49 protein-coding genes, 1 pseudogene and 1 riboswitch are annotated in these 57,671 nt (G+C 36.5%); of the genes and pseudogenes, 23 read left to right on the top strand and 27 right to left on the bottom strand.

What is annotated here, in order from left to right; all coding sequences use genetic code 11:
* Positions 1 to 45: 45 nt before the first annotated feature.
* Positions 46 to 2,937 (top strand): CHAT domain-containing protein, encoded by a 2,892-nt coding sequence (locus QNJ66_RS08370; RefSeq protein ID WP_300505136.1) that lies wholly within the window; start codon positions 46 to 48, stop codon positions 2,935 to 2,937.
* Here the strand turns inward: QNJ66_RS08370 and QNJ66_RS08365 are convergent.
* Positions 2,894 to 7,018 carry a TIR domain-containing protein gene (locus QNJ66_RS08365; protein ID WP_300505134.1) on the bottom strand — a complete coding sequence of 1,375 codons (4,125 nt, stop codon included), beginning with the start codon at positions 7,016 to 7,018 and terminating at the stop codon, positions 2,894 to 2,896. The two genes, QNJ66_RS08370 and QNJ66_RS08365, sit on opposite strands and share 44 nt — an antisense overlap.
* Before the next feature lie 53 nt (positions 7,019 to 7,071).
* Between QNJ66_RS08365 and QNJ66_RS08360 the strand changes: the two genes are divergently transcribed.
* The 3 genes from QNJ66_RS08360 to QNJ66_RS08350 all read left to right on the top strand — a co-directional run bounded on the left by QNJ66_RS08360 (position 7,072) and on the right by QNJ66_RS08350 (position 10,060).
* Positions 7,072 to 8,382 (top strand): CHASE2 domain-containing protein, encoded by a 1,311-nt coding sequence (locus tag QNJ66_RS08360; RefSeq protein ID WP_300505132.1) that lies wholly within the window; start codon positions 7,072 to 7,074, stop codon positions 8,380 to 8,382.
* Between the two features lie 55 nt (positions 8,383 to 8,437).
* Positions 8,438 to 9,130, top strand: a complete 693-nt coding sequence (locus QNJ66_RS08355; RefSeq protein ID WP_300505130.1) for a DUF928 domain-containing protein — start codon at positions 8,438 to 8,440, stop codon at positions 9,128 to 9,130.
* Positions 9,131 to 9,313: 183 nt separating this feature from the next.
* Complete coding sequence (locus QNJ66_RS08350; protein WP_300505128.1) at positions 9,314 to 10,060, top strand: hypothetical protein; 747 nt, start codon at positions 9,314 to 9,316, stop codon at positions 10,058 to 10,060.
* Positions 10,061 to 10,218: 158 nt separating this feature from the next.
* Here the strand turns inward: QNJ66_RS08350 and QNJ66_RS08345 are convergent, their stop codons facing one another.
* Positions 10,219 to 12,504 carry a YCF48-related protein gene (locus QNJ66_RS08345; protein WP_300505126.1) on the bottom strand — a complete coding sequence of 762 codons (2,286 nt, stop codon included), beginning with the start codon at positions 12,502 to 12,504 and terminating at the stop codon, positions 10,219 to 10,221.
* Between the two features lie 115 nt (positions 12,505 to 12,619).
* Positions 12,620 to 13,321 carry a hypothetical protein gene (locus QNJ66_RS08340; protein ID WP_300505124.1) on the bottom strand — a complete coding sequence of 234 codons (702 nt, stop codon included), beginning with the start codon at positions 13,319 to 13,321 and terminating at the stop codon, positions 12,620 to 12,622.
* A 269-nt stretch (positions 13,322 to 13,590) separates the two neighbouring features.
* Between QNJ66_RS08340 and glnA the strand changes: the two genes are divergently transcribed.
* Complete coding sequence (gene glnA / locus QNJ66_RS08335) at positions 13,591 to 15,012, top strand: type I glutamate--ammonia ligase (protein WP_300505121.1); 1,422 nt, start codon at positions 13,591 to 13,593, stop codon at positions 15,010 to 15,012.
* A gap of 87 nt (positions 15,013 to 15,099) precedes the next feature.
* On the opposite strand, the gene QNJ66_RS08330 is transcribed toward glnA, so the two are convergent.
* Positions 15,100 to 15,288, bottom strand: a complete 189-nt coding sequence (locus tag QNJ66_RS08330; protein WP_300505119.1) for a DUF1902 domain-containing protein — start codon at positions 15,286 to 15,288, stop codon at positions 15,100 to 15,102.
* Between the two features lie 302 nt (positions 15,289 to 15,590).
* Between QNJ66_RS08330 and QNJ66_RS08325 the strand changes: the two genes are divergently transcribed.
* The gene (locus QNJ66_RS08325; RefSeq protein ID WP_300505117.1) at positions 15,591 to 16,640 is read left to right on the top strand and encodes a hypothetical protein; all 1,050 of its coding nucleotides are present in this window, start codon (positions 15,591 to 15,593) and stop codon (positions 16,638 to 16,640) included.
* 87 nt (positions 16,641 to 16,727) lie between these two features.
* Here QNJ66_RS08325 and QNJ66_RS08320 read toward each other — a convergent pair whose 3' ends face one another.
* Positions 16,728 to 16,997 carry a hypothetical protein gene (locus QNJ66_RS08320; RefSeq protein ID WP_300505115.1) on the bottom strand — a complete coding sequence of 90 codons (270 nt, stop codon included), beginning with the start codon at positions 16,995 to 16,997 and terminating at the stop codon, positions 16,728 to 16,730.
* Positions 16,998 to 17,171: 174 nt separating this feature from the next.
* On the opposite strand from QNJ66_RS08320, the gene QNJ66_RS08315 reads away from it, so the two are divergent.
* The gene (locus QNJ66_RS08315) at positions 17,172 to 17,378 is read left to right on the top strand and encodes a hypothetical protein (RefSeq protein WP_300505159.1); all 207 of its coding nucleotides are present in this window, start codon (positions 17,172 to 17,174) and stop codon (positions 17,376 to 17,378) included.
* Here QNJ66_RS08315 and QNJ66_RS08310 read toward each other — a convergent pair.
* From QNJ66_RS08310 to QNJ66_RS08300, 3 genes are all read right to left on the bottom strand, one after another.
* Entirely contained in the window at positions 17,367 to 18,887 is a 1,521-nt protein-coding gene (locus QNJ66_RS08310; protein ID WP_300505112.1) for a GMC family oxidoreductase, read from the bottom strand. The genes QNJ66_RS08315 and QNJ66_RS08310 overlap by 12 nt on opposite strands.
* A 482-nt stretch (positions 18,888 to 19,369) precedes the next feature.
* The gene (locus QNJ66_RS08305) at positions 19,370 to 19,657 is read right to left on the bottom strand and encodes a hypothetical protein (protein WP_300505110.1); all 288 of its coding nucleotides are present in this window, start codon (positions 19,655 to 19,657) and stop codon (positions 19,370 to 19,372) included.
* A gap of 94 nt (positions 19,658 to 19,751) precedes the next feature.
* Positions 19,752 to 20,339, bottom strand: coding sequence for a heme-copper oxidase subunit III (locus tag QNJ66_RS08300; protein ID WP_300505108.1), 588 nt, complete (start codon positions 20,337 to 20,339; stop codon positions 19,752 to 19,754).
* 206 nt (positions 20,340 to 20,545) lie between these two features.
* Between QNJ66_RS08300 and QNJ66_RS08295 the strand changes: the two genes are divergently transcribed.
* Positions 20,546 to 20,725 carry a hypothetical protein gene (locus tag QNJ66_RS08295; protein ID WP_300505106.1) on the top strand — a complete coding sequence of 60 codons (180 nt, stop codon included), beginning with the start codon at positions 20,546 to 20,548 and terminating at the stop codon, positions 20,723 to 20,725.
* Here the strand turns inward: QNJ66_RS08295 and QNJ66_RS08290 are convergent.
* From QNJ66_RS08290 to QNJ66_RS08275, 4 genes are read right to left on the bottom strand one after another with little or no spacing between them, the layout of a single operon-like run.
* Entirely contained in the window at positions 20,693 to 22,387 is a 1,695-nt protein-coding gene (locus QNJ66_RS08290) for a cbb3-type cytochrome c oxidase subunit I (protein WP_300505104.1), read from the bottom strand. The genes QNJ66_RS08295 and QNJ66_RS08290 overlap by 33 nt on opposite strands.
* Positions 22,388 to 22,423: 36 nt before the next feature.
* Positions 22,424 to 23,317: a cytochrome c oxidase subunit II gene (locus QNJ66_RS08285; RefSeq protein WP_300505156.1), complete on the bottom strand. Its 894-nt coding sequence runs from the start codon at positions 23,315 to 23,317 to the stop codon at positions 22,424 to 22,426.
* Between the two features lie 51 nt (positions 23,318 to 23,368).
* Entirely contained in the window at positions 23,369 to 23,992 is a 624-nt protein-coding gene (locus QNJ66_RS08280) for a DUF2231 domain-containing protein (RefSeq protein ID WP_300505103.1), read from the bottom strand.
* Positions 23,992 to 24,492, bottom strand: coding sequence for a DUF2231 domain-containing protein (locus QNJ66_RS08275; protein WP_300505101.1), 501 nt, complete (start codon positions 24,490 to 24,492; stop codon positions 23,992 to 23,994). Before QNJ66_RS08275 ends, QNJ66_RS08280 begins: the two co-directional genes overlap by 1 nt.
* Positions 24,493 to 25,264: 772 nt before the next feature.
* Here QNJ66_RS08275 and QNJ66_RS08270 point away from each other — a divergent pair.
* A complete protein-coding gene (locus tag QNJ66_RS08270) occupies positions 25,265 to 26,635 on the top strand; it encodes an NAD(P)/FAD-dependent oxidoreductase (protein WP_300505099.1) in 1,371 nt (456 codons plus the stop codon).
* A 260-nt stretch (positions 26,636 to 26,895) separates the two neighbouring features.
* Positions 26,896 to 27,333, top strand: coding sequence for a Uma2 family endonuclease (locus tag QNJ66_RS08265; protein ID WP_300505097.1), 438 nt, complete (start codon positions 26,896 to 26,898; stop codon positions 27,331 to 27,333).
* 98 nt (positions 27,334 to 27,431) lie between these two features.
* Here QNJ66_RS08265 and QNJ66_RS08260 read toward each other — a convergent pair whose 3' ends face one another.
* Positions 27,432 to 28,484, bottom strand: a complete 1,053-nt coding sequence (locus tag QNJ66_RS08260; RefSeq protein WP_300505095.1) for a hypothetical protein — start codon at positions 28,482 to 28,484, stop codon at positions 27,432 to 27,434.
* A 122-nt stretch (positions 28,485 to 28,606) separates the two neighbouring features.
* Between QNJ66_RS08260 and QNJ66_RS08255 the strand changes: the two genes are divergently transcribed.
* A complete protein-coding gene (locus tag QNJ66_RS08255; protein WP_300505093.1) occupies positions 28,607 to 29,497 on the top strand; it encodes an ABC transporter permease in 891 nt (296 codons plus the stop codon).
* A gap of 50 nt (positions 29,498 to 29,547) precedes the next feature.
* Here the strand turns inward: QNJ66_RS08255 and QNJ66_RS08250 are convergent, their stop codons facing one another.
* The 3 genes from QNJ66_RS08250 to QNJ66_RS08240 form a co-directional block, all read right to left on the bottom strand.
* On the bottom strand, positions 29,548 to 30,432 hold the full coding sequence (locus QNJ66_RS08250) for a 4-hydroxybenzoate solanesyltransferase (RefSeq protein WP_300505090.1): 885 nt from the start codon (positions 30,430 to 30,432) through the stop codon (positions 29,548 to 29,550).
* A 196-nt stretch (positions 30,433 to 30,628) separates the two neighbouring features.
* The gene (locus QNJ66_RS08245) at positions 30,629 to 30,949 is read right to left on the bottom strand and encodes an HdeA/HdeB family chaperone (RefSeq protein ID WP_300505088.1); all 321 of its coding nucleotides are present in this window, start codon (positions 30,947 to 30,949) and stop codon (positions 30,629 to 30,631) included.
* Between the two features lie 39 nt (positions 30,950 to 30,988).
* Positions 30,989 to 31,351, bottom strand: a complete 363-nt coding sequence (locus QNJ66_RS08240) for a hypothetical protein (protein WP_300505086.1) — start codon at positions 31,349 to 31,351, stop codon at positions 30,989 to 30,991.
* Positions 31,352 to 31,769: 418 nt separating this feature from the next.
* On the opposite strand from QNJ66_RS08240, the gene QNJ66_RS08235 reads away from it, so the two are divergent.
* From QNJ66_RS08235 to QNJ66_RS08200, 8 genes are all read left to right on the top strand, one after another.
* Entirely contained in the window at positions 31,770 to 31,937 is a 168-nt protein-coding gene (locus QNJ66_RS08235; RefSeq protein ID WP_300505084.1) for a short-chain dehydrogenase, read from the top strand.
* Positions 31,938 to 32,087: 150 nt separating this feature from the next.
* A complete protein-coding gene (locus tag QNJ66_RS08230; RefSeq protein ID WP_300505081.1) occupies positions 32,088 to 34,061 on the top strand; it encodes a bifunctional aldolase/short-chain dehydrogenase in 1,974 nt (657 codons plus the stop codon).
* A gap of 237 nt (positions 34,062 to 34,298) precedes the next feature.
* Entirely contained in the window at positions 34,299 to 35,759 is a 1,461-nt protein-coding gene (locus QNJ66_RS08225) for an AAA family ATPase (RefSeq protein WP_300505079.1), read from the top strand.
* Between the two features lie 24 nt (positions 35,760 to 35,783).
* Positions 35,784 to 36,836 (top strand): DUF4435 domain-containing protein, encoded by a 1,053-nt coding sequence (locus tag QNJ66_RS08220; RefSeq protein WP_300505077.1) that lies wholly within the window; start codon positions 35,784 to 35,786, stop codon positions 36,834 to 36,836.
* 113 nt (positions 36,837 to 36,949) lie between these two features.
* On the top strand, positions 36,950 to 37,786 hold the full coding sequence (locus QNJ66_RS08215) for a DUF3598 family protein (protein WP_300505075.1): 837 nt from the start codon (positions 36,950 to 36,952) through the stop codon (positions 37,784 to 37,786).
* An 83-nt stretch (positions 37,787 to 37,869) separates the two neighbouring features.
* Positions 37,870 to 39,003, top strand: coding sequence for a glycosyltransferase (locus QNJ66_RS08210; protein ID WP_300505073.1), 1,134 nt, complete (start codon positions 37,870 to 37,872; stop codon positions 39,001 to 39,003).
* Complete coding sequence (locus QNJ66_RS08205; RefSeq protein ID WP_300505071.1) at positions 38,981 to 39,106, top strand: hypothetical protein; 126 nt, start codon at positions 38,981 to 38,983, stop codon at positions 39,104 to 39,106. Before QNJ66_RS08210 ends, QNJ66_RS08205 begins: the two co-directional genes overlap by 23 nt.
* Before the next feature lie 104 nt (positions 39,107 to 39,210).
* Positions 39,211 to 40,074: a cyclic nucleotide-binding domain-containing protein gene (locus QNJ66_RS08200; RefSeq protein WP_300505069.1), complete on the top strand. Its 864-nt coding sequence runs from the start codon at positions 39,211 to 39,213 to the stop codon at positions 40,072 to 40,074.
* A 46-nt stretch (positions 40,075 to 40,120) separates the two neighbouring features.
* Here QNJ66_RS08200 and QNJ66_RS08195 read toward each other — a convergent pair whose 3' ends face one another.
* Together QNJ66_RS08195 and QNJ66_RS08190 are read right to left on the bottom strand one after the other, a co-directional pair.
* Entirely contained in the window at positions 40,121 to 40,318 is a 198-nt protein-coding gene (locus QNJ66_RS08195; RefSeq protein ID WP_300505067.1) for a hypothetical protein, read from the bottom strand.
* Between the two features lie 15 nt (positions 40,319 to 40,333).
* Positions 40,334 to 41,014: a hypothetical protein gene (locus QNJ66_RS08190; protein WP_300505065.1), complete on the bottom strand. Its 681-nt coding sequence runs from the start codon at positions 41,012 to 41,014 to the stop codon at positions 40,334 to 40,336.
* Between the two features lie 208 nt (positions 41,015 to 41,222).
* On the opposite strand from QNJ66_RS08190, the gene QNJ66_RS08185 reads away from it, so the two are divergent.
* Positions 41,223 to 41,996 (top strand): SDR family oxidoreductase, encoded by a 774-nt coding sequence (locus QNJ66_RS08185; protein ID WP_300505063.1) that lies wholly within the window; start codon positions 41,223 to 41,225, stop codon positions 41,994 to 41,996.
* A 225-nt stretch (positions 41,997 to 42,221) separates the two neighbouring features.
* Here the strand turns inward: QNJ66_RS08185 and QNJ66_RS08180 are convergent, their stop codons facing one another.
* Both QNJ66_RS08180 and QNJ66_RS08175 read right to left on the bottom strand, forming a co-directional pair.
* A complete protein-coding gene (locus QNJ66_RS08180) occupies positions 42,222 to 43,091 on the bottom strand; it encodes an alpha/beta hydrolase (protein ID WP_300505062.1) in 870 nt (289 codons plus the stop codon).
* Between the two features lie 111 nt (positions 43,092 to 43,202).
* Entirely contained in the window at positions 43,203 to 44,096 is an 894-nt protein-coding gene (locus tag QNJ66_RS08175; RefSeq protein ID WP_300505060.1) for a sigma-70 family RNA polymerase sigma factor, read from the bottom strand.
* A gap of 347 nt (positions 44,097 to 44,443) precedes the next feature.
* Here QNJ66_RS08175 and QNJ66_RS08170 point away from each other — a divergent pair, with 347 nt between their 5' ends.
* Positions 44,444 to 47,353, top strand: coding sequence for a DEAD/DEAH box helicase (locus QNJ66_RS08170; protein WP_300505058.1), 2,910 nt, complete (start codon positions 44,444 to 44,446; stop codon positions 47,351 to 47,353).
* 39 nt (positions 47,354 to 47,392) lie between these two features.
* Here the strand turns inward: QNJ66_RS08170 and QNJ66_RS08165 are convergent, their stop codons facing one another.
* The 4 genes from QNJ66_RS08165 to mtnA all read right to left on the bottom strand — a co-directional run bounded on the left by QNJ66_RS08165 (position 47,393) and on the right by mtnA (position 53,060).
* The gene (locus tag QNJ66_RS08165) at positions 47,393 to 49,033 is read right to left on the bottom strand and encodes a dynamin family protein (protein ID WP_300505056.1); all 1,641 of its coding nucleotides are present in this window, start codon (positions 49,031 to 49,033) and stop codon (positions 47,393 to 47,395) included.
* Positions 49,034 to 49,091: 58 nt separating this feature from the next.
* Positions 49,092 to 51,170 (bottom strand): dynamin family protein, encoded by a 2,079-nt coding sequence (locus QNJ66_RS08160; protein WP_300505055.1) that lies wholly within the window; start codon positions 51,168 to 51,170, stop codon positions 49,092 to 49,094.
* A 64-nt stretch (positions 51,171 to 51,234) separates the two neighbouring features.
* Positions 51,235 to 51,579, bottom strand: coding sequence for a hypothetical protein (locus tag QNJ66_RS08155; RefSeq protein WP_300505053.1), 345 nt, complete (start codon positions 51,577 to 51,579; stop codon positions 51,235 to 51,237).
* A 428-nt stretch (positions 51,580 to 52,007) separates the two neighbouring features.
* On the bottom strand, positions 52,008 to 53,060 hold the full coding sequence (mtnA, locus tag QNJ66_RS08150; protein ID WP_300505051.1) for an S-methyl-5-thioribose-1-phosphate isomerase: 1,053 nt from the start codon (positions 53,058 to 53,060) through the stop codon (positions 52,008 to 52,010).
* A 657-nt stretch (positions 53,061 to 53,717) separates the two neighbouring features.
* On the opposite strand from mtnA, the gene QNJ66_RS08145 reads away from it, so the two are divergent.
* Together QNJ66_RS08145 and QNJ66_RS08140 are read left to right on the top strand one after the other, a co-directional pair.
* A complete protein-coding gene (locus QNJ66_RS08145) occupies positions 53,718 to 54,218 on the top strand; it encodes a hypothetical protein (RefSeq protein WP_300505050.1) in 501 nt (166 codons plus the stop codon).
* 108 nt (positions 54,219 to 54,326) lie between these two features.
* Positions 54,327 to 55,247 (top strand): class I SAM-dependent methyltransferase, encoded by a 921-nt coding sequence (locus tag QNJ66_RS08140; protein ID WP_300505048.1) that lies wholly within the window; start codon positions 54,327 to 54,329, stop codon positions 55,245 to 55,247.
* A 215-nt stretch (positions 55,248 to 55,462) separates the two neighbouring features.
* On the opposite strand, the gene QNJ66_RS08135 is transcribed toward QNJ66_RS08140, so the two are convergent.
* The 3 genes and pseudogenes from QNJ66_RS08135 to QNJ66_RS08125 form a co-directional block, all read right to left on the bottom strand.
* A complete protein-coding gene (locus QNJ66_RS08135; RefSeq protein ID WP_300505045.1) occupies positions 55,463 to 55,759 on the bottom strand; it encodes a hemolysin XhlA family protein in 297 nt (98 codons plus the stop codon).
* 140 nt (positions 55,760 to 55,899) lie between these two features.
* Positions 55,900 to 57,129, bottom strand: coding sequence for a M23 family metallopeptidase (locus QNJ66_RS08130; RefSeq protein ID WP_300505043.1), 1,230 nt, complete (start codon positions 57,127 to 57,129; stop codon positions 55,900 to 55,902).
* 82 nt (positions 57,130 to 57,211) lie between these two features.
* A riboswitch (cobalamin riboswitch) is annotated at positions 57,212 to 57,364 on the bottom strand.
* Positions 57,365 to 57,455: 91 nt separating this feature from the next.
* A pseudogene (locus tag QNJ66_RS08125) lies at positions 57,456 to 57,671 on the bottom strand (RNA-guided endonuclease TnpB family protein); the annotation flags it as partial.

Raw genomic sequence — 57,671 nt, 5'->3', positions numbered from 1 at the left:
ATAATTCCGACTCAACTCACAGCCGAAGTTAGTAAAGGAAAGGTTGTGAGTGAAATTACTGAGACAAATTTTTCTCAATCATGGGTAAGTAATTTTCCAGAAAATAGTTTAATGGCTAATGCAGGGATTTCTTGGATTAATTTAGCCCGTGAACAAGCAAGCAGAGGGCAATGGCAACAAGTCATAGAGACTTGGCAAAAAGCAGCCGACAGCTTTGAAAGTGAGGGAGATAAGCTAAATCAATCTATGGCCTTGACCAATCTATCTTTGAGTCATCAAAAATTGGGACAATGGGACTTAGCACAAGAAGCGATCGAATCTAGCCTACAAATATTGGAAACTCATCCTCAGAGTCCTCAACAACAACGCATACTTGCCAATACAAGAGAAATTCAAGGACAACTGTACGTTAATTTGGGACATCCAGAAATGGCCTTAGAAGTTTGGCCAAAAGCGATTAGTCTCTATGAAAATATTAATCAACCTCAGCGTATTCTTCGTACTCGAATTAATCAAGCTAATGCGATGCAGCAATTAGGATTATATCCAAGAGCTTGTCAGACTCTTATTGATGCTTTAAGCTTAGATAGTGATATTTGTAAACCTAATAATAAACTATTGAGAGAAGATAGGGAAAGTTTTAGACAAAGTTTACAACAAAAACAAACTGAAATTAACTTTTTATCTTTGTACAGTTTAGGGTTAGTGAGTTTGAGTAATGTTTTAGTTTCTCAAAGCAACCTAGAAACGGCTCTAGAAATTTTATTAACCAGTGGCAAGATTAGTGAAACTATCAATAATTCTGAACAAATAGGGGTTGTTTGGCTCAATTTAGGTAATACTGCAAGAGCTTTTGTTAATATAACTAAATCAGAGCAATTGTCTCCCTTGAATAATAGTTGTCTTACCGCATTAAATTCAGAAGAAAATGAAGGTAGTTTTTTTGAGACTTTAGCTAACTGTATTGATACAATTGAGTCACCAAGACAAGAATATAATTTTAGTTTCTATGCCAGTTTAGCAGATTTTAGCTATCAAAAAGCACAAGAAACAATTAATCCTGAGCGAGTTTTTCAAGCTCAAATTAATCGCCTGGAACTTTTATTGAAAACGGGTCAAGTATCTCCTCAAGAAATAGAAAATTTAGTTAATTATGCACTCAAGCAACGACAAATTTTAGGATTCTCTCATCAAAGTCTTTATAGTCAGTTACAACTTGCTCAAACTTTAATTTGCTTACGTTTTAATGATAAAAATTCCCTTCTAGATCGTTCTTCTCCTTTATTGCGTCAGTGTTATATCAATTCCCAGCAATCTCTGGAAACTATTGTTATTCCCAGCACTGCAACCATTGAGGAAATTATTAGTAGTGTTATTGAAAAAGCTAAAGGAAAAGGGCAATCTCAACTGCAAGATAATAGAGCCATCACCTATGGACTGGGCTATTTAGGAGCCTTAAATCAGCAGTTAAATAACTTATCAAAAGCCGCCGATTTAACATCAGAAGCACTGCAAAATATATCTGCATTTGAAACACCAGAAATTGCCTATTTTTGGCATTGGCAACTAGGAAAGATTTATACCCTTCAAAACAAAGTAGAAGCTGGCATTAAATCCTATAATATTGCCTTTGAGTTACTTCAATCTTTACGTCAAGATTTAGTGGGAACTAACACCGATATTCAATTTAATTTTCGTGATAGTGTCGAACCAGTTTATAGAGAATTAATCGCTCTCTTGTTGGGAGCTAATCAAGACATAAATAGAGAAAAATATATCACTCCATCTCAAGAAAACTTAAGACAAGCTCGTAACATTGTAGAGGGATTACAATTAGCAGAATTAGATGACTTTTTTAATGAGCCTTGTTTAGCTGCTCAACCCCAAGAAATTGATCGCTTAGTAGATGATTCTAGAGAATCTATAGCCGTTATTCATGCTATTATTTTAGACCAATCGTTAGAGATTATTCTCAAAATTTCTCAACAACAAGAACTTAAATATTACCGCAAAAAAGTTCCACAAAAAGAAGTTAAAGATGTTCTTCTTAGTTTACAAAAATATCTAAAATTATCAGGAGAAACCACTAATGTTAAACGATTCTCCCAACAAGTTTATCAATGGTTAATTGAACCCTTGGAACAAGAATTACAAGAAAATAATATTGAAAATTTAGTATTTGTACTTGATGGTTTATTACGTAATATTCCTATGGCAGTGCTTTATGATGGCAAAAATAAACAATATTTGATCGAAAATTATGGAGTTGCTTTAGTGCCTGGACTGCAATTATTACCTTCTGTTTTAGCTCAAGAACAACCATTGAATGCCTTAGTTGCTGGTATTAGTGAAAAAAGAGTCATCGACGGAGTTCCCTTTAGTCCCCTAAAAAATGTAGAAATTGAATTAGATAGCTTAGCCTCTCTAATTCCAGAAAATAAAACATTACTGAATCAAACTCTAACAGAAAATAACCTCAAAAACTTACTAGAAGATAACAATTTTTCTGTTCTTCATTTAGCTACTCATGCTCAGTTTAGTTCTAATGTAGATGATATTTTTATTTTGTTATACGATCAACTTCTTGACTTAGGACAAGTAGAAGATTTATTGAGTAAAACTGATAACATTAACTCAACATCATTGGACTTATTAGTTCTTAGTGCTTGTGAAACCGCAACCGGTGGAGAACGGTCGGTTTTAGGATTAGCTGGAGTTGCTGTTAAAGCAGGAGTTCGTAGTACCTTAGCCACTTTATGGCCAGTTCTCGATAATACAACGGCTGATTTTATGGCCAGTTTTTATGAAAAATTACAACAACCAAATATGACTAAAATTAAAGCAGTTCAATTAACTCAACAAGAAATGTTACAAGACCCCAGTAATCAAAGACCTAATATTTGGTCTGCTTATACACTCGTTGGGAATTGGCTTTAATGGCTCTTTGTAGAAGTTCTTCTTCGCTTTCTACTCGCCATATATAAACAGTTCCCTCAGCAGAAGTTGTTGCTAGACAATCTCCTTTAATTTTTTTGCCCAATATTTCAGTTAAACACAGATCATTGGGACTAAAAGCAACACTAAAAACTGGGCCAGCATTGCTGGTAAATTGAGCTAATCTTTCCCCTTGAAGATTCCATAAACGAGCGGTTCCATCCCAAGAACCGGTAGCCAGATATTGACCATCGTGACTAAAACTAACACTGAGAATACTATCTTGATGAGCAAGCCATTTTCTAATTCTCTTGTTTTGAGAATTCCAAAGACTAATATATCCGTCTTTGGAACTAATAGCTAACATTTGATTTTGAGAATTAAAAGCAATGCTAGTTGGCTGGAAAAATGGTAATGTTTGCGGTTTAGCTTTGGAAGAAGGGTTCAAAAGTTCTTCAGTATTCCAAATCAAAACACCCTCAGCAAAAGAAGCAGTGGCCAAACGTTGACCATCAGAACTAAAACTGAGATCGGTGATTAAGTCAGAAGTTGTTTGATACGTCAATTTATTGGTTTGATCATGATAAGCTCTAATTTCTCCATGAGTCGCCCCGGCAACCCAATAGGAGTGTTTGGGATTAAAACTAACCCGAAAAAATTGATCGCTATAACCTTCTAAAACAGAACCTTGTGAGATTTGTTCTTCAAGATTCCAAATACGGGCAATACCATCTGCTGCACCGCTTAACAGCAGTTGACTATCAGCGTTAAAACTGATGCTGGTAACTGGTCCCTCATGGGAAAAAATTCCTAATTGTTCCCCTTGCAAATTCCATAAACGGGCTGTTTCATCGGCCGAAGCAGTGGCAATATTTTCTCCATCAGGGCTGAATTTAACTTGATAGACGCTTTGAATATGGCCTTGTAATTGGGGTAATTTTTTCCAGGTTAAATCCCATAGATGCAAAGTTCCATCGGCTGCTGTTGCCACTAAATTATCCCTAATATATTTTAGTTGCGTTGCTCCGTCTTTATGGCCGGGGAATATCTCTAAACTCTTCCCAGAGAGGTCCCAGAGGCGCACTGTGGTGTCTTCTGAGGCGGTGGCAAGCTGTTGACCATCAGGACTAAAAATGATGGCGTTGAGGCGGTTTGTATGCCCTTCTAATTGGCTAATTTGCTCCTGGGTTTGCCACTGCCACAGTTCTCCTCTTCCTTCCTCGGTAGCTACAGCTAAGAGGCTATCATCGGGACTAAAGGCGACATCGTTAACGGCACTATTAACAGTAAATTCACTGATAGGCTGGCCTTGGCGTTGACTGATGACAACTTGACCTTGATTGGTTCCCACTGCTAAATATTGACTATCTTGACTAAAATGAAGGGCGATGGCCTGGCCATTTACGGTAAATTCTCCTTGTTTCTCCATTTTTGTCCCATTATTGTCGGGGACACGCCAGAGAGTGATTTTTCCCTGCATAGAAGCGGTGGCCAGTTGTTTACCATCGGGACTAAAACTGAGACGATTAATCCAACTATCATGGGGTAAAGTTTCAATATAATAATTGTTTTCTAGATCCCAGATGCGTACTAAAGTTCTCCAAGAGGCGATCGCTAATTTTTGGCCATCGGGACTAAAACTGAGATCAGTGATTTTGTCGCCGTAGGGAATTGGTTGTGCGTCTAAGAGTTGAAAATTTTCTTGGATATTATGAAGTTTGACTACCCCTTGTTGAGAACCTGTAGCGAGAATTTTTTCTTGGGAACTGACTGCTAAGGTACTTAAACCGGATCGAGTCTCAATGGTAATCCTTTTTTCTCTAACTTCATTGCTGGCTTGTCTGATGGTATCAAAAATGTCATTATGCAAGGAGTCAGGAAGTTTTGTGATGGGTAGCAACCATGAGATTCGTTTTGTCCAATGGTTTTTGGCATCTTGGTGTGCCTGTAAACTTTTTTCAAGAGCGTCTAAAGCATATCCTGATTCTAAGTCAGCTTGAGAGGAGACTATGATAGTTTTGATATGATTAATGTCGGCCTGTCTTAGTTCTATCAGGGTAATAGCGGTTGAGCAAGCTAAGATTATTCCTGCAATAATAGAACCTAAAGTAATGCGTCGCGCTTGTTTTAATTTTTGTTGACGTTCTAATTCTTCTTGAAATTTGAGGCGATGTTGTAGTTTTTGACTTTCTTGAATAAATTCTTGTTGTAAGTTGGTGATTTTTGGTTTTTTTTGATTAGTGTTAGTTTCGTTGAACCAGGTTTGAGTAATTACTAATTCGTTACCTCTTAGTAGATAGTCTTCATGACGATTATTTCTCTCCCATTCTAAGGCTCTGGCTGAACATTTAGTATGACTATGAACATGAGAGCGATCTGTTTCTAAAACTCTGATTAATTCGTTGAATTTACTAAAAAAGTTGGCTTGATTTCTCGAAAAGTAGATTGTTTCTTGACCTTCAACAGTAATGTTTGGTTCTTCTTTAAAACAGTAGAAAACTATTATAATTCTTTTGTTAAGACTTTGAGCATAATCGATTTCTTCTTGACAATCTTCTAGATTTTTGGAGTCAGGAGAAACAATTAAAATAAAATTATCACAACGATTAATTATTTCTTTTATTTCTATTTCTTCATGATTGGTATTTTCTGAGTTTTGGGGTTCAAAATAAGAGGTTTTTCCCTGAATTTCTAAAGCATCATTTAACTGATCTGCAAAATCTACATCACAATAAGCGTGTGCTATAAAAACATCAAAGCTAGTAACGGTGGGTTGTTTGGAGCTAGTTAAAATATAATCTTTTTGTAGGGAAATGGGTTGATTACGTGAGTATTTCTTGGCTGTTTCTAACCAAATCATCGCTTTCTTAAGACTTTTTCCTCTAAGGAGAAGAGTTGGATATTTATTTTGCTTTTCCCATTGCAGTGCTTTTACTAATAAAATTTTGTGTTGTTGATAATAATCGCTTTCTTCTAGAATCATTTTAATTAATTCATCGGTATCTTTTTTATATTGCTCCTCATTTTTATAGTCAGAAAAGTCGAGAATTTCTGTCTCAGAAAGCAGTGAATATAATTCCCCGAAATCTTTCGTATCTAAGTGAATAACAAAAACTCTTTTGTTGAGAAATAAAGCGTATTTTAATTCTTGTTCCCATAGTTCTTGTTCTGAACTATTATCTAATAAATTTCGAGAAAAAATATAAATGAAATTGTCAGATTTTTCAATTCTATCTAGATTTTTTGAGTAAGCAGTTTCTGAATTTTTTATATCTGTTATTCTTTTCCAGAGCGTGTGACCATTTTGCATGAGAGTACGACAAATTCTGTCCACAAATAATTGATCTTGCTCTAGATAACTAATAAATATTTTTGCCAGATCACGATGAGCATTTTTTTCACTTTCCCCAATAAATTCACAATGAAGAAATGTTGGCTCACAAGGAGATTGTTGATGAAAAAAATTTCGTTTTAACCACTGCTTTGCATTGCGTCTTTCTTGTCCAATTAGTAGATATTGAGATTGTTTTTTATGGGTTTCCCATTGCAAAGCTTGATTGAGTAATTTAGTATGTTGATAAACATAATCTTGATCCCGTTGTAAAACCTCCACCAAAGCAGTAAGAGATGTTTCAAAATCATCCATTTCTTCCCGAAAATAAATCCAGTTTACCTTAGAAATATCCTCACTCATCTGTGTGAAACTAGAATGTTTGCCTTGGGAACAATATTCTTGCCAATCTTGGTCTTCTCCCTTAGGATTACGTTGTTGCCAAATCTGTTTATTGATTTTTTCTACGTGCAGTAAAGGTAAAATACGTTTGTTATATTTAACAGCATAATCAATTTCTTCTTTACAATAGGGAGAGTGGATAGCATGGGGAGAGATAATGAAAAGAAAATTTTGAGATTTAGCAATTCCCTGTTTGATTTCTTCGGGAAAATCAACCCCAAAAGGAATGTCATTTTGATCCAACCAAAGATCATAACCCTGAGATTCCAAACTCCTATGTAGTTCGATAGCAAAATCTTTACTATCTGCTCTTCCATAGGATATAAAAGCGTCAAAAAAGTCTTGGTTCATCCTTTCTCTCCTATCCAATTATTTACCATCATCAACTATTTAAGTTTAATACCTTGAAAATAAAATTTCCACAATGGCTATCAGATAAGATTTCGATTCCCTTGTTTCTTTCCAGTATCATTGTCACAGGATTAATTTTTGGTATTCGCTACGGAAGTTTATTACAGTCTAGTGAATTATGGGCATTAGATCAATTTTTTCGTTTCCGAGCATTTATTTTACCCGAAAAACCCGATCCCCGTTTGCTAATTATTACTATCGATCAAGAAGATATTAACTATCAACAATCTCTGGGTTGGAAACTGAATGGTTCATTATCAGATCAAGCTTTACTTCAGGTCCTACAAAAACTTAATCAATATGAAGTACAAACCATTGGTATTGATATTTATCGAGATATTAAAATAGAAAACAAACAATTACTAAACCTTTTTCAAGAACAACAAAACCTCTACATGGTGTGTAGAGTTGGTTTTCCTAATGCTAACTTTCTTGGAATTAGACCCCCAGAGAGTTTAAAATCGGAACAGATAGGATTTAGTGATTTAGTTGCTGATGAATCTGATATTATTCGTCGTCAATTAATTAATATGACTCCTCCCCTTCCTTCTTTGTGTCAAGCTAAATATTCATTTAATTTCTTAGTGTTTGCTCATTATATTAGTTCTCTAAATCAAGGAAGTTTATACAATATTAGTTTTGATACAATTGGCGTTAACATTACTGAATATAAAACTAATGCACCAGCCAATAGTTTACCCAAAACAGTAGTTTTCAAGTATATTTCATCCCATAGTAGTGGTTATCAAGGAGTTGACGCTGGAGGCCGTCAAATTTTACTTAATTATCGTGCCTTAAAATCTCCAGAAGAAATTGCTTTTAAAATACCGCTTCGGTCATTATTAAAAGGCGAAATTAAAGGGGAAATTTTCAAAAATCGTTTAGTTTTAATCGGGACAACTGTTCCTGATCAAGATGAATTAAAGACTCCTTATAATGATAGGTCGCAATTAATGACCTATGGGGTTTTTGTTCAAGCTCAAATGATTAGTCAAATGCTTAGTGCAGTCCTAGATAATCGCCCTTTACTTTGGTTTTGGTCGGGATTGCTAGAGTTTATCTGGATCTGGTTTTGGTCTGCTATTCCTAGTTTTTTTACAGGCAAAAAATGGCAACTTTTTAGCATCTTTGGTAGTGCTTGTTTATTGACAGCAGTTAATTTCTTTCTCTTTATCTATGGGGGATGGATTCCCTTAATCCCTGTTCTTCTATCCTTAATGGTCATGAGCATTAACTCTCTAATTTATCACCAATTTTCTAGTAAGCATTCAGCCCTCAGTAATCAGAGTTCAGCTATTAGATAAAAGCAATAAATATTCATGTAAGTTAAGATTAATGTGATTGTCTTAACAAAAGATCATGAAAAACAAAATTGCGCTCGCTTTAAGTTTCACCAGTCTTTTTTTACCAATTGGCAATGTACAAGCTCAATCTTTGCCAAACAATGAGTCTTCTAATCTACTCCTAGCTCAATTTCAAAACCCCAATCAACCAGGTGGTCCCCGTGGGCCTGGACAACAAGGAGCAGGAAGAGTCTATGAAGCACCTCCTAATATCTCAGAATTACCCCAAGGGCAAACCACACCCATACCTGTACGTAAGAGTTGTCCTGATCAGTTCTTAAATATTCAAGCTGTTGCTCCCTCAGACAGTCGAGGGTTTACGGCTCAATCAAAACCAACATTTTGGTTCTATATATCCCCTATAGCAACCAATCAAAACGCAACATTTGTTTTAAATAAGGTAGAAGAAGATGAACAAGTTGAGAAATTTCAGGTTTCTTTACCTAGTCAAGCCGGAATTATCTCTATCCAGGCAACCAAAGAGTTAATGTCCAACACAGATTATCGTTGGTATTTACGTATACTCTGTGCTGATGATGTGCAAATTTCGGTTGAGGGAACTGTTCGGCGAGTTGATGAGAATGCTTTTCCTATTGAGAATCGTTGGTATGATCTTTTGTCTAATACTGTCTCCCAACGGGAACAGTGGGTTAACTTATTAACTAATGCGGGCTTAGAAAATATTGCCAATGAGCCTGTTTTGGATTAATTTGATGAAAGCAGAACAAAAAGTATCTACGATGCGTCCCTGTGTTTGGGGTTGATGGCAGCCTCCTAAATAGTTCATCATGTTTTATGGTAAAATCCTGCGGATCTCATTCCTAGGGAGTATGTCAAAACATAGCTACTTGGTGTTCTACAATCAAACGAGTTAGTCTCTCAATTTCCTCAGATGGAAACAAGTTTTACTCTAACCTTCGACAATCAATCCACAGCAGAAGTCCTTAAAATTCAAGCTGGACAAGAGATAAGCACTGCCTTATCAACAATCAACCTGAAGAAACGCTCTCCCGTTTTGGTGGTTATTGGTGGTGCCAGTCAAATTAGTCAGCCAGATTTGGTGCGTCTGGAGCGTTTATTTGTAGAAGTCTTAGCCCCTCTAGCAAAAGAATTAGGTTTATGCGTCGTTGATGGAGGAACTGACAGTGGAGTTATGGGTTTAATGGGTAAAGCTAGAAACCAAGTTAAAGGGACATTCCCTCTTATTGGAGTTTCTCCCATCGGCTTAGTAAAGTTCCCTCATCATTCTAACTCTTCTTCTGAGGCTGCTACACTCGAACCCCATCATACCCATTTTTTATTAGTTCCAGGTTCTAAGTGGGGAGACGAGTCCCCTTGGTTGGCCCAGATAGCCAGCGTTTTGGCAGGAGAACATCCTTCCGTTACCGTTTTAATTAACGGTGGAGCCATTGCTTTAGTAGATGCCACGGAAAACGTCAAATTCCATCGTCCTTTGATTGTAATTGCTGAAAGTGGTCGTTTAGCTGATGAAATCGCTACTTCCCTCTCCCACCCAGAACAAGAAGTGCGTCAAGAAATAGCCTCTTTAATCGCAATGGGAGAGTTAAGAGTATTTAATCTCTCAGATCCCTTGTCTAAACTGCGGGAATTACTAACAGAAAAACTAATCATTGAATAACCTTACCGTGCAGAACTGCTATATGTCTAAATCAGATTAAAAGATAAAGCTATTTACTCAATCTGCAATATACAATCTACAATTTTCCGTCAAGAAAATAAGTTATTACAAAAATGGGATACTCCCCAAAAATTAGCTAGTAATCGGACACTAGCAGATCATAATTTAAACAAGATCAGGAATGCCACAATAAAGGTTACAAATGTTCCTATTAATTTAATTTGTAGCTTACTCAAAGGCAGTTTTTTCTCTAATCCTAAATATCCTAAAATAAAATAGCTAAATATAGCAACCACTGCTGCAGCAACGACTCTCGCTATGGGACCTCGATAAACTAGAAAGAACAGACTTCCCCAAGTTATTAAATCATAATTATCATTAGTATTTACGGGAATAGTAATGGTCTCCCAAGTATTGCCAGCATCGGTGGATCTATAAATTTCTGTATTGGTTCCCCCAAAACCATAAAGAGTATTATCCTCAGCATAAGAAGGGGAAAACTGTATTGCTTGACCCCGATAAGGAATATTATTCATTCTTGAAAAAGTAAGGGCATTATCCCCAATTTTCTCAAAGGTTTCGCCTCCATCAACGGTTTTAAACAGTCCTTTTGCTCTGATACTGACTACAAAAGTTTGGTCATTTTCATAGTTTGGGGAAATGGCTAAAGCTTGAACATGTTCATTATCTCCATAGCTTGTATTTGTCAACTTAACCCAGGTTTCTCCTGCATCTTTGCTTATATAAACCCCTTGTTCCGTCCCAGCTATTACCGTGCGATCGCTTTCATAATTTGGTGATATGGCCAACTGAAAATAAAAGAGATTTTCTAAAGGGGTTTTTTCCGTTGTAGCTTGCCATGTCTTACCCTCATCTGTGGTTTTATAAATTCCTTTCACCCCTGAAGCATACAGGGTTTTGTCAGTAGGAAAATTAGGGGATATTACTATAGCTAGGGGTTCGTTAATCTTATAACTGTCAATGGCTGACATGACAGAAAAGTTTTGACCCCCATCTGTTGAGCGCATAATTAAACCATACATGGTAGCAACATAGACAGTGTTATCTTGCGCAAAACCAGGGGAAGGAACAATGCTAAATCCTCGAAGTGATTGGCCTTTTGCACCGGGAAGGCCCACAATTTGCCAATTCTGGCCTCTATTAGTAGACCTTAAAAAGTTTTCCCAAAGAACAGAGGCAAAAATATTGCCATCAGATTCATAGTTAGGAGAAAAAGCGACATCAAAAAAGCGGCGAGGATCTTGTCCAGTAAAGTTGAATTGTCTAGTAAAGCGAGGGGGTTCTAATCCCTTATTAATGGTTTTCCAAGTATTGCCACCATCTGAACTAAGATAAGCATTACCAACATAAGTAACAACCCCTAGAGTAGAGTCGTTTTTGTAGTTAGGAGATATCCCTAAGTTGGCAACTATTCCTCCTGACAAGGTTTCTAGTTCTTGCCAAGTTTCACCACTATTTTGAGATTTGAACAATCCATTGAAACCACCGACAAATATCACTCCATCTTGGCTGAAGGTAGGAGGAATACCTAGCTCATAAAAATGGGGAACTTTGAATTCATCAGCTTGCCCATCTTTGGTTAAACCCTGATTTATTTTTTTCCAATTTTCTCCTTCATCCTCAGATTGAAATACTCCCATATCTGCGGTAGAAACAAAAATTTTCAAGCTATTATTTTCTACATCTTTTATCACAATGTCCCTAATATTATTATCTAAATTTTCTTCACTTATACTAACAAAAGACTTACCAAGGTCAACACTTTTAAAAATACCTTTATCGGTTCCAATGAGAATCATTTTGTCATTGGCAAAATTAGGTGAAATGGCCAGAGCATTTATGAGATTATTATCCGGGGAGTTGCCCATAATCTGCCAATTTTCACCCTTATCCTCAGACAGATATAAATTGCCTTTATTGTCACCTAAAATAATTTGACTATCGTTGTTGGGTAAAAAAGCTACAGCAGTAAGTTTTGTATTTTCATCGATTACAGAAGTCCAATTTGTACCCCCGTTATTTGTTTTAAATAATCCTCCTTCAGTCCCCTTTGCTAAAACTAAGTTAGAATCATTGGGTGAGATAACTACTGAATCAATTTTGAGTGTTTCTAACCCTTGATTGACTTTTTGCCAAGAAATTCCTCCATCTTGAGACTTATATATTCCATCACCATTGGTAGATAGAAATAGGATATCTTTACTTTGAGCAAACATATCTAGGTCTGAGAGATTATTTGGAGTTTGATTATCTATTCCGTTAGTAATTCTTTGCCAATTTTCTCCTCCGTCAACTGACTTAAAAAGATTACTTCTAACAATAATCCAGACGGTTTGATCCTCCTCGTAAGTTGGTGATAATTCTATTCTGTCTACCACATCGTGGGGTCTATGGGACATGGATGGCTGGATTCCAACAGCCAAAAGAATTACGCTTAAAAGGATTAAAAAGATAAGTTTTCTTAATTTAATTAAAAGCTGAATCATATTGCTTCTTAATTTGACTGAGTTAGGATAGGAAATTAATTACTAGAATTTATTAAAAATGCCGGGTATTATCCAGCATTTGGCAACATTGTAACACAGCCTGACTAACCATAATTTCTGTTTCTTGATTTAACATAAGGCGGAAATATCCTCGAATCTGTTTTACTTGAATTGGCGTTAACTGTTTATTTTCTATAAGATTAGAAAGATTTTCTACAGCAATTAATCGCTTTAAAACATTAACATCTGTTAATTGAGAGACCCATTCCTGATACTTATTTTCCTGTTTTTTTCTAGGTGTACTCAATAATTGCCAACTTAGTAAACCCAGTGTTACAAAAGTGCCGAATCCTTGTAGAATTAATCCCGTAGCTAACCAACGATTTTGAGCATTAGACCAAATATCGAGAGCAATATAACTACTAATTGCACCAAAACCGCCACCTATAACAGCGATCGCTAATTTACCGTGCAAAGTTTGGGAAAATTCATAAAAACAGATCCAGCGACTTTGCCATTTACCGGTCTGGACCCAATAAATTACACCCATCAACCCCATACCAGTCAAGGTTGCACCTACCAGTTTCGGGTCCCAATCTAACATCAGGGTAGTTCCCATTGACCCCGACAAACACAGTAGCAGTTTCCGTCGTTGTTTGTGCTTTAAAACATACTTGATACCATACCTGAATTGACTCCAGGAAAAATTAGATAATTGCTCAAACAGGGGTTGCGATCGCAATGAAACTTGCATTACCGAGGCTGCCTAAAATATAACGTCTGCTCATGTTTACTATATCGCTAATCTAGGGGAATTTAACTACTTTTTTTCAAGATAATTGATACAATTCTTTACACCTAACAGTTATGTTTTCCAGGTTTAGCTTTTTGCTGAGAAAACTTAGTCTTATTTACAGGTTTCAAAAGGCAAAACAGTATCCAATTATACAAAATCTAGCAAAGTGAGTCTTTACTATCAATGACTTGAAGAGATGTATATATTGAAATCCCAAGGAGTCTTTCATGGCCCAAACACCCCAAGAAGTCTTGAAAATGATTCAAGACCAAAACATTAAAATTATTGACCTCAAATTCATTGATTTACCAGGGATTTGGCAGCATTGCTCTTTTTATCACGATCAAATTGATGAGGATTCCTTTGACGCTGGGGTTCCCTTCGATGGTTCCAGTATTCGGGGATGGAAGGCCATCAACGAATCCGATATGTGTATGGTTCCTGACCCCAAGACAGCTTGGATAGACCCTTTCTATGAGGAACCTACCCTTAGTATTGTTTGTAGCATTAAAGAGCCTCGTACGGGGGAATGGTACAGTCGTGACCCTCGCACCATTGCCAAAAAAGCAGTAGACTATCTCCAAACCACCGGTATCGGTGATACTGCCTTTTTTGGACCAGAAGCAGAGTTCTTTGTCTTTGATGACGTTCGCTTCGACCAAACCGAGAACAAAGCTTACTATTCTGTTGATAGTGTAGAAGGTCGTTGGAATACTGGTAGAGAAGAAGAAGGCGGTAACTTAGCCTATAAACCTGGTTATAAACAAGGTTATTTCCCCGTTTCTCCTACGGATACCCTCCAGGATATGCGGACAGAAATGTTGCTAACTATGGCTGAATGTGGGGTTCCCATCGAGAAACATCACCACGAAGTGGCAACTGGGGGACAAAATGAATTAGGGTTCCGTTTTGCTACCTTAATTGAAGCTGCTGATTATTTGATGACTTATAAATATGTGATCAAAAACGTGGCTAAAAAATATGGTAAAACCGTAACATTTATGCCCAAACCCTTATTTAACGATAATGGGTCAGGAATGCACGTTCACCAATCTATTTGGAAAAACAATGAACCTTTATTCTGGGGTGATGGTTACGCTAACTTGAGTAAAATTGCCTTAAACTATATCGGCGGTATTTTAAAGCACGCTCCAGCTTTATTGGCCTTTACTAATCCTACTACCAACTCTTATAAGCGTTTGGTTCCTGGGTTTGAAGCGCCGGTTAACTTAGCTTATTCTCAAGGTAACCGTTCTGCATCTGTGCGTATTCCTTTATCTGGTCCTAACCCCAAAGCGAAACGTTTAGAGTTCCGTTGTCCTGATGCTACTTCTAACCCCTATTTAGCGTTTGCTGCTATGCTTTGTGCAGGGATTGATGGTATCAAGAATGAAATTGACCCTGGAGAGTCTTTAGACGTAGATATTTATGATCTTTCTCCTGAAGAATTGAGCAAAATTCCTTCTACTCCTGGTTCTCTGGAACAAGCATTAGAATGTTTAGAAAAAGATAATGCTTTCTTAACTGATGGTGGTGTATTTACATCAGACTTCATTGAAAATTGGATTGAGTATAAATTGGATAATGAAGTTAATCCTTTACGTTTACGTCCTCATCCTTATGAGTTTGCGTTGTATTATGATGTCTAAAATTTTAGTCATTATTTAGTTGATTTTGCCACTATTATCGGTGGCATTTTTTTGTTTAAAACAGGTCTTTGATCACCAGATAAAAGCCTAATAATCTTCTTCTAGTATTCCATTTAATACTAACAATTCTGGAATCATTTCTCGTAACTTATCATTAAGATTCTCTAATGTGTCTGCTTCTGTTGCTAACCCTGGAACCTCTTCGCTAGTGGCAACCCAAACCTCTGCTTCAGTATCCCAAAACCCTTGTATGTTGTAAATTTTTGCTTCTTTCATGGATGTTTACCTACCTTAGACCATTCTAGTTTAGTATAACAATAAGATATATAGCAGTCAGATTTCAATTGTGAGAAAATCACCTTTCTGGGGTTTAATATTGTTCTGGGTTTAACAATGTTAAACCCCTACGAGAACGCATTTGTAGGGACATAATACTATTATGTCTTGATATATTGCACCTTCTCACATATCATTGCTAATTGCTATAATATTTTTAATTGTCATTCCGAGGAACGAGGAATCTAATTAACTTTCCAAGTAACAGAATAATCAGTAAACTTTAAAAATTTAGTGGTGTTATGAACAATAATCAACAGTCAGCTTTAGGTTTATCTACAGAATCTATTAAAATTTATGAAAAAACCTATCAATTACCCGTTCTTAATAGTGCAGGTTTTAGTCAACTACAACAAAAAATAAAAAAGCGTCAACAACTAATTAAGGCGGAAAAACGCCAAATTAGAAAAACTCAAACTCAAAAGAGATTTTTCGGGTTATTTAATAAAGAAGAGATTGTTACTCGTTCTCAAACAATTACTTTTTCAGAACGGTTTCAAGAGCTAGAAATATTGATTAATGACTACAACAATATTATTAGCTTTTTAACTAAACATAAACAAGCTTATCAAATATTTTTTGTACAGTTAACCGATGAATTAAAAGGGATTGTTAATAAAAGATGCTTAGAATTAGCACAAGTAGAAGAAAAACGACTAATGGGACTGCAAGAAGCAGACAATGATCCTGTTTTAGTTGAATTATATCAAAGTCAACAACAACAGATTTTTAGGAATGCTTTTATTTTACACCGTGCTGCTCAATTAATGTTGAAAAAAGTTGAGCTAATTAACAAGAGTATCCAAAAATTAGCAGAGGATCAAGTACAACAAAAATCTCTATTAGAGAACATGGTAGGAAAATTGAGCAAGTATCAAAAAGCTTATGCTTTACAGCAAGAAATTAATAAAATAGAAAAAGATATTAATAATTTAGCTGATGTTGCTATTAATTTTGAGAACATTATGAGCAACTTTTTGGAAACCTTTCAAGGTTTAATTGAGCAAGTTGTAAGCATTGATGAAGAACTTTCAGGAACGGTAAAAGAAATTAGATTATTAGCAGAATATATTCTCAATCAAGATGCTAGATTATTTGCTTTTGAAGAGTCGGAAAGTTTATCTGATAGTGTGGTAGATTTTTTGGCAAGAAGTTATGGTAAATGGGAACGCATAGGAGATGCTGTGGAAAATATTAGTTTTGAAATGGTTAATAATTTAGAACAGTTATTATTACCTCCAGAAGTGTTAGAAAATACCTCTTTAAGCACTGCACTTGATTCTATACATTAATATGTATTGACATGGGTAAAAATGGTGGGCAATAATTATAGGTTAAATATCATAATTCTTGTTGATTAACCTATGCCCACCGTACATTTAAGGATCTAATCGATCGCGAATTTCTGTGAGACGATCTTCTATTGTTTCGATATGACGCACATAGTCTGCTTGAACTTCATAAAAGTCCGCTTGTGCAGCAGCTAATCTAGCCATCCATTCAAAAACACGGCGACGATCTTGCGCCCATTCTTTTCGTTCCTGCGCCCGTTCTTTTCTATCTTGGGCTACAGCATCACTTAAAGCTTGAATCGATTTAGCATTAGATTCAACAATCTTTTCAATTCTAGCTAATCTATCTTCTGACATTGTGTTACTCTCAAATTAATTAATGAACATTTTTTGTCCCCTTGGTGGTTGCCAGGGGACTATTTTTATTTTATAGCTTAAAACGGCGATCGCTTGTGTTTTTGACGATTTCGTGATGGGGATCAATGTTGTGAATATTTCTTAACAAGCTGTAGACAGCATAAAGCAAATGCTATGTTAGAAGTAACCTATACCATGAAATTTCATAAAAGTATGTTTACCATGAGCAAAAATAGTCAGCAAACCATAACACAAGCGATCAAAACCCATCGGGACAGTCTACGCAAAAGTCTACAACATCGTCTAGAAGTAGCGAGATCCTCGAATAATCATTATTTAGTTCGTCAACTAGAAGCAGAAGCAGCTTATCTACATCTCTAATTTTTCTTTGAGGTGATCCCCCACTCGCAACGCATTAGCAATAATAGTTAATGCAGGGGGAACACTAGAACTAGAGGGGAAAAAGCTACTATCCACCACATAAAGATTTTCCAGATCATGGGTGCGACAGTTAAGGTCTAAAACAGAGGTTTTGGGGTCTTCTCCAAAACAACAGGTTCCGCATTGGTTCGCAACGGTTTGTATGGGAACTTCTCCACGGGGATAAACGGCTAACTTTTCAAACACCGAACTACCTAACTTGTTTTCCCCTGCTTTGAGGACATCGATCCAGCGATAAATGAGGCGATCGTGTGCTTCGATATTATTGGCTGTAAAGTCAACATAAATCTTATCTTCTTTGACTCTAACACGGTTATCAAGTTTGGGTAAAGTTTCGGTGTACATCCACCAACCAATAGACCTTTTGGCCAACTGTTCGAGACCAAAACCCGGCAGTCCTTTGGCCAATACCGATAAAATGGGAGGAGACTCGGCAAAAACAATGTCTTGCAAGAGTCCTCCTGTATTTTCAATATGACCCATAGGATAGGGAAAGTTCTCGTCACCCCAATAAAAGTCATTAACGCTGACAGTTCTCAGAAACTGACCAGAGTTGGAGTTAACACTGAGTTCCACCATAGCGGTTTGGTGGAGTTTCATGAAGTTCCGGCCGACGAGATCAGAACTATTGGCCAACCCGTTGGGATGTTTATGATTAGCTGATTTTAATAATAAGGCCGCTGAGTTGATTGCACCACAGGCTAAAACGATAATATCGGCGAAAAATAGATAAGATTGACCATTTATTTCTGCTTCTACTGCTCTTACTGCTTCTCCTGACGAATTAGTAATTAAACAGACCACTTTTGCCGAGGTTTTCAGGGTTACATTATGGTGTTTTAAAGCAGGGACAATACCGAATACTTCTGAGTCTCCCGTGGGGTCATCTTCTTGACGGGTTAAACTGAGGGGTAACGGGGTGGGGTGTAACCCTTGTTTAGCGATCGCATCTACTATAGTTTGGATCTGGGGTTCGTGTTCAACTGGAGGTAAGGGATAATCTTCGCTATGATCGGGTTCACTCGGATCATTCTCAGTGTTCCCATGAACCATGTATAATTTTTCTGCTTCGGTATAATAGGGTTCAAAGTCTTGATATTTGAGACCCCATTCAGGGGAAATACCTTCTTGATGTTCTACTGTTTCAAAGTCTTTTTCTCGCATTCTTACTAATGCTGCGCCGTAGATTTTTGTGTTACCACCTACTGCATAATTAGTCTGAGGAGAAAAGTTTTCTCCATCCTGATCATACCAGCGTTCAGAAGCACGATAACGTTCTTTTTTAAAGACATCAACATTGGCCCTATTTTGTTCTTCTAAGGGCATAAAGTCACCTCTTTCGAGGATAAGAATTTTTTTACCTGTGGGGGCTATTCTATTAGCTAAAGTGCCACCTCCTGCACCTGTTCCCACAATAATTACGTCATAATGTTGATCATCAATAATCATAATTGTTGCTACCTTTGCTTACTGTTTTTAAACTCAAATAATCTGGGCAATTAAGAAGATCATCATATTTTTTTAGCTATCATTATAGGTATTGCCCACCCTACAATATTTGCTTATTTTGGGAAGCTCAGAAAAGCTCATCTAAGTTGTTGTAAATCTTCCTAAATATAAAGAATTACACCTTTTTATAATTTACCGTTTTTCTCTCAAAGTATGATGTCACATCTATAACATTTCTGGGTAGAAAAGAAATCAATTAGCATTTTTTTAGTTTCAATTACTTTACTAATTATCTATTTAACCTGAGTTCGATATAAGGAAATTTATAGACAACCGGTCAAAATCAAGAGTCTTAAACACTAATTATCTTATAGAAAACATTCCAACTCCTAACTCCTAACTCCTAACTCCTAACACCGAACTCAGGTATCTACCCAAAGTTAATAATTACTGTCAAAAAAAGAACAGGTTTTTAATGTAACTTATTCTTCACCAGTAACAATAAAGGTGAAACCAGAATCAACTGGATGATCGACTTTAGAGGTGATACAAGTGAAACTATCAAGGGTGATATCAAAGATTTTTATTGAAATACCATTATTGTTCCAAGGAGGTTGAAACACTGTGCAAACTGCTGATGGTAGTTTGGAGAAAGGTTTTTCAAATCGTACCATATAGACACCACTCTGAAGCTTTTCGCAACTGAAACCCTCCCCCGATATTATTTCACTACCATGACCAATTGTCCCATAAATCTGACGAATTGCCATAATCAAACCTCAATTTAGGTTAACACAAGTATCTTACAGGTTTAGGGTGACAAAGACTGTAAGTAAAACCTGAAATTTGTCTTAAATTATTAACTTATTGCCAGAGATAAAGTAGGACAAATAAAATAATCCAAATAACATCAACAAAGTGCCAAAATAATGAAGTTGCCATTATACCAAAATGACCATTATTATAATTACCAGGAAGGAAAGAACGTCCTAACATAATAACTTGTAATAAAACACCTGTTAAAACGTGCAAACCATGAAACCCTGTTAACAGATAAAACATTCCTCCAAAGACACCAGAAGTAAAACCAAATTCCAGACCATTCCATTCAATAGCTTGTCCAAATAAGAAATAAATTCCCATAGCTATTGTTAAGAAAAGAAATATTCTAAAGCCCCATAATTTGTTTTTTTTCAAAAATTTTTCGGCAATATAAATAACAAAACTACTAGCAACTAACACCACTGTATTAATTAATGGTTCTCTAACTTCTAGTCCACTTACACCAGTAGGTAGCCAGTCAATGGTAGTAGTTTTATAGACAATATATCCTACAAAAAAGCTCAAAAAAATGATACTTTCTGAAGCAAGAAAGACGATAAAACCGAAAACACTATTACCTTGTTCATCGTGTTCGTGGTGTAAATTTTGTGATGAAAGTGAACTATCCATGATTATTGTTTCCGAACGTTAATAATGTGAAAATTGAGGAACCTGTATCAACTTATTGGGGGACTATAGCATTACAAAAGATGGTTAGGACAAATAGACTTTTGTTTTAGGGAACAGGTAATAAGAAAACAGGCAACTCCAAATAGACAAAATATCCTAACATTAATGCGTAGGGCTATAGAAAAGTGAGAAACTGGAAGAAATGATTGATATATCTTCCCCCCGTCACCCCGTCCCCCCGTCACCCCGTCACCCCGTCACCTCATCACCCCGTCACCCCGTCACCCCGTCCCCCCGTCACCCCGTCCCCCCGTCACCCCGTCACCTCATCACCCCGTCACCCCGTCACCCCGTCACCCCGTCACCCCGTCACCATGATGGCCTAAAACCCCTTCCAGGTTGCTTACCAAAGGTTCTGACTTACCATAACTGTAGGGTTCAGAAACAACAATAGGAGTGTCCTCAAAGTTTTCTATGGGAGGAGGAGAAGAAATGATCCACTCTAAACCAATGGCCCGCCAAGGGTTGCTAGTTGCGATGGGTCCTTGTATCCAAGAACTCATAATATTGAAGATGAAAGGTAAAGTAGACATACCCAGTAAAAATGCCCCTAAACTAGCTAAAACGTTCCAGAAAGTGTATTCTGGGTCATAAGAAGCTACTCTGCGTAACATTCCTTGTAACCCTAAAGGGTGCATGGGTAAAAAGTTTAAGTTAGTGCCAATAAAAGCTAACCAAAAATGCACTTGACCCCAACTTTCGTAATACATTCTTCCCGTCATTTTGGGGAACCAGTGATAAATAGCAGCATACATTCCCATAGTTACGGTTCCGTACAACACATAATGGAAATGTCCCACCACAAAATAGGTGTTGTTGACATGAATATCCACCGGAACAGCAGATAACATAATGCCGGTTACTCCAGCAAAAATAAACATGATCAACGCACCCATAGCGAATAACATAGGAGTATTAAGACGTAACTTACCTCCCCAGATAGTTGCTACCCAAGCAAACACTTTAATACCAGTAGGAACAGAGACAAACATGGTAGATAACATAAATACCATTCTCATCCATCCAGGGGTTCCACTCGCATACATATGGTGTACCCAAACTAAACCACTAACTGCTGCAATAAGTAAAGAAGAGATAGCAACTATTTTGTAACCAAACAGAGGTTTACGGGAATAAACTGGAAATATTTCCGAAAAAATGCCAAAGATAGGCAAAATAATTACATAAACCGCAGGGTGGGAATAGAACCAGAAAAAGTGTTGAAATAAGATCGGGTTTCCTCCTTGGGAGGGGTCAAAAAAGCTGGTTCCCACAGTTAAATCAAACAATAACATGACTGCGCCGGCGGTTAAAGCAGGAAGACCAAATAATTGAATTATTTGCGCGCTAAAAACAGTCCAAACAAAAATAGGCATCCGAAAGAAGGTCATTCCCGGGGCCCGCATTTTAACCACGGTGGTGACAAAATTAACTGCCCCCATAATAGAAGATACCCCAGAAATAGCCACCGCTAAGATCCAGAGAAACTGTCCTGTTATCAGTTGTCCGGTGGGGTTTTGTAAACTAACCGGAGGATAGGACCACCAACCAGACTGGGCCGAACCACTGGGGACAAAAAAGCTGGCCATCATTAAGATACCCACCACTGGAACCATCCAAAAGGCCGCCGCATTTAAACGAGGAAAGGCCATATCTTTGGCCCCGATCATAATAGGAACTAAATAGTTGGCGAGTCCGACCAATGAGGGAAATGTCCACAGAAACAGCATAATTGTGCCGTGCATGGTAAACATTCCGTTATAGAGGGTTCTATCTACTAAGTCAGCTTCTGGGGTAATAAGTTCACCCCTCATGACCATAGCGAAGATACCACCGATGAGAAAGAAAATAAAGGCAGTAACTAAGTATTGAATACCAATGACTTTATGATCTGTACTAAAGCTAAAATATCGTTTCCAGTCTCTGGCCGATAGGTCTTGATAGCTTTCTGTAATAATAGTTGTTGTTTTGACTTGAGTATCTGTCATTTTTACAATGAATAATTAACAATTAACAATTAACAATTAAGAACTGCTATAGTTAACCACGGGAGGTTTTGCAGGAATAACAGTAGGCCATCCTGTTTTAAAACCTTTTTTCTTTTGTTGGGAATATTCAGCCGCGGCCTGGTTATAAGCAGGGGAAGGTGTCAGTTTTTTGGCTTCAGCTAACCAACTAGAATAAGCTTCGGGGGACTCTACCACCACATTTGTTTGCATGGTGGCAAAATAGGTTCCACTAAACTGTGAGTCCCTTAAACGATAGGTTCCTTCTTTAATAGGAGTAAACTCAAAGTTAATGGTTTTGTTGGGGACAATATCTTGTTTTACCCGAAAAGCAGGAATATATAAACCGTGTAAAACATCTTCTGAGGTTAAAGCTAACTTGATACGATGGTTAGCAGGAAGATGTAACTCGGTACTGGTAACATTACTCTCAGGATAACGAAACACCCAGGCCCATTGTTTGGAAATAACTTCTATTTCTTCTGTGGGGACTTCTTCGACAACCGCCGGGGTATCACCATGTCCCATGGATAAGTGCATCATTTCCATTGGGCCACGGATAGACATTTGATCGTAGATGTAGTAACTATAACCAGCTAACCAAAATACCAACAGGATAGGAATAGCAGTCCAAACCACTTCTAAGGTGACATTTCCTTCAATATGGGGCCCGTCGCTAAAATCATATTTTGCAGCCCTCTGAAACACCACAGAATAGAACATTACTCCTGTGATACCCAGAAAGATAAACGTTCCTATTGTCACCAAAAAAGCAAATAATTTGTCAATTAATAGGGACTCGGCCGACGCTTGGGGAGGAAACCAAGAATAGGATAGGTTTCCCATCCAAACACTGATACCTGTTAAAGCGATCGCATAAGCAATAATAAAGACAATATTACGAGGTTTCATCATAAATGTAACTACCAACAACAATTGATAACTGAAAAAACTGATCACTGATTACTGATAACTGACCACTGAGGGCTGCAATAACTCGGTTTGTTTGTTAGCTTGTAACAGTTGATCGGCGGTATTATGTACTCCAAACTCGGCTGCTATTTGGGCCCCGAGGGTTCCATGAATAAACAGCAAAAATAACATCAACATTCCCACCCCGAGATAACTCCATTGCACTTGGATGGTTCTTTCTTTTCGCCAAATAAACCTTTGAAACCCTCGCCAGATGGTCATTCCCACCATAAAGGCTAACAGGAAAACACCACCGACACCATGCCATAACATGGTTGACATAGCATCCATTCCCCATGCACTTTTAACCTCAGGAATAGGGTGGGCCAGCATCATTTCATAAAAACCAGCAGCAACGGTAAAAACGGTGATAATGGAAGCAGCAAGGATGTTATACCAACCGACATCGAAAAAATTGCTGCGAATAGCAGGAATAGCTAAAATTTTCAGTAAGGGTTTTTTGAAACCATACATCGCCCCTAAAATATCAAAGAAAATGGCAATAATGAACAAACCCAAAGTTAAATGAACTAGATTAGGATGAATAGGAATGCTATAAGGCAGTCCATTGGGGCCAAGATTAGCACTTAAAATATCAATAGCGTTATAGTCCATTATTGTAAGATTCCCTCCTTAATCGCTTCTACAACGGGAACGGTATGCAGTCCATAAACCCATACCAACTCGTCACCCAGATATACTTGCATTCCCACAACACCTACCAAGACTAAACCTAACCCTAAATAGGGAATAGGTAGCTTTTCGGGGTCTTTTGAACGCAGGACGTAACGCCATCCTGTTATCCCTGCAATAATGCCTGACAATGACCAACCAATGAGAGTATGGAGGTTTAAAACCGGTTCCACTGCTTCATAAGGTTGGGCCAAACCGGCCTCATATTGACCAAAAATAATGGCTACAAAAATAGAAGCAGTTGCGATCAACATATTCCACCAACTGACTTCATATAACCGAGGGTTACGGGTGAAATAACCGATAACATCGCAGAAAAAGGCAAATAAGACCATTGCAATCACGAAATGAACCACAATGGGATGTAGGGTATCGGGATAAGGTAAATTATGATCGTTTAATGGGGGCAAATAATTAAACATAATCGTATTTTGCTGTGAGTATTTTTGAGTAATACATTGACTGTATTTTTCTGTGTTAGAACAGCCCTCTAACAATAAAGTTTATGCTCATCCTTGAATCTGCAAAATCTAGATTTTTGGGCTAAAAATTCCTTTTTTCTTTGGTAATCACCTATTAACTACAAATAAGTACATTGGTGAACTCTAATCAATACTTAATCTTTGACAAACTGTCATAAATTGGTGAACTCTAATCAATACTTAATCTTTGACAAACTGTCATAAATCATGGGATAATCTTTTTAGAAAGTATCCTAAATAATTAATATCTACATTTGTTAACTATATCTGCATCTTTTCCCACCTCTTAATTGATTTTTAATAATTTTGAAAATAATAAATATGAGACTTATATCAGGTTTATATATTTTTTGTTGCTTGATTTACTTGTTTAATTTTAGTTAGAAGAGATTAGAAAAAATATTGGTAAAAGCCATAGTATTTATTGAAATTGCGATCTAATCGAGTTTATTACCAAAGCAGAATCAATCAAATCTACTGCTTTCTAGAATAACAAAAAGTTGGTATTTTTTTATATCATTACCGAATTTAGACAATAAAAGAAAAGATTTTGTAGCCAAGATAACAAACTAAAGTTTCACACTCATCATAGACTAAAAAGTGAGTTTATCGCTTAGTGTTTTAAACTTGTAAATCTAGTCGGAGACTCGTATTTTTTCTGTTGTGAAAGCCTCAAAAATCACAGCAGTTAAAGTGATGAGAAAAAAAATAGATGGTTGCTCAATCTGATTCCTCAAATCTTCATCACGTCGTCATTGTGGGCGGTGGTTTTGGTGGTTTATATGCAGCACAAAAACTAGCCAAAGCCCCTGTTAAAGTTACTTTAATTGATAAAAGAAACTTTCACGTTTTTCAACCCTTACTCTATCAAGTCGCTACCGGCGGTTTATCCCCGGCAGATATTTCTTCCCCATTACGAGCTTTATTGAGTAAAAATAAGAATACAGAAGTTTTAATGTCAGAAGTTCAGGAAATTAACCCAGAACGACAAACCGTTAAACTTCGTTACCGAGACATCGAATATGACTCCCTCATTCTCGCTACAGGAGTCACACATCAATATTTTGGCAATGACTGGGAAAAAAACGCCCCTGGACTAAAAACTATCGAAAACGCCATCGAAATACGTCAAAGGGTCTTTATTGCCTTTGAATCTGCCGAAAAAGAACCCAACCCTGCCCGAAGAAAAGACTGGTTAACCTTTGTTTTAGTGGGAGGAGGACCAGCCGGTGTTGAGTTAGCTGGGGCCTTAGCAGAACTGGCCCACGGAACCTTAAAAGAGGATTTTCGGAATATTGATACCTCAGAAGCGGAAATTATCCTTTTACAAAGCCGTGAACACATTTTACCCGTCTATCCTCCCAATCTTTCCCTAAAAGCCCGAAAATCCTTAGAAAAATTGGGTGTAACCGTGAAAACAGGGGTGAGAGTTGCTGATATCAGAGGTCAATTGATTACCTATGGTGATGGTGATAAGTTAGAACAAATTCGCGCCCGTACCATCCTTTGGACTGCTGGTATGAAAGCGTCTCCCATTGCTAACCTGTTGGCCGAACGCGCGGAAGCGCAACTAGATAAAGCTGGACGAGTTATGGTAGAACCTGATTTTCATTTAGCTAAATACCCAAATATCTTTGTTATCGGGGACTTAGCCCATTATCCTGATGGAGAAGGAGGTACTTTACCAGGTACTGCCCCTGTTGCCATGCAAGAAGGTGAATATGTAGCCCGTTTTATTCGCAATGGTCTCCAAAACCGTCCTTTAAAACCCTTTAAATACACAGACTGGGGTAATTTAGCGGTTATTGGGAAACACGAGGCTGTAGTAGATATGGGATGGTTAAAATTATCCGGTTTCTTGGCTTGGTTTGTCTGGTTATTTATCCATGTTTTCTACCTACTTGAATTTGACAATAAATTGATTGTTATGATTCAGTGGGCCTGGAGTTACTTTACCGAAAGTAAAGGGGCCCGTCTCATTACGACTCCTGGTAAAGACCCTGAAATTAAATTAGAAGATGACCAGGAAACTATTATCTACGAGGCTACATTAAAACAAACAGAAACATCTGCTTCTCTGTAATATTGGATGAGTATGGAAAGTCTGGGAAACATTTGGACTTTAATTTACTCTTAGATTATTATCAGATTAAAGCTGTGTTTTGAGATATTTCAGCCTAACTAATTACTTATTTTTTACCGGGTTTAGAATTGCTCTAAACCTGGTTTTGTATCAACTTAGAATAATTAGTTTGAACTTAGACGAGTTTCTTAGATTGTCTTTAATTAAAAAGTCTCATAAAATAAGATATAAAGATATTTAGAGTAAACGTTTAATGTGTTATGCAAGCAACTGTTATTAAAAATCATTCCATTGAAGACTATCTAAAACAGGAAGAAAAAGCAGACTTTAAAAGTGAGTACATTAACGGAAAAACTAGACCCATGACAGGTGGAACAATTAATCATAATCAAATTGTAGGTAACATCTACGATGAATTACATTTTGCCTTCAAAAAACTTGATTATCGTGTTTATGTAGAAAATGTTCGACTTTGGATACCAGAAAAAAGAATTTTCACCTATCCTGATATTATGGTAATACAAGGAGAACCAATTTATTATGAAAACCGAAAAGATACCATTGTTAACCCTGGTTTAATTATCGAAGTTTTATCCCCGTCAACTGAGAATTATGATAAGGAAGGAAAATTTGCTGCTTATCGAACCATTAATAGTTTTGCAGAATATGTTTTAGTCAGTCAAACTCAAATATATTAAGATTTTTGAACTTTGCAGACACGCCCTAGTTTATTATAAAGATAGTGAGCAGGATGCTCACACTACTATGTCTCAAACTTATTTGAAACGACTATAAGTTAAAGTACCAGTTGAATTTTATCAACATTTTCTAGAAGAATTTGAGGATTAGCTTGTTGTGGAGAAATAACATTAACTTTCCCTTGTGCTTCGATCATTATATTAGGATTAATTAAAAAGTTACGACCTGATGTAACAGTATCTAAATTATCATTCCAAATATTAGCTAACTTTTCTCGAATTTTTTCAAATTCTTTGCTATCTTCAAAGTTAACTAAAGTATAATAACGAGGTAATTCTTCAGTGACTATTTCTATAGCATATACATCAAATAGAATTTGAGGACTTTGGGGAAACTTAACTAATTTTCCTGTTAATGTTGTTTCTGTATTATGTTTTGCAACTAATCTATCCACAATTTTAATAGGAGTTTCAGGGTTTAAATTGAGGTTTAAATGAGTAGGTTTTCCTGGCCAAGTTTGTATTTTATAACTAATATCAATCAAATCTCCTCGATATAAATCCTTAGTTAATTCTGTATTTTTAACAAAAATAGGTAACACTTTATCCTTATATTCTACAACTAATATTTTACCCTCTTCATTAACAAAATGAACTTTGAAGATTGCGTTATTTTTATATTTTAATTCTGCTGGTAGATCCGCTTTATATTCATAATTTTCATATCCTTCTAACCCTTGCCAAGATTCCTTAACTACAGCAGATTTAACGACAATATGAGGTTGTGGACTAGGATTTTTGATTAATTTACCTTGTAAACAAACTTGATCATGTCTGCCTACTTTCTTTAAAGTTTCTTGAGTTTGCTGATTACCAGGAATAACAGAAAAGTGTTGAAAATTAAAAAAATTATCAGGATCACGAACCGCTAAAACAAAGATATTTTCTTCAGGAACTGTACCATGAATTTCCCCTAATAATCCTGTATTTTCTAACTCATTGCTTAAGTTGGATAAGTTAACCCCTTGATAAACTTCTGGATTATAAACACAAGGTTCTGGAACAGATAAAGCAGAAGAGACCAGGGCAATAACTCCAGTTATAATAGTAATTACAATTAAGATTAACTGACTTTGATAACGCTTAATCATGTAGCTAAAATATAAGACAACAATTTACATTCTAGCGTTATTATCAAACCAACATAACATAGTGCAAATTCTGAAAAAGCAGATAAGATCAAATAGAGTGAGAAAAATAATAGATACAGAATATGAGTCAAACCATTACACCATCACCAACACAGAACAGTTTAGCCCCTAATGTTATCACTGATATTAGACCAGAGGGAAACTGGTTCTCAGACTTTTCTCAAGAAACCCTAGCCATGACAAAACGTCTGTTTATCCAACTACAACGCCGTCCTTCAACCTTGATAGCTGGTATTATTCAGCCGTTTATGTGGTTAATTTTGTTTGGGGCCTTATTTTATAACGCCCCTCAAGGCTTATTTGGGGATGATCTCAATTATGCTAAGTTTCTCTCCCCTGGTATTATCGTTTTTACCGCATTTTCCGGGGCATTAAATGCCGGACTTCCTGTGATGTTTGACCGAGAGTTTGGTTTTCTCAACCGTTTACTGGTTGCCCCCTTAGCTTCTCGTTATTCCATCGTGGCCGCTTCTACTCTCTATATTATCAGCCTGAGTATCATTCAAACCGCCGTTATAGTCGGGGCGAGTGCTATGTTAGGAGGTGGTTTACCCAGTTTAGCAGGTTTAGCAGCGATCGCTTTAATTGTCTTTTTAATCGTTGCTGGAGTAACCGGCTTAAGTTTAGGGTTAGCTTTTGCCTTGCCGGGCCATATCGAACTGATTGCGGTCATTTTTGTCACCAATTTACCTTTACTGTTTGCTAGTACGGCCTTGGCCCCGCTATCTTTTATGGCAGGATGGTTGCAAGTTGTCGCGAGTTTAAACCCTTTGACCTATGCTATAGAACCTATCCGCTATATCTACCTCAATGGGGAATGGTCTTTAGGTAGTATTGTCCTAGAAACTCCTTGGTTGGAGATTAATTTTCTTGGGGTTTTGTTACTATTAGTAGGGTTTGATGCCTTAATTTTATTAACGATTCAACCCTTATTACGTCGTCGTTTTGCTTAATTTTTGAAAGTAGGGGTCAACGGCTGTTGACCCCTACAATATAAACATCTTTAAAAGAGAATATTAACCATAATTCCGGCTAATAAAACAAATCCTAAGATAACATTTTGACGAAATATTTTCCCATAGGTTTCTTGAGGAATCTCAGGGGAACTTAGATTAATATATTGTATCATCCAACCCAATAAAGCGATGCTCCAGGTTAACCAAAATCCTATATTTAGGTCCATAATAATCCCTAAATAAGCCCATAAACCTGCGGTAATGGCAAAGAAAATTCCTACTGCTTCCCCTGCATATTTTCCGAAGAATAAAGCACTAGAATTAACCCCAATTTTTTGATCATCTTCTCGATCAGCCATGGCATAAACTGTATCAAAACCTAATGTCCAAAATACCGTTATTCCCCACAATACCCAGGTATAATTTTCTAGTTTTCCTGTTACAGCAGTCCAACTAATTAAAACTGCAAAACCCCAAGCTAAAGATAACACTAATTGAGGAACAGGAAATACTCTTTTAGCTAGAGGATAACAGACAATAAAAGGTACAGCAGCAACACATAAACCAAAGCTTAATGTATTGAGATAAAAGGCTAAAATAGCAGCACAAACAAGAGAAATAAAAGCGATAATAACACCCACTTTTATAGAAAGAGATCGCTCAGCTAAAGGCCGTTTTTTTGTCCTTTCTACTTGAGGATCAATATCTCTATCCCAGAGATCATTAATAACACATCCGGCTGCACTTGTAGCTAAGGTTCCTAATATTATAACCCCAATCAAAGGCAAAGGAGGAAGTCCCCTTGCTGCTAAAAAAATAGCCCATAATGCAGGGATCATTAAGATTAACCTTCCTGCCGGTTTATCCCATCTTAATAAACGAATAATGGTTAACAAAGTTGGTTCTTTTTGGGGTTGAGATTGACTAATCATAGTTTTATTTATAGACAATTAACAATTAATAATTAACAATGGATAAGTTTTGTAGAGTGGGCATTGCTCACACCTATTTTCAAATCAAGGTTTTGACTTTGAATATAACTAAATTAATTATTAATTATATGTTAACAAAAAAAGTATTCTAATACTGAAGTATAAGAATACATTAAACTTTGAAAATTAAGCAGTTTTAAAGATATCGATCAAAAGCTGTCATTAACATGGAGTTGGGGTTATCTATGCAATAATCAGTAATTTTATTAGTTGCTTCTCTTAAAGCAACTCTATCAATAACCATTTGATTATTTTTTGCTGCCATTAAACCATGAAAAAAGACTAAAGTTAATTCCCGATCTTTTCCTGGCATTTTTAACAATTCTCGACAACTAATTTTATTTAATTCTACTTTAGTATCTTCTGCTTCATCCTGAGCAAAACTCGACAAAGTAGATACTGGACTAATGATAGTTGATAATAGGACAATAGCTAATAGTTTGTTAATTGATTTCATGATCACTCCTCATTATTTATTGATTGTTGAAATTAATGGTTATCTTAAGGGTGCGCCCCGCAGACAATCATCAAAGGCTTGTTGAAATAAGTTATCATAGTCAGAAGCACGACGGGAACTACCGCCGATGATGCCAACAACGGAACCTATGGCTGCCCCTGTCCCGGCACCTCTTCCCCCATCTATAATAGCCCCTATAGCTGCGCCACTGGCTGCCCCTCTTGCTCCTCCTCGAAAGAAACCACCTCTAGCATAGCGATCTGCATAATCTCTGGCGTAACTTTCACAATAAGAGCGAGAACGAGATTGGTATTGAGCTAGGGTAATGCTAGTTGATAGTAGCATAGCATCAGCTACTAAAATTGCGCTAATTGTTAACAGCTTTTTCCATGATTTCGGCATAGTCTAAGTATGGTTGAAATAGGATTGGTTTATTTTCCATCCTTTATTATAGCATTTTTCCCCTAATTAAGTGGTAAATTTTCTTCTTTTCAGATATTTTTTCAATGTAATCAGTATTTTTTCTTGGATAAATATACTGAATAAAATACGTATATTTTCGAGTTTACATCTTGACCAATTAAGCTTAGAATTAAGGTCAATATGTTGTTTGTTACCCATAAAAATTTTATTTTAGATGTGAAAATATAGCACTGTATTTTAGACAGTGATTAAACATTATACTCAGCTTGTTATAATAATGTTCATCTTGCATTTTTAATGAAAAAATGTCAGTTAGGATTCTCAATAATGCCCTAACTACATGATTAAAAATACTCGCTTAAGAACGAGTTCTAATCTAACCAAATAAGAGGTTAAAATGTATAAAATTGAACCCCCATCTATGTTCAACACTTTAGAAGATTATGAAAACTTTGTTAGTCAATTATTAGAACAAGAAACCGATTTAAAAGTTGACCCCATGTTAGAGTGGGAAGACGCTATGAATGAGCATAATTCTTTAATCGTAGATTCCGCAAAGAATTAATTGCAGTAACTAAGTTTTAACTAATTTCTGAATTTTCAAATACTCCTTAATAACTCAAGATAAACTAATTTGATTATCTTGGGTGTTTTTTCGTCTCGAATTGTTATAGAGTAAAGGAAGATAGATATTTAATGCTCAACCGATCTGCCGATGAAAAGTTTGTGGAATGACCAAGACGCAGCTAAATATAAAACAGATTTAGCCCTGAGAGTTTACACTTCTAGATTATTAGGACAAAACCCCTCTTTAGTGTTGCACGGTGGTGGCAATACATCGGTAAAAATACAACAAGATAATATTGTTGGAGAAAGGGAAGATATACTTTATGTTAAAGGCAGTGGTTGGGACTTAGCTACCATCGAGGAAGGCGGTTTTTCTGGGGTAAGAATGCCTCATTTGTTAAAATTAGCGAAACTTAACAGCTTATCAGACTCTCAGATGGTCAATGAGTTGAAAACCCAGATGATTCGCGCTAATGCTCCTTCACCCTCCGTTGAAACCATCCTCCATGCTATCTTACCCTACAAATATGTGGACCATACCCATGCTGATGCGGTAGTTACAATTACCAACACAGCAGAAGGAAGAAAGCGCATCGAAGAAATATACGGCGATCGCTTAGTAATTATCCCCTATATTATGCCAGGTTTTGACCTCGCTCGTCTCTGTGCCGAAGAATTTGAGAAGCAAAAAGGCCATAATACTGTTGGTATGGTGTTGATGAATCATGGTATTTTTTCCTTTGCAGACACGGCCAAAGAATCTTATGAACGGATGATTGAGTTAGTTAGCGAAGCAGAAGACTATCTAAACCATCATCAAGCTTGGAATATCCCCCAAAAAGCCGTAAATAACCCCAAAACATCTCTAGGTCAGACTTTAGCACAACTACGTCATCAAGTGTCCGTTGCTGCTGGTTTTCCAGTTATTCTCTCCCTACAACAAACAGGGAAAACCCTGAGTTTTGCCCAACGAGAAGATATTGCTACTATTTCTCAACAAGGACCTGCTACACCAGATCACGTCATTCGCACCAAACGCACCCCCTTAGTAGGTAAGGATGTAGAGGGGTATGTAAAGCAGTATGAAAGCTACTTTAAAACCCATTTAAACCAGGCTAAAGACAAGAAAACGATGGTTGATCCTGCACCAAGGGTGATTATCGATCCAGAGTTAGGAATGGTTGCGATCGGCAAAAATGCCAAAGCTGCGGCCATCGTGGCTGATATTTATGACCATACCATCGATATTATCCAACGGGGGACGCTATTGGGAGGTTATCAAGCTTTACCTCCTCAAGATATCTTTGATGTGGAATACTGGGAACTGGAACAAGCAAAACTAGCCAAAGGAGGGCAAAAACCGCCATTGACGGGGGAAGTTGCCCTAGTAACCGGGGCAGCGTCCGGTATTGGTAAAGCTTGCGTGGAGTCTCTGCTGAAACGAGGGGCCGCTGTGGTGGGGTTAGATATTAACGAGGCGATCGCAGATTTATATAAGGATCCCAACTTCTGTGGCCTTGCCTGTGATCTCACCGATGAAACAGCCATTCAGCAAGCCCTAGAAACGGCTGTAAGACGCTTTGGAGGAATTGATATGGTGATCCTCAATGCGGGTATTTTCCCTGCTAGTAGCACCATTTCCACCCTGTCTACGGAACAATGGCGACGTATTATGAGCATTAATTTGGATGCTAATCTGGTATTAATGCGAGAGGTTCACCCCTTTTTAAAAATGGCTCCTAACGGGGGTAGAATGGTGGTTATCGGCTCCAAAAATGTGCCGGCACCAGGGCCAGGGGTGGCGGCTTATTCTGCGTCTAAGGCTGCTTTAAACCAGTTAACCCGTGTAGCTGCTTTGGAATGGGGTAAAGATAAAATTCGTATTAATTCTATTCATCCTAACGGGGTATTTGATACAGCTATTTGGACTGATGAGGTGTTAGAAACTCGGGCAAAAAAATACGGTTTAACGGTGGAAGAATATAAAACAAATAATGTTTTAAAAGTGGAAGTTAGCAGTCATGATGTGGCCGAGTTAGCTGCAAGTATGTGCGATCGTTTATTTGAGAAAACAACGGCAGCACAAGTTCCTTTGGATGGGGGAAATGAAAGGGTTATTTAACAGTTAGCAGTTAGCAGTTTAGGCATAAAATTAAAATAGTCCCCTCGCAACTACCAAGGGGACATCAGAAAAATAATTCTATTAGGAGTATAACTCATGAATGAACCATCTACTGTTACTTATCCCACAGCAGAATTCCTCAAAAGCATTGAGGACAAGCTAGACAGTAATTAAATAGAAGAGGTTGAGTTATAATCAAAATGATCTATTATTGAGACTGGAATAGGAGTTAAGGTTATGTCTCGATTTATCAAGCGTTTAGAAGCCATTGGAATACACAGAAGATTTGATATTGCTCTTGATTTTAACGATGGAATTAATATTATTCATGGAAGTAACGGTACAGGAAAAACTACTTTATTACATATTCTTGCAAATGCAGTTAATGAAGATTTTAGACGTTTTGGATATTTAAACTTTGAAGCATTAATCATTATTTTAGATGATTACACAGAAATAAGAATAGATCAAGAACATTGGTTAAACTCTAATTCCGATACCTTAACCACAATCTTTATTAACAAAGATAAAATAGATTCTTACCGTTTTTCAGAATTATTGGAAGAAAGACAACAATTCTATGACAATAACGGAATTTTAAGGACTCGTGTTCAACCTTATGATCCATCATCTTTACAAGAAAAGCGTGACATAAAGCAAGATATTAATATTGATTTAAAAGCAACTTATTTTCCTGCTTTTAGAACAATGATTGAGGCATGGGCTACATTAGATGAAAATACAATCAGACATTTTTCTCGAAAATCACCTAATTTTAGAAGAGTTCTAAGAAGTTCAAAAAAATCAACGGAACTGGCTCGTATTCTATTTGGAAAATTTGTTCCTAAACTTGAATATCCTTCTCCTATAGAAATAGAAGAACATATTAATTCAGAACTAACAGAAGCTCAATTAAAAATTGCAAGTCTTGATAGAAATTTACTTTCACAAGCATTTATTAAATTTTCAAAAGCTATTTCTCAATCATCTGATAGAGACGATAATAAAAAAGAGCCAGAAGAGGTTATTAAGGAAATAACAGAACTATCAGACAAGTTACAAAATTCTCCTTTTCTACTGAACCTTAATAATTCAGATAATGTCTATGATAAATTAATAGAACAGTTAAAATCTTTTGAATCAGATCCACAATATAAAACGATTGCTAGTAGAGTTTTATCAGTTTATAAAGATTCACTTCAACAAAGACTAGATGAACAAACAAAAGCTTATTCTAGTATCGAAAATTATCTTGAATCTGTCAATGAATTTTTAGAGAAAAAGCAATTAAAAATAGGTTCTACAAATTCACCTCAAAATAGAGCTAGATTAGGGGTTAAAATAGGTGATGAAGAAGCCCTTAATAACCTAAAAATTTTATCTTCTGGAGAGAGACAAGTAGCCGGTTTAATTTATGCAGCTAGTCACATGACAGATGGGAGAGTTGTTTTAATTGATGAACCAGAAATTTCTCTACATATTGATTGGCAACGTAAATTATTACCAGAAATGGTGAAACAACTTGGTGAAAAACAACTCATTATTTGTACTCATTCTCCTGTTATTGCATCTGGATATCGAGATAAAATGATAGAATTAGAAATGCACCCAACAGCAAACGCTAATATAAATACTGATAGCATTGAAGAAGAACAAATAGATATAATAGATGATGATTTTGACAGTATTCCCTTTTAAAAATTTAGATAAAATATTGACTTTATGAATGGATTACAGCTAACTCCTGAAGAATACCTTACTGAAATAATTATGTCTAAAGATAGGTTTTTATTATTAGAAGGGTCGGATGATGAAGCTTTTTTTATTCTTATTCGCAATTTTTTAAGAAAAAACGAATCTCAAATTTCAGAAGACAAATTAGACTTACTAAAAAATATTGTTATTGATACCGCAGAGGGGATAAAAGGAGAATCGGGAAATGGAGATAAATTAGGAAATAGAGCTAAAATAGAGAAAATATGCGATTTAATTACTCAAGAATCATCAAATATTCAAAATAGATTAGTCGGTTTTGTTGATCGGGAATTTAGAGAATTTGAATACGATAATGAGTTAAAAGATAATCTTAAAACTCATAAAATAAATAATAGATTAATTTGGAGTAAAGGTCATTCCATTGAAAACTATTTTTTTGAAATATCAACGTTAAAAGAAGCATTTAATAATTATTTAGTCAGTGATTTTTATCTAGAAGCATTTGAAATGTTTGAATCTAAATTTGCTCATACTCTCAGAATAGCTTGCGCTTTGAGTTTAGCAGGTTGGTCAGAAAATGAAAATGAAAATTTACTGCAACCTGTTACTAAATCAATAGATTGGCAGTGTATAGATATTAGCTCTACGTCTGTTAAAATTAATTTAGAAGAATGGGATAAGATACTAAAAAAAAGGTGCAAACTTAATCAAACTCGGATTGAAAAATTATTTAATAAATTTGAAACTTATTTGAATATGACTAATCAATGTGATCTGGAAACTTTAAGATGTTTATCTCATGGACATATAGGATTTAATTTTATGTTTGCTGTTTATGGAAAATGTCTTTATTTAACAGCTTCATCAGATCAACCTGAAAAGAAGAGAAAAGAAGCAGAAAAAGTTAATAAAAATAAAGATACACGCTTTCCTACAGTAGCAAATGCTTGGATTAGAAGTCAATCTATCGAAGTTGACAATAATAATAATCACGACTTTCCAATAAAGTGTTTTTGGATGTTAATCAATGAAATACATGAAGTTGATAACAATGTTTAACTTAGGTTGAGTAATGCTAAACTAAACCCCTACAGATTATACTAATATTGACTTTTCATTTGTCTAATTACTTAGTATACTAAATAAAGATAATCCTAAAAGTCTGTTTTAAAATGACTGAAAATAACTGGCAAAATTTCTTAAAAAATCTCGGAGAATGGCGAGGATCTTTTACTAAAATTTCTCCTCAAGGTGATATACTTAATTCTACTCTCTCTATTATCAGTTTAGAAGGATTAGAAAACAATAAGTTAGTTAAGTTTCGTTTGCGTCGTTTTGGTGGTGATAGTTATGACGAACATCCAACTCAAGACTATACACAAGAATACCGTTCTTTAGGAAGACAAATCATTTTCTTTGAGACAGGAAGCTTCTCTAAAGGATCATTTCAATTAGCCCCTTTTGCTGATTTTGGCTCAGAATTTGGGTTTATTAAAGGCGATCGCCGTTTACGTTGTGTTTTATTATACGACCCTCAAAATGAGCTTTCAAGTATTACTTTAATTCGAGAGTTTCGCGGTGGCACTAATGCTCAAGAACGTCCTCCATTAACTTTAAATCAATTATTAGGAAAATGGCAAGGAACCGCCTATACAGCTTATCGTGATTTTCGCCCTACAGATAAATTTGAAACCTGTTTAGAAGTAAAACAAATTGATAATAGTAAAATACAACAACAATTAACTTTTTTAGGAAACACTCTGACTTCAACAGCAAATATTGAAGGCAATAAGCTAGTATTTAATAGTGGAGATAATCCTAGACAAATTTTATTGTTACCTGATGGCAGTTCAACTAATGCACCCTTAAAATTAGAATTACGCAAACCCTTCTTTTTAGAAATAGGTTGGTTAGTTAATGAAAAAGAACGTCAAAGATTAATCCGAAATTACGATGCAACTGGTGCATGGGTAGGTTCAACTTTAGTTATTGAAAAGAAAATTGATTAAATTATCCATTATCGATTTTCTTGACTCAAATGACCCAAGATAGCCTACTATATTGATGGTTATGCAAAAAAATTGAAAATCCTATGCGAATTGCTCTATTCACAGAAACTTTCTTACCTAAAATTGATGGTATTGTAACCCGTTTACGACATACAGTTGACCATTTACAGCGTAACGGTGATCAAGTTTTAGTTTTTTCCCCTGACGGTGGGTTAAGAGAACATAAAGGAGCAAAAATTCATGGTGTTAAAGGTATCCCTCTTCCTTTGTATCCTGAGTTAAAATTAGCCATTCCTACCCCTAAAGTGGGGAAAGCATTAGAAAAATTTAAACCTGATTTAATCCATGTAGTTAATCCTGCGGTTTTGGGATTAGGGGGAATTTATTACGCTAAAACCTTAAATATTCCCCTAGTAGCTTCTTATCACACTCACTTACCCCAATATTTACAACATTATGGCTTAGGTTCCTTAGAAGGATTACTCTGGGAACTGCTAAAATTAGCCCATAACCAAGCCCGTCTCAACCTCTGCACATCGACGGCCATGGTAGAAGCTTTAGAAACTCATGATATCGAACGGGTGGATCTCTGGCAAAGAGGGGTAGATACGGAGATGTTTCAACCCCATTTAGTTTCTCAACAAATGCGATCGCGTTTATCGGGAGGCAACCCAGATAAACCCTTACTTTTATATGTGGGACGGGTTTCGGCTGAGAAGCAGATTGATCGCATTAAACCAGTGCTAGAAGCCATTCCAGAGGCACATTTGGCAATTGTTGGCGATGGACCCCATCGGGAGGCGTTAGAGGCTCATTTTGCAGGGACTCAGACCCATTTTATCGGCTACCTGCAAGGGTTGGAATTGGCTTCTGCTTTTGCTTCGGCGGATGCGTTTATTTTTCCTTCCACAACGGAGACGTTAGGCTTAGTATTATTAGAAGCGATGGCTGCTGGATGTCCCGTAGTAGCAGCTAATTCTGGGGGTATTCCTGATATTGTTACTGATGGGGTGAATGGTTATCTATTTGAACCCACAGACCCAAATGGGTCAATTATCGCCACAAAACGCCTTTTAGCAGCTACAGATGAACGAGAACAGTTGCGCAGCAATGCCCGGCAAGAGGCAGAAAAATGGGGATGGGCCGCGGCTACTCGTCAGTTAAAACGCTATTATGAGTCTGTTCTTGGGGAAGATGTTTTACCCCGTGTTGCTTAGTGTGGGAAGAGTGGGGAGTGTGGGAAGTGTGGGAAGTGTGGGAAGTGTGGGAAGTGTGGGGAGTGTGGGAAGTGTGGGAAGTGTGGGGAGAAGTCGCTTCTAATTTATCAATTTTTTCAATCTCTTACTCCTCTAGTTCCCATCTATCCAAAAAATAATTAAACTTATTATGGATAACATTTAGATTTAATTATTTAACTATTGAACATGGAATTAAGAAAAGTTTACGAGATTCTTCAAGATACTTCTCTGGGGCAAGATTTAAACAATGAAGAGTTACAAAGGTTAGCGGAAATAGGTACGATGAAAACCGTTGATACTGGTACTATTTTAATGCGTGAGGGAGACAACAGTGATGCCTTAATTGTTTTATTGGAAGGAGAAACAGAAGTCTTAAAAGGGTTTTCTGGGCAGCAACCTCGACAAGTTGCTAAACAAAAAAAGGGTTCAGTTTTAGGGGAGATGGGTCTATTTTTACAACGGCCTCGCAAAGCAACGGTAAGAACTTTAACCCCTTGTAAGGTTTTTGTGTTTCAACAAGGAACTTTGGGAGAATTACGGGAAAAAAATGATATTTTAGTGGCTAAAATAGCGATGAATCTCGGTTATGTGGTTAGTCAAAAATTAGAAATATTGAATGAAAATGTAGTGGATTTACTTAATAATAATGAGAAGTTATTAACCACCATTGAAAGTTTAGACAATTCTCAATCAAAATCTGATTTAGAAAGCATGAGAACTCGTTTACTTTCCCAAGCTAAACAGTTACGTCAAAGTCAAGAAAAAGTTGAGAAACAACTTAATTATCTTAACACAGAAATTAACCAGACAAAACTGATTCGCCGTGTAGCAGAATTAGTGATTGCCATTGTTACTGGTGGTGTGGCAACTTTTGGTGTGGGACAGTTAATTGGAGTAGGAATAAATCAAGTTCAACTACCAATAGAATCAGATCAAGTTTCCCCTTCTTCTATTCCTTATATTAACACAGAAGAAGATTGCAAAAAACGAGATGGTTCCATTTGGCATGAGGAACAATGTTGGGATTTTACCCACAGTCCAGACTGGTAATTATTGAATACTATAATTAAGCAAAAAAATAACTCAATAAAACAGTTTACTGGTTTAGTTTTTCTTGAATTATTTCCATTTGGTTGCTTTTCTCTGTTAAACCAAAATGGTTCATCAATGCAATAACACCAACAGAAACAATAACGCCAAGAGATAAACCACCTGCTAACAAGATAAGAAAGATTTTCTTGGCTTGATTAACAGCTTTTTGCTGTCTTTCGGTTCTTGGGGAATCATAATCCATAATCAAATTAAATCATTAATTATCTAATAATTCTAACCCATTCAAGAAACTTCTGCTACTGCGAGTATCTGTGAGAGATTTTGGATAACGAACACCTAAAGCATAAAGACGATTTCCAACTAGATAAAGTCTTAAGATAATTATTTCTTTTTGGTTGCTAAATGTCAGTTCTTTCCCTACATTTTTATCTAAAAAAACTGCCCTTTCTTGCGTTAATTGAAATCCTTTTTCTGGTGGTATTTCACTTTTTATTGCTTCTAATAGAACGTCAATATTTTCCACTTGCTCATCTGTTAAATTTTCTGCATAGGCAGCAATATACTCTTGATTATCTCTATGAGAGACTAAACTACGAAAACTAATATCACCTAAAGTTGTTGCTAATAATACTTCATCATTGGTTAAAATACCGGGTGGCATCCAGAAAGAAACACCTCCTTGTTTAAAGACAATAAACTGCCAACTATTGGATTGGTTCCTAACAGGAATAATACCATCAGGAGGATTTTGAAATAATAGTCTATCTTCTGAAGTTAAGCGTCCACTTTCAAAGAAACTTCTGATTTCTCGACCAATAGAAGGGGTTTGTTGTGCTATTTCTACCGAGGGTTTTATCGGCACTGAGTTCGCATAATTTACATTTAAGACAACCGTGAGAACTGAAATGATTGAAGTGGTTTTCAATAGACTTTTCATACATACTAATCCAATAAGACTTTCTAATTATCTCATATTTTTACCGATTGGGTTTACATTGGAGTCCTGAAGAGGATAACACAAGGGTAATAATTGTTATAGCCTAGAAGACTGTGTTACTATTTCTGCAAACAAAAATTACAATAAAGTTGCCAAAAATACCCTTTAAAGCTTATGCTAAAAATTGAGTATCTATTATTGGGTAATTATGTCAAAAAAAAGAGTTCTTGTTACGGGTGCAACAGGAAGAACAGGATTATTAGTGGTCAACAAACTTCGTCAACTTTCTGATAAGTTTGAGGTATTTGGTTTCGCTAGAAATTATGAAAAGGTAAAAGAATTATTTGATTCAACAGAAGGCTTTTTTATAGGAAATATTAGCGATGAATCTAGTTTAGAAACTGCTTTAAAAGGATGTGATTGTTTGGTAATTGTCACCAGTGCTGTCCCTAAAATGAAAGCACCTCCCCAAGAAGGAAAACCACCAGAATTTGAGTTTGAACCAGGGGGAATGCCGGAAGAAGTTGATTGGATAGGACAAAAAAATCAAATTGATATTGCTAAAAAATTGGGCATTAATCAGATTGTTTTAGTAGGTTCTATGGGAGGAACAAATCCTAATCATCCCCTCAATAAAATAGGTAATGGCAACATTTTAATTTGGAAGCGGAAAGCAGAAGAATATTTAATTAATTCCGGTATTAATTATACTATTATTCGTGCTGGTGGATTAATTAATGAACCAGGAGGAAAACGAGAATTAATTGTGGGTAAAAATGATACTTTATTAGAAAATCCTCCTAATGGTATTTCTACAGTGATTCCCAGAGAAGACGTAGCAGAATTAGTGGTACAATCACTAATAGAAACTACAGCTAAAAATAAAGCTTTTGATGTCATTACTAAACCAGAAGATGATTCTTCGGCGGTTATTACTAAGGACTTTGCTTCTTTATTTGAACAAGCAACACCTGGGTTATAAGCTGTTAAGTATCTAAATTATTCTATATTGGGTTATGGGGTGACGGTATAACGTTTGTTTCCTAATTTATCAATAGGTTGTTTAAACGTTTTTCAGTCTAGGTTAAGTAGTTCATTCTTATATTACTAAGTAAACAAAGAAAATAAATTTTGTTCCCAGTTTCCTCTCTAAACTAGCTATTTTTGTTGAATTTAAAAGATGTAATTTTCTCGGACAAAGAATACCTTAATTAAGAATAGCTTTGGCTGTCAATTCTGCTTTTTCTAAATGGGGAACATGACCACATTCTGGAATCCAAATTAATTGACTATTGGGGATTAATTCTTTAAATTTGTTAGCGTCTTTTATTCCTAAAATTTTATCGTTTTCTCCCCAAATGATCGTTGTTTCTGGTTTTAAATTGACAATTTCTTGTTTAAAAGAACCATAACCACCACTTTTGGTAAAAGAAATTAAAGCTTGACTCCACTGTTCACATTTAAGATGTAAAGCAGCACAAAGTTGTGCATCTTGACTCGCAAAACTTTTATCATAATAAGCAGATTCACTAATCTTTTGTCTAACCTTAAGATTACTTAAAAAAGCTGTTGATAAATAGTCTAAAGGAGGAAACATAAATTTTCCTATCTTCGGTGGTGCAGCTAAACCGGCACTATCAATTAACACTAATTTGCTAACAGTTTCTGGATAGGTTAAAGTAAAATCAATCGCTGTTGCACCTCCCATAGAAGCACCCACCAAAATACATGGTTCTTTAATTAAAGTTTTCCAGGTATAATATAAATGGTTTTTAATTGTTTCAGGACTAAACAATAAATCACTCCTTCTTTTAGTGAAACCAAATCCTAGTAAATCAATAGCCCACGTAGCATGAAATTGAGATAAAATTGGTAAAAGACGACGATATTCTAATAAAGAACTGTCAAAACCGTGTAAAAGTAAAATAGGTGGGTTTTTCTCTCCCTGCAAAACATAACTGGTAGGGATGGGTTGAGGAGATAGTGGAGTGGTAATATCCTCAAATTTAATTCTATTAACTAAGTCAAGGGATGTTTTTTCAGTTAACTTTTTTGCCTCAAACGGAAGAAAAATCATAACAACTATTTAGGGAGAAAACACTTATCAATTAACAATGTACATTGTTAAAGATGGATTATATCATAATAGTGAGTTTTCTCCCTAAAAATAGCATATAAATTACCATCATTAAACCGCTAGTTTTTGCCCTTCACCTGTTTTCTTCCGTAAAATTTTTAAGGCGCGGCTATAAATTTGACGGGCCCTTTCATGACTAATACCACATTTTTCCCCAATAGCTTTGTAACTCATTTGCTTACCATCTCGCAAACCAAAACGAAGAATAATTACTTCTTTTTGTCTTGGTGTTAAACTTTCTAAAAGATTATTTATCTGAGAAATTTTTTCCTCTTGTTTAACAAAATCATTAGGGGAAACACTATCTTCATCAGGTAATAATTGTCCCAACTCCGTTTGATTCTCATCAATAACAACATTTAAACTACGGGATTTAGTTTTAAACGCTGCTTGTTGGAGAAATTGTAACCTATCCACAGAAATTTCCATGTTTTCAGCAATCTCTGCTTGGGTTGGTTTTCTACCCAATTTTAGGGTTAATTCCCGAATAGATTTACGATATTTGTTGAGATTTTCGTTAATATGAATAGGTAAACGAATGGTCCGACTTTGTTCTGCGATCGCCCTAGTTATTCCCTGTCTTATCCACCAATAAGCATAGGTAGAAAACTTATAACCACGAGCCGGATCAAATTTTTCTACGCCTCTAATTAAACCCAAACTTCCTTCTTGAATTAAATCTAATAAGGATAAGCCCGAATTAAGGTATTTCTTGGCGATAGAGACCACTAGACGCAAATTTGCCTCGATCATTCTTTCTCTAGCTTTTTGTCCCTTAGCGACAATTTTTTCCTCTTCTCGGCTCAGTTTTTCCTTTTCTAATAAAGGTAACATTGCCTGGATGTCTTCCGCTAATTTAATCTCTTCAGTACTAGAGAGTAAGGGGGTTTTACCAATAGACTGAAGATAGTGGCGAACCGTATCAACTTTTTTCTTGGTTGTCATGTTTAGCTATCTGTTATTTATTTGTTGTTTGTAGGTATAGTGAAGGAAATCCACCGCAGCAGTTGTAGCTTAAATTTCTTTAGTAATCTCTTTTCTCTCAGCAAAATCTGAATCGATATTGATGGGATTTATTGCTACCCTAATTGTAAAGTAAAATTAAAATTTTGGCAAGTTATGACCCTAATTCCTCAGAAAAATTGTTAAGATTGATATCTTAACCAAAAATAGAGTCATCCAGCCCCCACTAGAAACTAGGAACTTAGGAGGCTGAACCTAAAAAATCAGGGATTTTTCCCCTAAAATAAAAGTAGGGTTTAACCTGTGATAGCCTAAATAAGTAACTTTGAGTGAAACAACCATTAACCTCTACTGAGCTTAAGATTGAAGAATTATTTCCCTTTGAACTCGATCCCTTTCAAGAGGAAGCGATCGCAGCGTTGCATCAAGGGGAATCTGTCGTTGTCTGCGCCCCCACCGGTTCAGGAAAAACAGTTATAGGAGAATTTGCCATCTATCGGGCTTTGCATCTTGGTCAACGAGTATTCTACACCACTCCCCTCAAAGCTTTATCTAATCAAAAGTTTAGAGACTTCCAAGACAAATTTGCCACCACAGAAGCAGGAGTTGTTGAAGGCATGGTGGGGTTAATTACAGGAGATATTGTCATCAATGCCAACGCTTCGATCGTAGTAATGACCACAGAAATTTTCCGTAATATGCTCTATGAAACCCCCATAGGTCAAGTGGGAACGTCCTTAGAAAATGTGGCTACAGTGATTTTAGATGAATGCCACTATATCAGTAATCGGGGTCGGGGAACCGTCTGGGAAGAATCAATTATTTACTGTTCCCCCAGCATTCAATTAGTCGCCCTCTCTGCAACCATAGGCAACCCAGAAGACTTAACAGAATGGATTAACCAAGTTCGGAAAACCGCCCCAAACGTTGATCCAAAGAAAACGTCTGTCAGTTTATGTAAACTGATTAACTCAGATTTTCGCCCCGTTCCCCTGCGATTCTATTTCAGCCAAAAAAACGGACTCTATCCCCTGCTGAATCAGAAACAAACAGCCATTAATAATCGCCTCAAACCTAAAGGAAACCGTAAACGCCGACGGGTTAAACGCAGTGAATGTCCCACACCTATGATGGTGGTTAAGCAACTGTACGAAAAAAACCTTTTACCCGCCATCTATGTTATCTTTAGCCGTCGAGAATGCGATCGGGCCGTGCAAAAGTTAGAAGGAGTGATGTTAGTCTCTCCCGAAGAAGCCCACGCCCTACAATATAACCTGCTCAACTTCTTTTTAGCCGAAAACACCAATTTACAAGTCGATCTTCTCGAAGCAGTAGGGACAGAAAACCCACACTTATACGAACCCCTTAAGGACTTTTTAACCACCCTTTCACCCCAGTCTGATCTCTTTCGATATTTAGCGGAGGATGAGGAGAGCAAAGTCCATTTATTCCAGATTCTAGCCGATCTGTGTCAGTTAGTGCGCTCAGAACAACTCGAACCCTTAACTAGAGGTATTGCGGCACATCATGCCGGCATTTTACCTCTATGGAAAGAATTAGTGGAACAACTATTTGAAGTGGGTTTGGTTAAAGTTGTGTTTGCCACGGCAACCCTATCGGCAGGCATCAATATGCCGGCAAGAACCACTGTTATCTCTGCTTTGTCCAAACGCATCGATACAGGACACAGTATGTTAAGTCCCTCAGAATTTCTGCAAATTGCCGGGCGGGCCGGACGAAGAGGTATGGATGAGGTGGGCCATGTAGTCACTATTCAAACCCCCTTTGAAGGGGCAACAGAAGCAGCCTATTTAGCTACTGCACAGTCTGAACCTTTAAAAAGTTGTTTTACTCCTTCTTATGGCATGGTCTTAAACCTGTTGCAAAAACATAGTTTACAGGAAGCCAAAGACCTTTTAGAAAGAAGTTTTGCTGAATATTTAGCCCAATTAAAATTAGAACCTGAACAACAGGCGATCGCTAGTTTGAGTACAGAATTAGCTAAACTGGATATTGAATTAGGAGGGCTACAAGAAAAAGATATCCTTGCTTATGAGAAATTGAAAGCTCGATTAAAAGAAGAAAAACGACTTTTGAAAATTCTCGAAGATCAGGGAGAAGAAAAGCGTAAAAAAGAAATTGCCGGTCAATTGAGTAAGTTAAATATTGGGGATTTAGTTTATTTAAAAGGCAAACGTTTAAGAACATCTACCCCTCAATTAGCTACCATTGTGGCTATGGTTCCGGGATCGGGACAAGGTTTTGATTTGTTATGTTTAGGGGACAATAACTACTGGTATTTAGTAAAAAGAGGAGATATTGTTGACTTTTATGGGGCTTCTTTACCCCTATCTTTTGCAGATAATTTGACCCTACCGGATCTCAGAAGATTATCTTTAGGTAGAGGACCAAAAGGGGATGAAAACTCTAAACAAATCACCCAACAAATGAGCGATCGCGCCTTTGGAAGAATCACCCCACCAGAGGTGATTGAACAACAAGAAAAGATCGATAATGTGCAGAGTTCACTTAATGATCATCCTTTAACCAAAAGCAAAGATTTTAAACGCTTATTTAAGTCCCATCATCGACGTTTAGAACTACGAGAACAACTCCATAACCGACAAATTAAATTCCAAAAATTACAGTCCAATCAATCTTATTATTGGCAAGAATTTCTCAATCTAATCGAGATTTTACGGGAATTTAATGCTTTAGATAATTATACACCCACTGCCCTCGGTGAAGCTGCAGCTACTATGCGTGGAGAAAATCAGTTATGGTTAGGCATGGTGTTGATGTCGGGTACTTTAAACCATCTCGAAGCCCATCAACTAGCGGCTGCGGTTAGTGCTATTATTACCGAAACCCTGCGCCCCGATACTTGGACTAACTATTTACCTTCTCCAGAAGTGTTGAGTCTGTTTAAAGAGTCTCCAGAAAACGGTGTGAGTATTGGAGAAATGCGCCGTTTATTGAACCAAACCCAAAGACGCTATCAAATTACTATTCCGGTCTGGTTAGAGTTAGAATTAATGGGGTTAGTGGAACAATGGGCTTTAGGTGGTGACTGGCAGGAACTTTGTGAAAATACCAGTTTGGACGAAGGGGACTTAGTTCGTTTGCTTAGGCGTACTGTTGATCTTCTTTGGCAGATTCCCCAAACCCCAGGTATTTCCGGTCATTTAATTACAACTGCTAAAGAAGCGATTACTCTATTGAAAAGATTTCCCATTTGAACCACCTACGGATTTGGGGATACTTGGACTTAAAATTAGTTAAAGTCCCGTTAAAATATCGTTTAATATCTGTATTTTATAAGATAACTGAGCTATTTCTGATGAGTGTAAATTATGGGGGACCTCCATAATCTTGGCTAGTTCCTGTTCATATTTCCGTAAACTTAATAATACTTGCTCACTAAAATGAGTTAAATAGTTCTGAGCAAATTCAACAGAAGTAGATGGAGTTTGAGAATTCTGTGTCATTGCTTCTTTTTCTGCTTGTGTTGTGGTTTTGTTTAGGAAATAACTTGCCCCTCCTAAAACGGCTGCTCCTATGGGTCCTGCTACTAACAAACCGATTCCTGTAGGAATACCAACGGTGGTGATATCATCAAAATAGTTTGATTTTTCTTTATTTCCTTCTAGCAAAGAAACTGATATCTCTGGTGGCTCAGGAATACTAATATTTAAAGGAGTCAAGAAGTTATTATCAAAAAATAAACAAGCTTTATCTCCCCATTCATTAATATTATTTTGATAGGTAATTATTTTATCTTGAAAACCATTTTCACGCCACTGTTGAAAAGTATTTTGTTCTAAAGCTATCGCTAATTCATTTTGATATTGATTTAATAGTTTAGGTAAGTATAGCCAACTATAAAAATCAGAAAGACAGCGTTGAAATCCTTGGTTAATAACTTGTTGTGCTTTCTGTTTAATTTCTTTTTCTTTGTTTATTTTTTGTTCTATATTCTCTACTTGTTTAACAATATTATCTCTTTGATTGAGGGCTATCTCTTTCACTTGAACACTAATTGTCTCAAAACGTTCTCTTCTAAAAGTTTGTTCTTGTTTCTGTTGAATAATAATAGTTTGTAAAGCAGACTCAAGCATGGACAAACCACTTCTGTGTACTTCATTATTATCCCCTTTGAGTTTCGCTCTTAATGCCGGTAAAGCATCAACTCTATATAGATTACTGAACCCAGAAGGTAAATTTGAGCGAAAACTTTCAGCAACAAAGCGTAACCTATAATAAACGTCTTTTTGTTCTTGTGGGTCTAATAAATTCAAGAAGTTAATCACTAAAATAACACTATTAATGCCACGATTTAGCAACCAATCCCTAAAATTTTCTCTTTCTTCAAGAGTCATTAATTTTCGAGCATCAACCACTTGAATAATTAAATCTGAAGTTAATAATTGATCTTTAACTAATTTATTTTGCTCTTCTCGATCATTGGTTCCTGGTAGGTCTAAAAATTCCACTCCCATTTTTAAAAGGGAATGATTACAATAAACTTCTACAGATTTTACGTCTTGATTCATACACCTGTTATCATTAAGGGTTGCATATTTTTTTAGGATATTTGTTCCTTCTTCTTCAATAATTTTATTATTATTTAAAATGATTTTTGTTTTTAATTTTTCTCCATATTTAACATAAATTGCTGCGCCTGTGGTGGGAATAAGATCGATGGGTAAAGTTTTTTCTCCTAGTAAAGCATTTAATAGTGTAGATTTACCATAATTAAAAGGAGCAAAAACCGCCAAGCGAAAGTTTTTGTTTTCACAATAATTACCTAGAGATAAGATATCTCTTTTTAGGGAAGAATTTTCATCTATTGCTAAAACTTCAATCGCATGATTAAGGGTTTTTGAGATGTTAATCAAGTTCTCATCAATATTTTTCATCGGATTAAAATTACTGAATAATAAACAATCACTCATAAAATCTTGAACTATTTAGTTTTCAAGAAGCAGTTTTCAAAAAATTGTTATAGATGCTTTGAATCCATTGGGCTTCACCCTTAATATCTTGTTGCAATTTTTGTAATCTTTCAAGTTCTTTCTCTTGATTAATTTCATGAGATTCTTTTTGTTTGACTAAGTTATCCAATTCAGCTTTGCGAGATTGAATATCATCATTCATACGTTCTGTAATTTGTTTTTCATAAATATCAAAACATTCTTTAACAGTCTCAGAAATTTTAGGAGAATAATCTTGAGCAATTTGTGGTAAATGTTTAATTAACTCTTTTTTAGCAATTTTAACCAATTGCTTACGGGCTTGATCTGCTTGTACAACTCCAACACCTAACCCTAATAAAGCTAAACTAATAGGTCCTAAAATGATGCCAGTAATAGCAGTAATAATGGTTCCTACTCCTAACACGGTAATAAAATTAAGAATAATATCTTCCCAATTAAACCCCGATCCAGCCATAGCAACCCCTGCAATATTTCCCCTTGTTAAAGAAAAGATTCCGGCTGCCCACTTTGCCCAACTGGGAGCATTATCTTTTTCAGAAGATTGATTAACCGGAGGCAAGGTATTTCCCGTTATTTTTTCAGTAATTCGGTTAGTTACTTGAGCATAAGAATCCCCATAACTGGTAGCAATTTTAGAAAGTTGTAAAAAGGCAGCATCCATTTCTTTTTCTGCTTGTTTACCCCAGTCAGCAATGCGTTCATTAATATACTTTTCAAACGCATCTCTTAGCTCTCTATCAAACGCATCTCGCTTGCCACTAAATAAGAAATCAATAAAGTTTAAATTGGGTTGATAATGAGCAAAGTCAGACTCAAAGGTATTACCTAGATTCAAAACGTAATCACGAAAAGACTGAGAAATAACTTGGGCTTGATTATCTCGAATTTTACGAATTTCTTGTTGAAATTTATCACAAATTTCATTGAGAATTTTAAACTCAGGTTCTACAGAATCAATTTGTATTTTTAAGTCATCTGCATCTTTTTCAAAGAGAGAAATTCTCCGTTCAACTGCTTCATTTACATGACTAGACGTTTGTTGAGCTAATGTTAGTCCTTGTCGAAATTCTGCTATTGCTCTTTCTTGGGTTAAAAAGGTATTTAAAGAAGATAAAAAATTAGAGAATCCTTGATCGCTTAAAGGAGTATTAGGCTGTTTTAACTGTTGTCTTAAAGCGTTTAAAGCAGAAATTTCAAATACCCTTTCTTCATAGAGATCATAACCATCAATCTTACAATATTCTGCTAGATTACTGTGAAAAACTTTCCTTAATTTTTCCTCAGCTTCAGATAACTCTTCGGGGTCATCTGGATCAATTAAACTATCTTTAACTTGATCCCAAGCATTAACCAAAAAGAAAATACTTAATCCCCTATCTTTAATATAATTTTCAAGATAACGACGCTCTCCCAGTGTACAGGGTTGAGAAGCTCTTAAAACAAATAAGATAGCATGACAATTATTAATATATCCAAGAGACAATTCGTTTCTTGCTTCCGTATCATTTAATCCTGGACTATCAACGATTTCGATCCCCTTTTCTAGTAAGGATAATGGGTATTCAACCACCGCATAATCTACGTTAGGAAAAGCTTGAGTTTTCTCCCTCTCTAACTGTTTTGCCTCTGTGGGATCAATGGTGTAACGTTGTTTAAATGCTTTAAAATCTAATATTTCTGGAGAACTTCCATCCTTAAAATAAATAGTAACCTTTTTCTCTTTTCCATAGCGAACAATGGTCAATAAAGCCGTACAAGGATTAACGTCGCTGGGTAACAATTTTTCCCCTAATAAAGCATTTAAAAATGTACTTTTCCCTCTCTTCATATCTCCTAAAACTAAGAGACGAAAAATACCATTTTTTAAGTTTGAGCCAATTTTATCAAGGTCATCGATATGCTGAGATAGTTCTAATTTTCCTGAGAGATTTTCCCCCATTGATTCCGCTTTTTCGAGAGTTTTAATCATTTCATCGAGATACTTAGCCATTTGGGAACGCACATCGCTGACCTTTTGTAAATCATCTAATAAAGTTGTCGTTTCACAATTAATCATCATAGAAAACCTCAATCATTTAATTTTCAATATAAGTATGTTATTTGTCACTATGGATAAGGTTAGGTTATTTTTTGTTATTAGACGGCTTCCTTTCTAAAAATAGTTTATACGAAACCCATGTTATAGAACTAATCATAATGACTAATGCTAACCAATAAGCTAGTTTTGTAGCAACAAAAACCACTACCATTATCATAAAGAGCTTACCCATAAAGAGTAAATTTTTCCTCCAATGGGTTATGGATTTTTTACCCAAATTCTCTTTTCTTGTTTGATACAGGGGGGGATCTGTTTCTTGGGTTTCACGAGCAATCTCTAACTCTAACTCCCGCAAACGAATTTCTTGTTCTCGTTGCTTTAAAGCTTGTTCTCGTTGCTTTAATTGTTGATCTTCCTCATTATAATTCATGAATACTCATTATCATTCAGGTTGATAATCTTAGGGTTCCCCAAAATGACAAATTGTTATCATCATCCTTTGATAAGTCTTTCAAAAGGATGGTTTGAAAGACTTGTCAAAGGATTACAGATTGATTGCATTTGCACTAATCTACAATCTTCGGTCACCGCAAAATATTCAAAAAATTGAACAAGGGGAGGCTAAGCTGTTAAGCATCTAAATTACTATACTAGACAGACGGGGAGACGGTTTGCTAATTTGTTGCTGAACCTCATGATGTGCGGTTTAAATGCACAACAGCTTAAATCCCTGAGTTTCAAAACTTTAGGGCTTTTTTTTCAAGCTTTTATTTGTCAACTAGGGGATATTTTAGTGTACGAAGACGCTCCCGATTCTAATTGTGATCCTCTAACTTAATCAAGGAAAATGCTATTTTTTTAATGATAAGATAACTCTGGTTTCAAGCTAATCAGTTCTCCGGGTTTAACGGTTTTTTGTTCAGTAATAATTCCTGTAATTAACTTAGCAGGAGTAACATCAAATGCAGGGTTATAATAATCAACTCCATCGGGATAAATAACCGTATCTCCGATTTGATAAAGTTCCGAAGGATCTCGTTCTTCGATGGGAATTAAATCACCATTTTCTAAACTAAAATCTACGGTAGAAAGGGGTGCAGCAACATAAAAAGGAATGTCGTGCATCTTGGCCATAACTGCTACTCCATAGGTACCAATTTTATTAGCAGCATCCCCATTAGCAGCTATTCTATCTGCCCCTACAACTATCATATCAATTAGTCCTTTTTGCATACAATGGGCTGCCATATTATCACTAATCACAGTAACAGGAATTTTCTCTTGAACACATTCCCAAGCGGTTAATTTTGCCCCTTGTAAACGGGGTCTTGTTTCATCAGCATAAACTCTTTTTAGTCTTCCTGCTGCCCATACAGAACGAATTACTCCTAATGCTGTTCCATAACCTGCTGTTGCTAATGCTCCTGCGTTACAATGGGTGAGAATGCTTAATTTTTCTAGGTTTGAGGGTAATATTTGTAAACTATTTTTACCGATATCTTGACAAGTTTGCAAGTCTTCTGCTTGGATTTTTTGCGCTGTTTCTAATAAAATATTTTTAATTTCTTCTACTGTGCCAATACTTTCATAAGCTGTTTTTAACATCCTAGAAATTGCCCAGAAAAGATTAACAGCAGTGGGACGAGTTTGACGTAATATTTCGGCAACTTCTTCTAATTTTTTTAAGAAAGTTTCTCTCTCTTTTGTGTTAATTTCTCTTGCCCCTAAGTACATTCCATAACCAGCAGCAACCCCAATGGCTGGCGCACCCCGAACAATCATAGTTTTAATGGCTTTTGCCATGTCTTCATAACGATTAATTTCTACTAGGGTATATTGACTAGGTAAACAAGTTTGATCAATTAATAAAACTTTATTGTTAGACCAAACAACAGGATAAATTGTAGTCATAATAGCACTTAAAATTAATACTCAATGTCTCTAAGTTATTCTGACATATTTTAGTCTTTTTGAACAGTTGTTATTTTTAGGCTTAAAATGTTAGAGAGATTTCTCTTTACCTCAAAAGGAGGATTAAAAAGACAACAATATAGCATTTCTCATACTTGTGAGGTACAGGGTTTTCTAGTTTTAGGAGTTCGGAGTTCGGAGTTCGGAGTTCGGAGTTCGGAGTGAGATATTAGATGTACCTCATGAGTCCGAGAAACGCTATATACTAACTAATTTTTGTAATACGATATTTTTCGTTATTTATTGTTACAGAAAGTTATTTTATTATTTTTTCAGAGATTTCCCCATACTTAGGGTTATTTTCCACAGCTTTTTCAACAGGAAAAAATGATTTTCTTTTCTTTCAAAGGCTTACTAAATCAAATTTTCTGTTATTTAAACCATTAATTAGTTATCTGTTCTGGGGAAAATAGTAATTAGATTATAATCAAATCAAGACTTGATTTTTGTGTTATAATAGGTTAGAATAGTTAACCCTAAAAGACTCAAGAAACCTTGTCAAGATATCTAAGACAATCAACTAACTAATAGAAGTTGATAAATAATCAGAATAGTCTTTATCCTGGGTAAAATAATTAACAAAAAATAGTTTAAACTATGACAAATTCTATCAATAATCTACCACAAGTAAATAAAAATAAAAAGAAAGAAAATAGAAATAATATCATCAATAAAACAGTAAAAAATAGAACAAATAAGAATAAAAAAAGAAGTATTGTTGATGAAATTCGCGAACGTCGACCAGTACCTAACCCTTGGCGTGTGGGAGAAGTCGCCCAAATTATTATTAAACGTAATCCTGATCTTAAAGGGAGAAATGGTCAGTGGTGTATTATCGAAGAAGTGTTAAACTTTTCCTGTTTAGTGAAAACTTGGGATGGGATTATTCAAGTAAAAATTGAAAACTTAAAAGATGTTTATTACTCATCGCAACAACAACAAGAAATCAAGAAAATAAGCGCTCGCTTGGCTCAGATAACCCAAAATCAACTAGAAGATTCAGTTAAAAAATTTCTAGAAGAATTAGGCAAAATTAATCGCCCCTTTTTAACCACTTTAGAAGATAAAATTTTGACATTAATAGAAACAAAAAGTTAACTGGTAACTGGTCACTGTTCACTGATAATGGTAAAATTGGTGACGAAAAATCGTGAGTAACCATCGATACGACTTGGTTACTGTCATGAGCGATATCTAGAAAATTTTATGACTGTTACCTCCTTTCAACCTCAACCCGGTTTAGCTTCCCGTATGATCAATGGGATATTATCCATCAAACCCCTAGCCAAACTTGCAAAACATCAAGCCCGTAATATGATTATTAATCGGGCCGAAAAAATAGGGGTTCCCTGGCGAGATAATGTGCGTCAACTTAGCCAACATAACTGGCAAGAAGAACTAGCTAATGTTGAAAATCCTAACTTAGTTTATCCTGATTATTATGTTTGCTCTTTTCATGGTTATGATACCGGTAATTTAAGTTGGGAATCTGCTTTAGAAGTGGAATCAGCAGCTTATTCCGTTCATGCTAGTATTTGGCCAGATGCCGGAGTCAAGGGTGATACCCGTTTACGAGACAATTATCACTCTATTCTTAAACAACAATTATCCTTAAACCCCCAAACCATTTTAGACATTGGTTGTAGTGTTGGCATGAGTACCTTTCCCCTACAAGAAATGTACCCTAACGCTAAACTAACCGGATTAGATTTATCAGCTTATCATTTAGCCGTTGCCCATTATCGCAGTCAACAACGCAACCTTGACATTGACTGGGTACACGCAGCAGCAGAAGAAACTAACTTATCTTCGGCATCTTTTGATTTAGTTTCCACCTTTTTGTTGTACCACGAACTACCCAAAACCGCAGCCATCGAAATTTTTAAAGAGGCCCGTCGTCTGCTTAAACCCGGGGGATATTTCACCATGATGGACATGAACCCTCGCGCTGAAGCTTTTCAAAAAATGCCTCCTTATGTCTTAACCCTGCTCAAAAGTACGGAACCTTATCTAGATCAATATTTTGCCCTGGATGTAGAAACAGCGTTAACCCAAGTAGGGTTTGAAACACCGACAATAACCCCTGTTAGTCCCCGTCATCGGGCGATCGTTGCCAAGGTAAGGTGAAAATTTTTGTAGGGGTCAACGGCCGTTTAATAATGGACAATGAACAATGGATAATGGATAATGACCTCTCCGGTTAAGGGAAAAGGATTGAAACAAATGATGAAACTTTCTGCTTTTTTCTCCTTGAAAGGAGAGGTTTTCAACCGAATCAATTAATCATCAATTATCAATTATCCATTGATAAAAGGGTGATGTGGTGGCCACCCTAAAAATGGTCACGACAGAGGATAGAAAACGAATCTAGCTATAGCGACTAAAAAACCACCAACTGCCGTCACTAAGATTCCAATCAACGTCCAAATTTGTGCTTTAGTTGATCCCTTTAATTCAGTGACATCTTTATTAAGGTTTTTTACCTCTGTCTTGATTTCTGCTAACTCAACCTCGATAGTGTTTAGTTTCTCAAGCTTTGTCTCTATCTTTTCAAACTTTGTCTCTATCTTTTCAAACTTCTTTTCAATGCCTTTCAAGACTTCTAGCAAGTCATACCTAACTGTAACGGGTTCATTCATGAGTGAAACTCCTAAGTAATAACGTTTACATTATCAGGTAAGACGGGAGTGCGAAAACTCTTATTAAAAAAAAATCAGAGAAGCGTTGTCTTCTCTGACTTCAGCTATATTATCGCTTCAATCCCTAACGAGATAGTGATTTAGCGTTTTCTATTCTTAGGTAAGAAGGCCATGGGATCTTGTGGTCCCTTGCCTTTAGGACGAATTTCGTAGTGAAGGTGGGGACCAGTGCTTCTACCTGTGTTACCCATTTCGGCAATTTTTTGACCTTGTTCTACTTTCTGACCACGACGCACTAAATGACGGCTATTATGAGCGTATAAGGTTACACTGCCATCGGGGTGACGAACTTTAAGAAATTTGCCGTAACCCCCAGAATCCCAACCTACGGTGATAACTTCTCCAGGAGCCGAAGACACAATAGGAGTTCCCACAGGTGCCGCAATATCAATACCCCTGTGCATTCTGCCCCAACGAGGGCCGTACCCAGAGGTTATAACCCCTTTAGTCGGCCAAATATGTCCACTAAATCTCATGGGAGCATCGGGAAGATAATCATCTGGGTTGGAGATACCAGGGAGTTTTGGACCCACAGTTGTTCCAATAGGAATTTCAAAGGGGTTGTTGAATAGAGAAGGTTTACCGGGAGCAGCACTGAATGCTTTTAGATTAGTAGTCAGTGTCTCTTTTTCTTCTGGTTGCTTGAGGGGTTGACTGATATCAGTAACAGCTTTTCCTTCTGGCTGCTTGAGGGGTTGACTGACATCAATAACAGCTTTTTCTTCTCTGACAATGTTTACTTCTTCGGTTTTCAATTCTGCTAAGCTATGTTGCAGATGCTTGCGGGTTAGTTTGAGGTGATCAAGGGAGGTGTTGACAGATTTTGGACCAACACTTTTATTTTGACTGCTAGTTTCTGGAGAGCTTTTTGGGGTGATTTTTTGAGATGAATCCTTATCAGAAGGAATTTTTATGGTTTTTCCTGGCTCTAGCTTGGCTGTAATTCTTAGATTATTAATAGCGGCTATGGCTTCTGGTTTGACTTGATAGTTGTAAGCCAATTTGGCAATAGTATCTCCTTCTTCTACTTTATGCTTCAGGGCTAAAGGAGAGAGTTGACTTTCCTCGCTGCGCGTATCTGAAGCATTAGGAAGATTGCTAATAGCTGTATTGGCGGTCACAGGATTAGCTGCGATCGCTGCTTTGTCTTGGCTGAACAAGATACCGCTTGCGCCCATAGATATGGCTAGGCCGATCATTGCTGCTGAGCAAAGAACCCGACTTTTCTCACTTGAGGTTAGTTTATTTTGAGAGTCTTCGGAAGAAGATATTGCTTCTAGTTTGGTGTGATCTGTCAAACTAGAAGACATTTTTTGAATAAAAAACCTTTGAGGATAATAGTTCCCCAGATCAATCATATTGAACACAATCTGTACCTCGCAGACGATTACGAACATGGGTCAACTTATCGGCGGGCATTCTGACTAAGAGATTTGTTCAAGACTAATCTCATCACAGTTGCGGGACAGTGACGGATTTACACCGCTCTTTCCCCGTTGCCTCTAATGGCTGATCTCCATTAGAACCGAAGACCCTAAGTTTTTGTTAACGACTGTTTCGAGGTCTTGGATTGTTCCCGTGGCTCGTTCTAACGGATGAAAAAAGTGTTCAATGTGACATTCTCCCACGCTAACTGCTAGGCAGTATAGCGTGGGCTTCCCAACTCACGATGGGATATTTCTGCCCACAGAGGCAAGTTGCCCCTACGCCAGTTATCTAGGCTCATCACCCCCGACACCTCGACTTGACAGACTGTTTCCTTTCCCCTGAGTCCCAGGGTAGTGGTTTCAATACCTCGATTACAGATTTCTTGGGCCGAAGCCACGTCGCGGTCAACAAAATTATCGACTCC

It is taken from the genome of Crocosphaera sp., assembly GCF_030064895.1.
In the GTDB taxonomy this organism is placed as follows: Bacteria; Cyanobacteriota; Cyanobacteriia; order Cyanobacteriales; family Microcystaceae; genus Crocosphaera.
Note: the sequence above shows the minus strand (reverse complement) of the source record. Positions and strands in the feature narration are given on the sequence as shown.

What these genes read in the sequence shown, in the direction of transcription:
- QNJ66_RS08365 (WP_300505134.1), bottom strand. Translation starts at nt 7,018, where the DNA reads ATGAACCAAGACTTTTTTGACGCTTTTATATCCTATGGAAGAGCAGAT.
- QNJ66_RS08355 (WP_300505130.1), top strand. Translation starts at nt 8,438, where the DNA reads ATGAAAAACAAAATTGCGCTCGCTTTAAGTTTCACCAGTCTTTTTTTA.
- QNJ66_RS08350 (WP_300505128.1), top strand. Translation starts at nt 9,314, where the DNA reads ATGGAAACAAGTTTTACTCTAACCTTCGACAATCAATCCACAGCAGAA.
- QNJ66_RS08340 (WP_300505124.1), bottom strand. Translation starts at nt 13,321, where the DNA reads ATGCAAGTTTCATTGCGATCGCAACCCCTGTTTGAGCAATTATCTAAT.
- glnA (WP_300505121.1), top strand. Translation starts at nt 13,591, where the DNA reads ATGGCCCAAACACCCCAAGAAGTCTTGAAAATGATTCAAGACCAAAAC.
- QNJ66_RS08330 (WP_300505119.1), bottom strand. Translation starts at nt 15,288, where the DNA reads ATGAAAGAAGCAAAAATTTACAACATACAAGGGTTTTGGGATACTGAA.
- QNJ66_RS08325 (WP_300505117.1), top strand. Translation starts at nt 15,591, where the DNA reads ATGAACAATAATCAACAGTCAGCTTTAGGTTTATCTACAGAATCTATT.
- QNJ66_RS08320 (WP_300505115.1), bottom strand. Translation starts at nt 16,997, where the DNA reads ATGTCAGAAGATAGATTAGCTAGAATTGAAAAGATTGTTGAATCTAAT.
- QNJ66_RS08315 (WP_300505159.1), top strand. Translation starts at nt 17,172, where the DNA reads ATGTTAGAAGTAACCTATACCATGAAATTTCATAAAAGTATGTTTACC.
- QNJ66_RS08310 (WP_300505112.1), bottom strand. Translation starts at nt 18,887, where the DNA reads ATGATTATTGATGATCAACATTATGACGTAATTATTGTGGGAACAGGT.
- QNJ66_RS08305 (WP_300505110.1), bottom strand. Translation starts at nt 19,657, where the DNA reads ATGGCAATTCGTCAGATTTATGGGACAATTGGTCATGGTAGTGAAATA.
- QNJ66_RS08300 (WP_300505108.1), bottom strand. Translation starts at nt 20,339, where the DNA reads ATGGATAGTTCACTTTCATCACAAAATTTACACCACGAACACGATGAA.
- QNJ66_RS08290 (WP_300505104.1), bottom strand. Translation starts at nt 22,387, where the DNA reads ATGACAGATACTCAAGTCAAAACAACAACTATTATTACAGAAAGCTAT.
- QNJ66_RS08285 (WP_300505156.1), bottom strand. Translation starts at nt 23,317, where the DNA reads ATGAAACCTCGTAATATTGTCTTTATTATTGCTTATGCGATCGCTTTA.
- QNJ66_RS08280 (WP_300505103.1), bottom strand. Translation starts at nt 23,992, where the DNA reads ATGGACTATAACGCTATTGATATTTTAAGTGCTAATCTTGGCCCCAAT.
- QNJ66_RS08275 (WP_300505101.1), bottom strand. Translation starts at nt 24,492, where the DNA reads ATGTTTAATTATTTGCCCCCATTAAACGATCATAATTTACCTTATCCC.
- QNJ66_RS08270 (WP_300505099.1), top strand. Translation starts at nt 25,265, where the DNA reads ATGGTTGCTCAATCTGATTCCTCAAATCTTCATCACGTCGTCATTGTG.
- QNJ66_RS08265 (WP_300505097.1), top strand. Translation starts at nt 26,896, where the DNA reads ATGCAAGCAACTGTTATTAAAAATCATTCCATTGAAGACTATCTAAAA.
- QNJ66_RS08260 (WP_300505095.1), bottom strand. Translation starts at nt 28,484, where the DNA reads ATGATTAAGCGTTATCAAAGTCAGTTAATCTTAATTGTAATTACTATT.
- QNJ66_RS08255 (WP_300505093.1), top strand. Translation starts at nt 28,607, where the DNA reads ATGAGTCAAACCATTACACCATCACCAACACAGAACAGTTTAGCCCCT.
- QNJ66_RS08250 (WP_300505090.1), bottom strand. Translation starts at nt 30,432, where the DNA reads ATGATTAGTCAATCTCAACCCCAAAAAGAACCAACTTTGTTAACCATT.
- QNJ66_RS08245 (WP_300505088.1), bottom strand. Translation starts at nt 30,949, where the DNA reads ATGAAATCAATTAACAAACTATTAGCTATTGTCCTATTATCAACTATC.
- QNJ66_RS08240 (WP_300505086.1), bottom strand. Translation starts at nt 31,351, where the DNA reads ATGCCGAAATCATGGAAAAAGCTGTTAACAATTAGCGCAATTTTAGTA.
- QNJ66_RS08235 (WP_300505084.1), top strand. Translation starts at nt 31,770, where the DNA reads ATGTATAAAATTGAACCCCCATCTATGTTCAACACTTTAGAAGATTAT.
- QNJ66_RS08230 (WP_300505081.1), top strand. Translation starts at nt 32,088, where the DNA reads ATGAAAAGTTTGTGGAATGACCAAGACGCAGCTAAATATAAAACAGAT.
- QNJ66_RS08225 (WP_300505079.1), top strand. Translation starts at nt 34,299, where the DNA reads ATGTCTCGATTTATCAAGCGTTTAGAAGCCATTGGAATACACAGAAGA.
- QNJ66_RS08220 (WP_300505077.1), top strand. Translation starts at nt 35,784, where the DNA reads ATGAATGGATTACAGCTAACTCCTGAAGAATACCTTACTGAAATAATT.
- QNJ66_RS08215 (WP_300505075.1), top strand. Translation starts at nt 36,950, where the DNA reads ATGACTGAAAATAACTGGCAAAATTTCTTAAAAAATCTCGGAGAATGG.
- QNJ66_RS08210 (WP_300505073.1), top strand. Translation starts at nt 37,870, where the DNA reads ATGCGAATTGCTCTATTCACAGAAACTTTCTTACCTAAAATTGATGGT.
- QNJ66_RS08205 (WP_300505071.1), top strand. Translation starts at nt 38,981, where the DNA reads ATGTTTTACCCCGTGTTGCTTAGTGTGGGAAGAGTGGGGAGTGTGGGA.
- QNJ66_RS08200 (WP_300505069.1), top strand. Translation starts at nt 39,211, where the DNA reads ATGGAATTAAGAAAAGTTTACGAGATTCTTCAAGATACTTCTCTGGGG.
- QNJ66_RS08195 (WP_300505067.1), bottom strand. Translation starts at nt 40,318, where the DNA reads ATGGATTATGATTCCCCAAGAACCGAAAGACAGCAAAAAGCTGTTAAT.
- QNJ66_RS08190 (WP_300505065.1), bottom strand. Translation starts at nt 41,014, where the DNA reads ATGAAAAGTCTATTGAAAACCACTTCAATCATTTCAGTTCTCACGGTT.
- QNJ66_RS08185 (WP_300505063.1), top strand. Translation starts at nt 41,223, where the DNA reads ATGTCAAAAAAAAGAGTTCTTGTTACGGGTGCAACAGGAAGAACAGGA.
- QNJ66_RS08180 (WP_300505062.1), bottom strand. Translation starts at nt 43,091, where the DNA reads ATGATTTTTCTTCCGTTTGAGGCAAAAAAGTTAACTGAAAAAACATCC.
- QNJ66_RS08175 (WP_300505060.1), bottom strand. Translation starts at nt 44,096, where the DNA reads ATGACAACCAAGAAAAAAGTTGATACGGTTCGCCACTATCTTCAGTCT.
- QNJ66_RS08165 (WP_300505056.1), bottom strand. Translation starts at nt 49,033, where the DNA reads ATGAAAAATATTGATGAGAACTTGATTAACATCTCAAAAACCCTTAAT.
- QNJ66_RS08160 (WP_300505055.1), bottom strand. Translation starts at nt 51,170, where the DNA reads ATGATGATTAATTGTGAAACGACAACTTTATTAGATGATTTACAAAAG.
- QNJ66_RS08155 (WP_300505053.1), bottom strand. Translation starts at nt 51,579, where the DNA reads ATGAATTATAATGAGGAAGATCAACAATTAAAGCAACGAGAACAAGCT.
- mtnA (WP_300505051.1), bottom strand. Translation starts at nt 53,060, where the DNA reads ATGACTACAATTTATCCTGTTGTTTGGTCTAACAATAAAGTTTTATTA.
- QNJ66_RS08145 (WP_300505050.1), top strand. Translation starts at nt 53,718, where the DNA reads ATGACAAATTCTATCAATAATCTACCACAAGTAAATAAAAATAAAAAG.
- QNJ66_RS08140 (WP_300505048.1), top strand. Translation starts at nt 54,327, where the DNA reads ATGACTGTTACCTCCTTTCAACCTCAACCCGGTTTAGCTTCCCGTATG.
- QNJ66_RS08135 (WP_300505045.1), bottom strand. Translation starts at nt 55,759, where the DNA reads ATGAATGAACCCGTTACAGTTAGGTATGACTTGCTAGAAGTCTTGAAA.
- QNJ66_RS08130 (WP_300505043.1), bottom strand. Translation starts at nt 57,129, where the DNA reads ATGTCTTCTAGTTTGACAGATCACACCAAACTAGAAGCAATATCTTCT.